This window comes from Shewanella sp. SG44-2 (assembly GCF_014164215.1).
In the GTDB taxonomy this organism is placed as follows: Bacteria; Pseudomonadota; Gammaproteobacteria; order Enterobacterales; family Shewanellaceae; genus Shewanella; species Shewanella frigidimarina.
In genome coordinates, this window is the sequence record NZ_JACJEU010000006.1 from 1 (window position 1) to 57,671 (window position 57,671).

General features: G+C 41.8%; 53 protein-coding genes and 1 other RNA gene (1 of these 54 running past the window's edge). 31 read left to right on the top strand and 23 right to left on the bottom strand.

From position 1 onward, the window contains the following. Positions 1-301: 301 nt before the first annotated feature. The 3 genes from H5181_RS06125 to H5181_RS06135 form a co-directional block, all read right to left on the bottom strand. Positions 302-904, bottom strand: coding sequence for a hypothetical protein (locus H5181_RS06125; protein WP_182750518.1), 603 nt, complete (start codon positions 902-904; stop codon positions 302-304). A gap of 200 nt (positions 905-1,104) precedes the next feature. After that, positions 1,105-3,426 carry a YgiQ family radical SAM protein gene (locus H5181_RS06130; RefSeq protein WP_182750519.1) on the bottom strand — a complete coding sequence of 774 codons (2,322 nt, stop codon included), beginning with the start codon at positions 3,424-3,426 and terminating at the stop codon, positions 1,105-1,107. Between the two features lie 202 nt (positions 3,427-3,628). Continuing rightward, positions 3,629-4,024 (bottom strand): MAPEG family protein, encoded by a 396-nt coding sequence (locus H5181_RS06135; protein ID WP_011635885.1) that lies wholly within the window; start codon positions 4,022-4,024, stop codon positions 3,629-3,631. Between the two features lie 163 nt (positions 4,025-4,187). On the opposite strand from H5181_RS06135, the gene H5181_RS06140 reads away from it, so the two are divergent. The 3 genes from H5181_RS06140 to H5181_RS06150 all read left to right on the top strand — a co-directional run bounded on the left by H5181_RS06140 (position 4,188) and on the right by H5181_RS06150 (position 9,995). After that, a complete protein-coding gene (locus tag H5181_RS06140) occupies positions 4,188-5,408 on the top strand; it encodes a threonine/serine exporter ThrE family protein (protein WP_011635884.1) in 1,221 nt (406 codons plus the stop codon). Positions 5,409-5,663: 255 nt separating this feature from the next. Next, on the top strand, positions 5,664-7,343 hold the full coding sequence (locus H5181_RS06145; protein WP_182750520.1) for a ShlB/FhaC/HecB family hemolysin secretion/activation protein: 1,680 nt from the start codon (positions 5,664-5,666) through the stop codon (positions 7,341-7,343). Between the two features lie 498 nt (positions 7,344-7,841). Beyond that, positions 7,842-9,995: a TonB-dependent receptor gene (locus tag H5181_RS06150; RefSeq protein ID WP_182750521.1), complete on the top strand. Its 2,154-nt coding sequence runs from the start codon at positions 7,842-7,844 to the stop codon at positions 9,993-9,995. Between the two features lie 94 nt (positions 9,996-10,089). Here H5181_RS06150 and H5181_RS06155 read toward each other — a convergent pair whose 3' ends face one another. The 3 genes from H5181_RS06155 to rsmI form a co-directional block, all read right to left on the bottom strand. Then, entirely contained in the window at positions 10,090-12,225 is a 2,136-nt protein-coding gene (locus tag H5181_RS06155; protein ID WP_182750522.1) for a TonB-dependent siderophore receptor, read from the bottom strand. A 435-nt stretch (positions 12,226-12,660) separates the two neighbouring features. Beyond that, positions 12,661-13,014, bottom strand: an RNA gene (gene rnpB / locus H5181_RS06160) — RNase P RNA component class A. Between the two features lie 54 nt (positions 13,015-13,068). Beyond that, complete coding sequence (gene rsmI, locus H5181_RS06165; RefSeq protein WP_011635880.1) at positions 13,069-13,911, bottom strand: 16S rRNA (cytidine(1402)-2'-O)-methyltransferase; 843 nt, start codon at positions 13,909-13,911, stop codon at positions 13,069-13,071. Between the two features lie 89 nt (positions 13,912-14,000). Here rsmI and H5181_RS06170 point away from each other — a divergent pair, with 89 nt between their 5' ends. The 4 genes from H5181_RS06170 (at position 14,001) to H5181_RS06185 (ending at position 17,436) form a co-directional block, all read left to right on the top strand. Further along, on the top strand, positions 14,001-15,824 hold the full coding sequence (locus H5181_RS06170; RefSeq protein ID WP_182750523.1) for a penicillin-binding protein activator: 1,824 nt from the start codon (positions 14,001-14,003) through the stop codon (positions 15,822-15,824). After that, complete coding sequence (locus H5181_RS06175; protein WP_011635878.1) at positions 15,821-16,147, top strand: YraN family protein; 327 nt, start codon at positions 15,821-15,823, stop codon at positions 16,145-16,147. Before H5181_RS06170 ends, H5181_RS06175 begins: the two co-directional genes overlap by 4 nt. Before the next feature lie 129 nt (positions 16,148-16,276). Beyond that, entirely contained in the window at positions 16,277-16,870 is a 594-nt protein-coding gene (locus H5181_RS06180) for a phosphoheptose isomerase (protein ID WP_011635877.1), read from the top strand. Further along, a complete protein-coding gene (locus tag H5181_RS06185; RefSeq protein WP_011635876.1) occupies positions 16,867-17,436 on the top strand; it encodes a BON domain-containing protein in 570 nt (189 codons plus the stop codon). Before H5181_RS06180 ends, H5181_RS06185 begins: the two co-directional genes overlap by 4 nt. Positions 17,437-17,472: 36 nt before the next feature. Here the strand turns inward: H5181_RS06185 and H5181_RS06190 are convergent, their stop codons facing one another. Next, positions 17,473-18,348: a DMT family transporter gene (locus H5181_RS06190; RefSeq protein ID WP_182750524.1), complete on the bottom strand. Its 876-nt coding sequence runs from the start codon at positions 18,346-18,348 to the stop codon at positions 17,473-17,475. A 141-nt stretch (positions 18,349-18,489) separates the two neighbouring features. Here H5181_RS06190 and H5181_RS06195 point away from each other — a divergent pair, with 141 nt between their 5' ends. After that, positions 18,490-19,359, top strand: coding sequence for a LysR substrate-binding domain-containing protein (locus H5181_RS06195; protein WP_182750525.1), 870 nt, complete (start codon positions 18,490-18,492; stop codon positions 19,357-19,359). A 45-nt stretch (positions 19,360-19,404) separates the two neighbouring features. Here H5181_RS06195 and trpS read toward each other — a convergent pair whose 3' ends face one another. From trpS to rpe, 3 genes are read right to left on the bottom strand one after another with little or no spacing between them, the layout of a single operon-like run. Next, positions 19,405-20,403, bottom strand: a complete 999-nt coding sequence (trpS, locus tag H5181_RS06200; RefSeq protein WP_059745784.1) for a tryptophan--tRNA ligase — start codon at positions 20,401-20,403, stop codon at positions 19,405-19,407. Positions 20,404-20,443: 40 nt separating this feature from the next. Further along, the gene (locus H5181_RS06205) at positions 20,444-21,133 is read right to left on the bottom strand and encodes a phosphoglycolate phosphatase (protein ID WP_182750526.1); all 690 of its coding nucleotides are present in this window, start codon (positions 21,131-21,133) and stop codon (positions 20,444-20,446) included. Between the two features lie 30 nt (positions 21,134-21,163). Next, a complete protein-coding gene (rpe, locus tag H5181_RS06210) occupies positions 21,164-21,835 on the bottom strand; it encodes a ribulose-phosphate 3-epimerase (protein ID WP_011635871.1) in 672 nt (223 codons plus the stop codon). A 271-nt stretch (positions 21,836-22,106) separates the two neighbouring features. Here rpe and H5181_RS06215 point away from each other — a divergent pair, with 271 nt between their 5' ends. Beyond that, positions 22,107-22,484 carry a hypothetical protein gene (locus tag H5181_RS06215; protein ID WP_259396983.1) on the top strand — a complete coding sequence of 126 codons (378 nt, stop codon included), beginning with the start codon at positions 22,107-22,109 and terminating at the stop codon, positions 22,482-22,484. Next, entirely contained in the window at positions 22,484-22,663 is a 180-nt protein-coding gene (locus H5181_RS06220; protein ID WP_182750528.1) for a DUF2970 domain-containing protein, read from the top strand. The genes H5181_RS06215 and H5181_RS06220 overlap by 1 nt, the downstream gene beginning before the upstream one ends. A gap of 32 nt (positions 22,664-22,695) precedes the next feature. Here H5181_RS06220 and H5181_RS06225 read toward each other — a convergent pair whose 3' ends face one another. The 9 genes from H5181_RS06225 to H5181_RS06265 form a co-directional block, all read right to left on the bottom strand. Then, positions 22,696-23,532, bottom strand: a complete 837-nt coding sequence (locus H5181_RS06225; protein ID WP_011635868.1) for a Dam family site-specific DNA-(adenine-N6)-methyltransferase — start codon at positions 23,530-23,532, stop codon at positions 22,696-22,698. A gap of 132 nt (positions 23,533-23,664) precedes the next feature. Beyond that, positions 23,665-25,068, bottom strand: a complete 1,404-nt coding sequence (locus tag H5181_RS06230; protein WP_182750529.1) for an ATP-binding protein — start codon at positions 25,066-25,068, stop codon at positions 23,665-23,667. Positions 25,069-25,118: 50 nt separating this feature from the next. Further along, positions 25,119-26,195 (bottom strand): 3-dehydroquinate synthase, encoded by a 1,077-nt coding sequence (gene aroB / locus H5181_RS06235; RefSeq protein ID WP_182750530.1) that lies wholly within the window; start codon positions 26,193-26,195, stop codon positions 25,119-25,121. 8 nt (positions 26,196-26,203) lie between these two features. Then, positions 26,204-26,719 carry a shikimate kinase AroK gene (aroK, locus tag H5181_RS06240; RefSeq protein WP_011635865.1) on the bottom strand — a complete coding sequence of 172 codons (516 nt, stop codon included), beginning with the start codon at positions 26,717-26,719 and terminating at the stop codon, positions 26,204-26,206. A 446-nt stretch (positions 26,720-27,165) separates the two neighbouring features. Beyond that, positions 27,166-29,214, bottom strand: a complete 2,049-nt coding sequence (locus H5181_RS06245) for a type IV pilus secretin PilQ (RefSeq protein ID WP_011635864.1) — start codon at positions 29,212-29,214, stop codon at positions 27,166-27,168. Between the two features lie 21 nt (positions 29,215-29,235). Next, positions 29,236-29,754 carry a pilus assembly protein PilP gene (locus tag H5181_RS06250; protein ID WP_011635863.1) on the bottom strand — a complete coding sequence of 173 codons (519 nt, stop codon included), beginning with the start codon at positions 29,752-29,754 and terminating at the stop codon, positions 29,236-29,238. Beyond that, positions 29,754-30,371 (bottom strand): type 4a pilus biogenesis protein PilO, encoded by a 618-nt coding sequence (locus tag H5181_RS06255; protein ID WP_011635862.1) that lies wholly within the window; start codon positions 30,369-30,371, stop codon positions 29,754-29,756. The genes H5181_RS06250 and H5181_RS06255 overlap by 1 nt, the downstream gene beginning before the upstream one ends. Continuing rightward, on the bottom strand, positions 30,368-30,952 hold the full coding sequence (locus tag H5181_RS06260; RefSeq protein ID WP_011635861.1) for a PilN domain-containing protein: 585 nt from the start codon (positions 30,950-30,952) through the stop codon (positions 30,368-30,370). The genes H5181_RS06255 and H5181_RS06260 overlap by 4 nt, the downstream gene beginning before the upstream one ends. Continuing rightward, positions 30,940-32,019 carry a pilus assembly protein PilM gene (locus tag H5181_RS06265; protein WP_011635860.1) on the bottom strand — a complete coding sequence of 360 codons (1,080 nt, stop codon included), beginning with the start codon at positions 32,017-32,019 and terminating at the stop codon, positions 30,940-30,942. Before H5181_RS06265 ends, H5181_RS06260 begins: the two co-directional genes overlap by 13 nt. A 185-nt stretch (positions 32,020-32,204) precedes the next feature. Here H5181_RS06265 and H5181_RS06270 point away from each other — a divergent pair, with 185 nt between their 5' ends. After that, positions 32,205-34,790 carry a penicillin-binding protein 1A gene (locus H5181_RS06270; RefSeq protein WP_182750531.1) on the top strand — a complete coding sequence of 862 codons (2,586 nt, stop codon included), beginning with the start codon at positions 32,205-32,207 and terminating at the stop codon, positions 34,788-34,790. Positions 34,791-34,869: 79 nt separating this feature from the next. Here H5181_RS06270 and yjjG read toward each other — a convergent pair whose 3' ends face one another. The 4 genes from yjjG to H5181_RS20690 all read right to left on the bottom strand — a co-directional run bounded on the left by yjjG (position 34,870) and on the right by H5181_RS20690 (position 38,344). Then, positions 34,870-35,571 carry a pyrimidine 5'-nucleotidase gene (gene yjjG / locus H5181_RS06275; protein WP_182750532.1) on the bottom strand — a complete coding sequence of 234 codons (702 nt, stop codon included), beginning with the start codon at positions 35,569-35,571 and terminating at the stop codon, positions 34,870-34,872. 134 nt (positions 35,572-35,705) lie between these two features. After that, positions 35,706-36,776 carry a phosphotransferase enzyme family protein gene (locus H5181_RS06280; protein WP_182750533.1) on the bottom strand — a complete coding sequence of 357 codons (1,071 nt, stop codon included), beginning with the start codon at positions 36,774-36,776 and terminating at the stop codon, positions 35,706-35,708. 75 nt (positions 36,777-36,851) lie between these two features. After that, complete coding sequence (locus tag H5181_RS06285) at positions 36,852-38,141, bottom strand: DUF805 domain-containing protein (protein WP_182750534.1); 1,290 nt, start codon at positions 38,139-38,141, stop codon at positions 36,852-36,854. An 80-nt stretch (positions 38,142-38,221) separates the two neighbouring features. Further along, complete coding sequence (locus H5181_RS20690; RefSeq protein ID WP_259396988.1) at positions 38,222-38,344, bottom strand: hypothetical protein; 123 nt, start codon at positions 38,342-38,344, stop codon at positions 38,222-38,224. A 170-nt stretch (positions 38,345-38,514) separates the two neighbouring features. On the opposite strand from H5181_RS20690, the gene gmk reads away from it, so the two are divergent. The 20 genes from gmk to hutH form a co-directional block, all read left to right on the top strand. Beyond that, positions 38,515-39,138 (top strand): guanylate kinase, encoded by a 624-nt coding sequence (gene gmk / locus H5181_RS06290; RefSeq protein WP_182750535.1) that lies wholly within the window; start codon positions 38,515-38,517, stop codon positions 39,136-39,138. Positions 39,139-39,198: 60 nt separating this feature from the next. Further along, positions 39,199-39,477, top strand: coding sequence for a DNA-directed RNA polymerase subunit omega (gene rpoZ / locus H5181_RS06295; protein ID WP_011635854.1), 279 nt, complete (start codon positions 39,199-39,201; stop codon positions 39,475-39,477). Between the two features lie 13 nt (positions 39,478-39,490). Beyond that, positions 39,491-41,599 carry a bifunctional GTP diphosphokinase/guanosine-3',5'-bis pyrophosphate 3'-pyrophosphohydrolase gene (gene spoT / locus H5181_RS06300; RefSeq protein ID WP_011635853.1) on the top strand — a complete coding sequence of 703 codons (2,109 nt, stop codon included), beginning with the start codon at positions 39,491-39,493 and terminating at the stop codon, positions 41,597-41,599. A 30-nt stretch (positions 41,600-41,629) separates the two neighbouring features. Beyond that, positions 41,630-42,013 carry a RidA family protein gene (locus H5181_RS06305; RefSeq protein ID WP_011635852.1) on the top strand — a complete coding sequence of 128 codons (384 nt, stop codon included), beginning with the start codon at positions 41,630-41,632 and terminating at the stop codon, positions 42,011-42,013. 246 nt (positions 42,014-42,259) lie between these two features. After that, entirely contained in the window at positions 42,260-43,915 is a 1,656-nt protein-coding gene (locus H5181_RS06310; RefSeq protein ID WP_182750536.1) for an AMP-binding protein, read from the top strand. A gap of 144 nt (positions 43,916-44,059) precedes the next feature. Then, complete coding sequence (locus tag H5181_RS06315) at positions 44,060-44,989, top strand: calcium/sodium antiporter (RefSeq protein ID WP_102036133.1); 930 nt, start codon at positions 44,060-44,062, stop codon at positions 44,987-44,989. A 220-nt stretch (positions 44,990-45,209) separates the two neighbouring features. After that, positions 45,210-45,890, top strand: coding sequence for a tetratricopeptide repeat protein (locus tag H5181_RS06320; RefSeq protein WP_182750537.1), 681 nt, complete (start codon positions 45,210-45,212; stop codon positions 45,888-45,890). Positions 45,891-45,967: 77 nt separating this feature from the next. Next, positions 45,968-47,062, top strand: coding sequence for a sensor histidine kinase (locus tag H5181_RS06325; RefSeq protein ID WP_182750538.1), 1,095 nt, complete (start codon positions 45,968-45,970; stop codon positions 47,060-47,062). After that, a complete protein-coding gene (locus H5181_RS06330) occupies positions 47,059-47,667 on the top strand; it encodes a DNA-binding response regulator (RefSeq protein ID WP_182750539.1) in 609 nt (202 codons plus the stop codon). Before H5181_RS06325 ends, H5181_RS06330 begins: the two co-directional genes overlap by 4 nt. Positions 47,668-47,765: 98 nt before the next feature. Then, positions 47,766-49,883, top strand: coding sequence for an ATP-dependent DNA helicase RecG (gene recG / locus H5181_RS06335; RefSeq protein WP_404948494.1), 2,118 nt, complete (start codon positions 47,766-47,768; stop codon positions 49,881-49,883). 136 nt (positions 49,884-50,019) lie between these two features. Next, entirely contained in the window at positions 50,020-50,907 is an 888-nt protein-coding gene (locus tag H5181_RS06340) for a DUF3014 domain-containing protein (RefSeq protein ID WP_011635845.1), read from the top strand. Positions 50,908-51,155: 248 nt separating this feature from the next. Continuing rightward, positions 51,156-51,935: a beta-ketoacyl synthase chain length factor gene (locus H5181_RS06345; protein ID WP_182750540.1), complete on the top strand. Its 780-nt coding sequence runs from the start codon at positions 51,156-51,158 to the stop codon at positions 51,933-51,935. After that, positions 51,928-52,782, top strand: a complete 855-nt coding sequence (locus H5181_RS06350; protein WP_123883574.1) for a 1-acyl-sn-glycerol-3-phosphate acyltransferase — start codon at positions 51,928-51,930, stop codon at positions 52,780-52,782. The genes H5181_RS06345 and H5181_RS06350 overlap by 8 nt, the downstream gene beginning before the upstream one ends. 28 nt (positions 52,783-52,810) lie before the next feature. Beyond that, positions 52,811-53,065, top strand: a complete 255-nt coding sequence (locus H5181_RS06355) for a phosphopantetheine-binding protein (protein WP_011635842.1) — start codon at positions 52,811-52,813, stop codon at positions 53,063-53,065. A gap of 8 nt (positions 53,066-53,073) precedes the next feature. Then, positions 53,074-53,322, top strand: coding sequence for an acyl carrier protein (locus H5181_RS06360; protein WP_123883575.1), 249 nt, complete (start codon positions 53,074-53,076; stop codon positions 53,320-53,322). Then, a complete protein-coding gene (locus tag H5181_RS06365) occupies positions 53,322-53,873 on the top strand; it encodes a hypothetical protein (protein WP_102035871.1) in 552 nt (183 codons plus the stop codon). Before H5181_RS06360 ends, H5181_RS06365 begins: the two co-directional genes overlap by 1 nt. Continuing rightward, the gene (locus H5181_RS06370; protein WP_182750541.1) at positions 53,866-55,233 is read left to right on the top strand and encodes an AMP-binding protein; all 1,368 of its coding nucleotides are present in this window, start codon (positions 53,866-53,868) and stop codon (positions 55,231-55,233) included. The genes H5181_RS06365 and H5181_RS06370 overlap by 8 nt, the downstream gene beginning before the upstream one ends. Further along, entirely contained in the window at positions 55,226-55,618 is a 393-nt protein-coding gene (locus H5181_RS06375) for a thioester dehydrase (protein WP_182750542.1), read from the top strand. Before H5181_RS06370 ends, H5181_RS06375 begins: the two co-directional genes overlap by 8 nt. After that, positions 55,615-57,417 (top strand): glycosyltransferase, encoded by a 1,803-nt coding sequence (locus H5181_RS06380; RefSeq protein WP_182750543.1) that lies wholly within the window; start codon positions 55,615-55,617, stop codon positions 57,415-57,417. The genes H5181_RS06375 and H5181_RS06380 overlap by 4 nt, the downstream gene beginning before the upstream one ends. Positions 57,418-57,421: 4 nt before the next feature. Next, positions 57,422-57,671, top strand: partial view of a histidine ammonia-lyase gene (gene hutH, locus H5181_RS06385; RefSeq protein ID WP_123883578.1) — the beginning only. It continues 1,313 nt past the right edge of the window; 250 of the gene's 1,563 nt are visible here — the first part of the coding sequence; its start codon is at positions 57,422-57,424; its stop codon lies off the right edge, out of view.

Here is a 57,671-nt window from a genome sequence, read left to right on the forward strand (position 1 = left end):
GGCGACCTTTTCGCTGTTTGAAAATGTTGCGGGGCGGCTGGGAGTTCCAAGAGGGAACAGCCGTTGGTTTCCTCTTGGTCTGGTGTGGGTGAAGCGCCACGACGTTAGTGGCCGCAGGCCATAAATACAAAAGTACAAAAGTACAAAAGAATAAACCTGGATCCCGGCTCACGAGCATTACCGGGATGACGCTTAAATTAGCCTGGGTAAGTTGACAACTTACTACCTTATTCTGGTGTGGTCGAAGCGCCACGACGTTAGTGGCCGCAGGCCATGCCTAACCGATATACTTATCAAAAACCTATTTATATCCCCAAGGCGCTGGCGGTAATGCCACTGGTTGAGATAAATCAAACTCAACTTTAAAATCGCGATTCTCTCTGGTTAAACGATAAGTAAAAGTATGCGCTTCAATCATCATCTGCCACTCGTTAGTGACCGACTGTGTTAAGCCATGTTGCTTGAAGTTGGCAATAGACTCATCGTCCACAGGAAACGTTTGTAAGTTGGCAGTGCCAGTATCGCGGGTCTCTCCACCATACATAGTCACTTTATCATCGGTGCCATCTTTATGACGATGATCATGCTTTAAGCGCAATCCGGTATCGGTTTGAGTTATCACCCAAGTGCGAGAGTGATCATCGCCAACATGAAATGGAATACGTAACTGATGATTGGTGCAATCTCTTACATGCATAACTAATCGTTTGCCACTAAAACCATCTCCTTCACTGCCACCAGCAGTGATCTTACCGGCAAAAGCTTTGCCACACAGAGCGCTAATAGCTTCAAAAAATTGCTGTTGCTGTACCGAGTTTGCGGCATAAGCAGGATTAACCAACAAAGTGCTACCACACAGCAATACACCACTGAGATATGCGCTAAGCCTAATTAACGTTGGCATAATGATCGTTCCTTGTTTATCAAACCATTGGGTAATTTAATCAATAAGTACAGTAGTATAACAAAACGACTACTGAGCAGACTAAATTAAAAGACGTAAGTATCGAAGCAGATTACCTTGTTATTGAATCTATTGCTGCTAGAAAAACAAAACCCGCAACGTTAATGCGGGTTTATATGACAATAAGTTAACGTGTTAGCTTACTTGGCGTATTTAGACTTAGTCGCCCAAGTGGTCGCTTTAGCTGGACGCTTAGCGCCTTGGCTTTTAGGCGCTTGCCCTTTTGCCACTTGGCCCGAAGCCTTAGCTGGAGACTTGGTTTTTTGCCCTACAGGCTTAGCACTGCCTTTATCTGCTTTAGTGTTACCTTTACGGTCTTCAAACTGATCGGCAGAAAAACGAGTCATGGCTTTTTGGCCGTTTTGTTCTTTCGCTTTAGCCGATGGCTTTTGGCCCCACTTCACTTTAGTTTGCTCATTACGCGTTTCGGGTGGCACCAAATGATTGGGACCATTACCAATTAACGACTCTTTACCCATAGCCACTAACGCTTCACGGATCATCGGCCAACCCATTGGGTCGTGGTAACGCAATAAGAATTTATGCAATTTACGCTGACGGCCTTTTTTCGGTACTGTCACTTGTTCACTATCATGCTTAATGTTTTTCAGTGAATTAAGTTCGGTATGATAAATCGTGGTCGCATTTGCCATCGGAGATGGATAAAAGTTTTGCACCTGGTCGAGCTTAAATTTCTGCCCTTTTAACCATAATGCCAAATTAATCATGTCTTCATCGGTAGTACCAGGATGCGCCGAAATAAAATACGGAATTAAGAACTGTTCTTTACCCGCTTCTTTAGAAAACTTATCAAACAGTTCTTTAAACTTGTCATAGGTTCCCATACCTGGCTTCATCATTTTACTGAGCGGGCCTTCTTCGGTATGTTCAGGGGCAATTTTTAAATAACCGCCCACATGATGCTTAGCTAACTCTCTAATATATTCAGGGTTTTCGATAGCCAAATCGTAACGAACGCCCGAAGCAATTAACACTTTTTTAATGCCCGGTACTTCACGTGCCGCTTTGTATAAGTCGATGGTGTGTTTATGGTCTGTGCCTAAATGGCCACAAATAGACGGGAACACACACGATAAACGTCGACAGGTTTTTTCCGCTTTCACGCTGGTACAGCCTAAACGGTACATGTTTGCCGTTGGGCCACCTAAGTCAGAAATAACCCCAGTAAAGCCTGGTACTTTTTCTTGAATATCTTTAATTTCTTTGATGATCGACTCTTGCGAGCGACTTTGAATAATGCGTCCTTCATGTTCGGTAATCGAGCAGAATGAACAACCACCAAAACAACCGCGCATGATATTGATAGATGTCTTAATCATATCGTAGGCAGGAATTTTTTCTTTGCCGTACATCGGATGCGGGATGCGTTGATAAGGTAAATCGAATACCGCATCCATTTCGTCGGTGTTTAATGGCCACGCAGGTGGGTTTACCCATACACCACGGTTGGCATCGTGTGGTTGAAACAACGCACGGGCACAACCCGGGTTTTGCTCTTGGTGCAAAATACGTGAGGCATGGGCATACAAATACTTGTCTTCGCTGACCTTGTTATAGGCAGGAAGCAGCACATAGGTTTTTTCCCATGGCTTTGGACGAGGCGGTTGAACGCTAATGGCCTTAGGAGCCTCGTTATCAAAAATCTTTTCGTCTGTTGGACCTGACAAATTACTGCAACCAACATCATCAGCACCATATGGGCTAGGTAATGGCTCAATTTTATGTAGTTGGTCAATTTTACGCGAATCCATACCGCGCCAACCTGGCATAGGCTCTTTACGCATTGTTGCGGTACCACGAACATCGTCAATATCGCCAATGGCTTCACCCGCAGCAATACGGCGTGCAACTTCCATTAATGGCCGTTCAGCATTGCCGTAGATTAGAATGTCGGCTTTGGCGTCAAAAATCACACTGCGACGCACTTTATCTGACCAATAATCGTAATGGGCAATACGGCGAAGACTGGCTTCAATTCCACCAATAACAACCGGTACGTCTTTAAAAGCTTCTTTACAACGCTGGGTATACACGGTCACGGCACGATCGGGGCGTTTGCCACCAATATCACCGGCAGTGTAAGCATCATCATGACGTAACTTACGGTCAGCGGTGTAACGGTTAATCATCGAGTCCATGTTACCAGCGGTTACCCCAAAAAATAGATTTGGGCGACCTAGTTGCATAAAGTCTTCTTTGTTTGACCAATCAGGCTGCGAAATAATACCCACACGATAACCTTGGGCTTCTAACATTCGCCCAATCACCGCCATACCAAAACTTGGGTGATCTACATACGCGTCGCCAGTCACGACAATAATATCGCAACTATCCCAACCTAAAATATCCATCTCTTTACGAGACATGGGTAAAAAAGGTGCCGTTCCGTAGCATTCAGCCCAAAACTTTGGATAATTAAATAACGTTGACTCAACTTGCATGTATATGACCTACATAAATGGGGAAAACCAGCCTAGCTGATCCGATGACAACATCAGCCTATGGCTGAATTTAACGGACGCGGAGTATAGCAGTACAGCGACACTAAGTGTGACTAAAAAAACATCAAAAGTGAAATATTTTTATCCCTTTATAACCTTGTAAAACACGCGGGAATATTGCTATTCCCGTATACTTTCAATGCTATAACCCTAGAAAGAAGCCAATATTAGCGACCGCTAAAACCAATAGCACAATCCAAGTGGTTAACACGCCCCAAAAACGACCGAAGTGATGGCCGCCTTGACCTTGATTTAATCCAATAGCATGTAATAAACGCGCAACAATCCATGCCGTGCCCAAACTGTGAATCAAGTAAACCGGCATACCATTCAGTTCAGCCAGTGCTAACAAAATTAGTGCTATGGGCGCATTTTCAATTAAGTTGCCATGAGCTCTTATTGCAATGGATAATCCTTGATGGCCACCATCACCGATACCAATTTTATTTGCTCGACGAAATTTAACCACTTTATAAGATAATGCTAAAACCAACAGCGCCGTTAAGCCCGCATATAAACCCGATACCATCAATGTCATGTGTTATTCCTTAAGTCGTCTATATTATTGTTATTATACTAATCTTTGATTTGTTGATGTTATCACTACATTTTGAATCAGTTTGGCTGTAAACACACGCCTTAATCGGTTAATATTCGCGCCAAAATAAGCTCAATACCTTAACAAGAGTGACTACTGCCCAGTGGATAATCAGGATTTTTTAGAAAAACGTAGATTTATCATTAAATTAGGTAAGTACCTGCACAAATTTGGTACTCCTGCGTATCGCTTAGAATCCCATTTGCAAACGGTATGTAATACCCTTGGTATTGAAGGATATTTTTTAATATCGCCAACATCGATGACATTTGTACTCCAACATGACACTGAGCAAGAATACAATCACGTTGCACGCGTTAAACCTGGCGACTTAGATTTAGGCTCGTTAGCTCGTACCTTTGAGTTGGTTGAAGAGCTCAGTTCTGGACAGCGAACCTTACAAGAAGCGTTAGAACGCTTAGAAGAAATCGCCAATAAACCCAATCCTTATGGCCATAAACTGACGCTGTTAGCTTTTGGTTCAAGCGCGGGTGCCTTCGCCATGTTAATGGGTACCGGTTGGCATGACGTTTTTTGGTCAGCTATTTTTGGTTTACTGGTATACAGCTTAGTTTTTTGGGCCGAACGCTCAAAACGTATCGCAGAAATGCTCGAACCGATGGCAGCGGTAGTGTGCGCTATCTTGGCATCGGGGATTGCGCAATTAGACCCGAGTATCAATTTACCCGTAACCATTTTGTCGGGGATTATTATTTTTGTTCCCGGTCTTGCACTCACTCTCGGCTTAGCAGAACTTGCCGCCCGAGATTTAATCTCTGGTACGGCACGTATTATGGATGCGGTGATGCAGTTATTTAAACTGTATTTTGGTGCCGTGCTTGGTATGACCATTGGTAAAGCTATCTTTGGTGAAACTATCTATGTCGAACCAATACCATTACCTCGTTGGGCTATTTGGTCTGCGGTGCCGTTACTGTCCATGTCGTTGGTTATTATCTTTAAAGCACGCTTAAAAGACTCTCCTTGGGGCATATTTGCTGGCATTGTGGCATTTTTCTCTGCCATGCTAGGTGGGATTTATCTAGGTGAGTCTATTGGTATTTTTGTCGGTGCACTAGCCGTGGGTATCTATTCAAATCTGTATGCGCGTTGGATGAAAGCGCCTGTGTCGATTGCGTTACTGCAAGGTATCGTTATTCTCGTTCCTGGTAGCAAAACCTATATTGGTCTCAATGCATTAATTTCGGGCGAAACCATGCTCAATCAAGCCCATTTGGGCTCACAAATATTCTTAATTTTTATGTCCTTAATCGCTGGGCTTATTTTTGCTAACGTTATCGTGCCCCCTCGCCGTTCGTTATAAATCTTACAAGTTAACATTACCTTCCTATCGGTATTAAAGGGCAGCTATAAATGCTGCCCTTATTTTTTAACAACCCAAATACCCACATAACTTAAATGGATTAATGAAATTTTTATTCAAGCTAAATGCTTGACTATTATGTTATTCAGGTATGATATGAAACAAAGAGGCAACATAAAAAGTTCATATTGAAAACAATAGTTCTATTCTTACAGACCTCTCAAAAAACATAACAATAAAAATAAGGACGAAGCTATGCCAATCATATTTATGGCAGTATTTTTTTTCGTCATCCTGCTTTCTTCGCCTGCTGTTCAAGCAACTATTGCTGACAGTGCGGCACAGTTAAAAGCCAACGATGACTCTGTCACTACGCCCTCTAGTCCATCGACAATCAATAAGCATGATGTCGAAAAAGTCGCAAACATTGTAATTGTTAGTCATCCTATTTTTGATGAGTCAGCTCCGGACGCTATTTTCCTTCACCGTTGGGCAAACTATCTGCATATTAATACCAAAGAGTCGACCATCCTCAATAGCTTAAGCTTTGAAAAAGGCGAAAAAATTACTCAAAAAGATCTTGAAGAAGCGCAGCGCTTATTGCGCTATGAACCTTACATTCGCGATGCAGATATCAACATTGCCAGAAAAGATCCACTAGCCGACGACAACGTTGAAGACGTGGTATTAGTCGAAACCTGGGATAACTGGTCATTACTGCCAACAGTCAGTTTGAGTAAAAATGGCGGCGACACTAAATACTCGTTTGGTATGAAGGAAGATAACTTACTGGGTTTAGGGGTTAAAACTAAAATAAAATACCAATCGAGTGCCGACCGCACCGGATATAAGTTTGCCTTTGATGCTCCAGTAAGATGGATTAAACACGGTAATGTGTCGGTCGATTTTTACGACAACAGTGACGGCCAAGCATCTGCTATCGCCTTTAATAAGCCCTTTTATACTTTAGACACTCAAAACATGTACGCCCTGTCATGGTTAACAGATACCCGCATCGACACCATAAGACAAAATGGCCAAGACATTAACGAATTTGAACATGTTATTGATTATGCTAACGTTGGATTTGGTTGGTTAGTCGATAAAACGCCAGATCAATTGCACCGTATTAGCCTAGGGATAACCCAAGACCAACATCAATTCAATAACATCGACGATTACCCTATTTCACCATTACCGTTTGATCGTGAGTTTGTTTACCCTTGGATCAGCTACGAATACCTGCAAGACCAATACACAGTGCTGAACAATATTCATCTAATTAATAATAACGAAGACTTTAACTTAGGTTGGCACCACACTGTAAGTTTAGGATTGGAAACCAATGACGTTGCCGACAGTGCTGCTGTGGGTTATCACGTAACGGCTTCAAGCAGTCGCGGTTGGCAGGAAGACAATCAATTATTGCTAATGACCCTTAATGCTCGAACGGATATTCAAACTGGCCAACAAGATTTTTATAATGTCGGTTTAGCCGCTGAATTTTTCCACCAAATCAGCCCTAAGTGGACAGCCTATTCCAAGGCGCGTATCGCAACCTCACACAATAACTATCTTGATCAAACGTTTGCTCTTGGCGACGAAACCGGTGTACGGGGATATCCCAACGACTACCAACATGGTGACAATCAATGGTTGCTCACGAGTGAAATCCGATACTATCCAAACATCAATTTATATCAACTGGCCGAGTTAGGTTGGGCTGTTTTTGCCGATATAGGTCAAGCAAGCGGTGGCCCAGATGAGCAAAACGAAGTTGATGGCCCTATTGGTAGTATTGGTATTGGCGCACGGATTTACTCTTCTAAATCCAGCTACGGTAACGTAGCCCATGTTGATATTGCCGTCCCGATCACTACGGGCAACGACATCAACGCTTGGGAGTTCAGATTTCAAGTTAAAGACCATTTTTAATCCGGCAAACCGTTCGATTGCTATCGTATCTAACGAGAACAGCTAGTACTAACGTGTGAAAAATTTAGGCTAAACGCTTAAAACGCACTAGGTGCTGCTGATCTTTGGCGGTTATGATCCGCCCAACAAAACGATTTACTTTATACAACCATGTACAGCAAGGTTATATCGTCATTATGCACGAATCACTTGTTGCAAACTTTTTACGATAAAATAAGCAAGACTGCTTAACAGGTCTCTTCTAACTGAACTTATGGTTTCAGTTTTCTGCATTATCGCTTACTCCTACAGAGCAACGACATATCACGCGTTCAGATTTTTATACAATGACGACAAGCAGCAGTGAAATTCATAATGAAGATCTACAGCCCTTAGTTAAATGAATTATTAATATCTAACTGATTTAATGCAAAAAAGTAAAAAATGTAAATAATGTGTACTAGTTAATGATAATGAATATCATTAACTACCTTTCATTATTTGTTAATCGGTATACCTATGTTATTTAAGCCTAGCCAATTGGCTATTGCGACACATTGTGCATTATTTTTATTAGTACTCCCCGTAACTCATGCCAATGCAGAATCTTCAACACAAGCCACAGAAAACCAAGCTTCAATGGAGCGAATGATTATTACTGGCAGTCGCTCTGCTGAACGGATAGAGGAAGTCCCTTCTTCAGTCACGCTTATTGAGCAACAAACCCTCGCACAAGACATGTTAATGACTTCGCAGTTACAAAACTTACTCGCATTTCGCGTTCCAGGGTTAGCGCCAAGCACTGGCACATCAAGTAACTCGGGACAAAACTTACGCGGTCGTGCCGCACTAGTCATGATTGACGGCGTGCCACAATCTACCCCATTACGAAATGGAAAATTAGGCATAAGCTCTATCGATGCAGGGGTCATTGAGCGTATTGAAGTGATTAAAGGAGCGACTTCAATTTATGGCAATGGCGCTTCAGGCGGCATCATCAACTACATCACTAAACGAGCCAGTGAAGATAAAGCACGAGTTAAGGTTGGGGCTTCCAGTAAATTTAGTGCGGTAAAATTACAAGACAGTGCCGGTTATCGAGTGGATACATCAATAGACGGCACGGTTGATAATTTCAGTTACGTATTTAGTGCCATTACCGAAAAAACAGGTGTTGAACGTGATTCCAAAGGTGATGCTATCGGATTAGTCTATGGTTTATCAGAAACTAAATCGAATAATTATTTTACCAAACTCGGCTATCAACTCGACGACGATAAGTCGATTCAACTGACGTATAACTACTACGAAGCCCAACAAGAATCTGACTACATAGATGTTGTTGGCAATGCTAACACAGGCGAAAAAACTTACTCGATAGACAATACTACTGGGATTGTAAAGCTGGGCGTACCTCAAGGGCCGCGTGGCAATCATAACCTAATGTTAAAATACGTCGACCAAGATATATTCACTAACACCCAATTAACCGTTGATGGTTATCTGCAAAAAATTGAAAACATGTTTTTCTTTTCAACTGCACTAGCTAACCTAAGCGAAGGTTATGAAGGGGGACAATCATTCATCAAGTCAGAAAAGAAAGGCCTACGCGTTAACTTTGCTACCCAAGTTGATTGGGATAATGTTGAATCAACCTTCATTTATGGTATTGATGCGCTGCAAGACATCAGTTCACAACCATTAGAAGACGGCCGAATTTGGGTGCCTGAAATGGACATGCGTAACTTAGCGGTTTATTTACAAACTAAGTTTGTTATTGCCGATGATTGGGTTATTAAAGCCGGTATCCGCCAAGACAGTGTTGATTTAACGGTCGGTGATTATCAAACCTTAAAACTTTGCCGAACGCCAAGTACGTGCTCAGTACCTTTTGATGTCACAGGCGGAGAATTAACATATAACTCAACCACCTATAATATTGGCTTACGTTACAATATGAACGAGTTTTTTAACCCGTTTATGAGCTTTTCCCAAGGTGCAGATATTTCAGATATTGGCCGTCTTTTACGAACCGCCACTGTCGATGATATTGCGTTAATCCGCACAGAATCATCGATTGTTGATAACTATGAAATCGGCTTTTCTGGTCAACTTGGTGATCTGAATTATGAAATTGCCGCCTACCGAAGTAAGTCAGAATTAGGCACAAGTAACAGCTTTGATGCAACAACAGGCATTTACTTGCCTGTACGCGCACCACAAAAAATTTGGGGTTACGAAGCACAAGTTGACTATCGAGTGTTAGATAATCTCAATACAGGTTTAAGCTATAGCTGGGTTGAAGGTAAAGACACTGAAACGGATACTTATATAGATGGTGGCACAATATCCCCTCCTAAATTAACAGCTTATATTAGTTGGCAGCCCGTTGAAGAAGCGAGTATTGGTATTAACTACATGTATGTTGGTGACCGTGACCGATTTGAGTCGGTTGATGGCGCATATATTGGTTCTCAAGGCCCTATAGAAAATTATAACGTTGTGAACCTAACCAGTAGTTATCAACTCAATAATTGGCAGCTCTCATTAGGTGTAGAAAACTTACTTAATGAAGATTATTTTTCTGCTCGCTCACAAGCTTCTACTAACGCGAGTTACTATACTCAAGCACTGGGTACCACTATCAATGTAGGTATAAAAGCCAGCTTTTAACCTTCAGCAAGATAGCAAAAAGGGAGTAAACAATAAATTGTTTACTCCCTTTTTATTCAAGAAGACCTTATGGTCTTACGTTATTAGTCTTAAGTTAAAAGTGATGCGATACCTGTAATACCATTTCTCTTGGCGCACCAGGGAAATGACCATTACGTTCAGAGAAACCGCTCACGGCATATTCTTTATCAAACAGGTTTTTCACATTTAGCTGAAACTGGGTATCTTGCCACGTAGTTGTCCAGCTCATATCAAACACGGTATAGGGTTTAACACGCTGCGCATCAGCACTCATTTGCTCACTGACATAATCTGCACCCAGTGCAATAGCAGAATTCAAACTGTCAATATCATAACGCGTCCACAAACCCGCTTGATGACGCGGCGCATTAACAAACTTGCTGCCATCGGCATAGGTATCGCCAATATCGCCTTGAGTAACACGAGTATCGTTATAGGCGTAATTAGCCATAACAGTCCAATTAGGTGTTATATCTCCAACCAACGTAAACTCAAGTCCTTTACTTTCAACTTCTCCTAAGCTTACTAACGCAGGAATTCCGTCATCATTGCCCGTGTCAGCAGGATTATTCATGGCGACATCTTTTTTATTAATTTGATACACAGCTAACGTGGTCATTATGCTGCCATTAAACCACTGATTTTTTATCCCTAGTTCAACTTGTTCACCCATTTCAGGTTCTAAGCTATTGTCTTCACTCGCCGTTTCTTGATCGCCAAGCGAGGTCGGATTAAAACTTTCTGCATAATTAACATAAAACGATGTATCGGTGGAATATTTATAAACAATACCACCACGCGGTGATACATGATTATCACTAAATTCAAATCCAGTTTCTTTATCAAAATCGTTAAAGTGATCGTAACGTAGCCCCACCAATAACAACCATTTCTCGCTTAAACTAATTTGATCTTGAACATATAAACCCGCGCGTTCGGTTTTAGTACCATCACGTTCTTGGTCTTGTAAGTTATAAGTCGAAGGATCAGTTTCACCGTAATTAAGATCAAAAATGTTTAGATTAGCGACACCGTCAGCCTCATAACGGGCACGCCAATAATCATAATCGCTGTTTACGTGATGGTAATCTGCTCCAAATAATAAGGTTTGCTCAATACCAGTATCTAATCGATATACAAAATCTGAAGTCACACTGACTTCTTGGTTAGCGCGATACTGTTTACGATATTCACGTTTAATGGTTTTATCATCAATATTGGCTTCGCCATCACCATTAACGTCAACCCAACTTTGTGATTCGTGATATCCCTGAACACGCTCGTTATCAAGGTAACGCACTGTGGTATTAACACTTAACTCATCGCTAAAATGATGCTGTAAGTCAGCTTGTAATATTGTTGCTTCAAGGTTTTGATAGTCGGATTTTTCATTTGCGTTATAGCTTGGATCAACTAAAAAATTGCCTTCATCGTCAACGGGTACACCACGCAAACGATTACCACCTAAGTCTTGTTTGATATAATCAATCGTTGTTGTAAGTGTAGTGTCATCGTCAAGTTGAAATAATAATCCACCTGTTAACTCGGTATTTTCAGAGTCGGCATTATTTCGAAAACTGTCTTTTTGCTCATAAAAACCGCCTAAACGATAAGCAATTGAATCCGTTAAACCACCTTTAGAATCAATTGACCCGCCCATACGGTCGTTATCACCTGTGGTTAATGTCACTTCAGTATCTTGGACAAAACTCGGCTTTTTACTGACATAATTAATCATCCCGCCAGGCTCACCACCACCGTATAACGCAGCAGCAGGACCTTTTAACACTTCAACTCGCTCAATATTAAATAACTGTGGTACACCAAAACCAGAAAAAGGGTCGCCTCTTACACCGTCATAAAACACATTGCTGTCATCACGAAAACCACGAAAGGTCACACCTGAATAACTGTAAATGCTCACACCTGCTATAGAGCGGTATAAATCGGTAATTTCACGTGCAGCTTGATCAACTATCAATTGTTCATTCAACACCTGCACCGATTGCGGTAAATCCATAATATCGGTTTCAACTTTGGCACCCACGGACGTAGAAGATTCACGATAAAAGGTTTGAGCCCGACCCATTACGGTTATTTTCTCAATCGACTCAGTCAAATCAACGTCGGCCGCTTTCTCGTTCGCACTGACACTCAGTACAGGTAACAGCAGGCTTAATATCCCAAGATTAATCACGTTCAAATGCATAACAGCTTACTCATCGGCAACAGTAAAATTTGGCCGCAATATAACACCAAACGCTAATAGAAACTATTCTCATTTAATAATTTACATTTGTGCTTGTTTGATAACTGATAGTGTTAATGGTTAGAGACTTTGTGGTTTGAGAGGGTATTTATTATGGGCTATAGCCACTAAGATAGAGGTCACAACAGAGCAAGAGCATTCGTGTTAATAAATCAGCCTTTGTAAACCCTCAGTGTTCCGGCAACGTTTACTGAACGGATGCAGTCAACTCAAATGTTAGATCATGAGGCGAAAATAATGGATAACACTGAAGTTAAAATATAGAGAAACAATAACCAACATCTACTCGGATTGACTATATAAGGTTAAGACACCAATATTTTCGTACTAACGATAAAAAAAGGCCTCGCATTGCTGCGAGGCCTTTTTTATAAAGAGGTGAGTTGGCCGATAAGCCGGGTCCTGTCGTGGACAGTTATTCATCTAGGCCTGCAATCGCTCACAGGCTCAAGCAACCTACCCGGTTCCAACGCGAGCAGCGCCATGCGGAACCCTATTTGGTCTTGCTTCGGGTAGAGTTTACCTTGCTACGGACTATTACTAGCCGCACGGTGCGCTCTTACCGCACCCTTTCACCCTTACCATCTTAGCCTAAGCCAAAATGGCGGTTTCCTCTCTGTTGCACTTGTCGTCGGTTCACACCGCCCAGGCGTTACCTGGTACCCCGCTCTTTGAAGCCCGGACTTTCCTCCCCGTACTTGCGTACGCGGCAACTGTCTGGCCAACTCGGCGCGGATTATAGCCTAAGCTGCGCAACAAACCAATGCCAAAGCGACTGCCTTTTTATAAATCCAGTTCTAAACCGTATTTATATAGGGCATTTTTCTTTAAACCATGGATTTGCCCTGCTATAGCGGCAGCTTTTTTAAGCGGTAATTCTTCACAAAGTAACTTTAGCGTAGCAACTGCAACTGCTGGAATGCCTTCTTCATCAGATAATGTAAAGCCATGGCACATAATGACCATTTCGCCTTTTTGCTGATTATCATCAGCTTCAACCAGCGCTAATACCTCTGCAGCGGTGCCAGATAAGAAGGTTTCGAAGGTTTTAGTGACTTCACGTGCCATTACCACTTGCCTATCGGCGCCTAAAACGTCAACAATAGCGGCAAGGCTATAAAGTATGCGGTGAGGAGATTCGTAAAATATCAAAGTACGAGGATCTTCTTTAAGAAATTCAAGTTTATCGATACGGGCTTTTTCTTTTGAGGGTAAAAAACCTTCAAAACTAAAACGATCAGACGGTAATCCTGATGCACTTAAGGCTGTTATCGCTGCACATGCTCCAGGCAAAGGCACGACTCTGTGGCCAGCTTGACGAACATGGTTAACTAAATGGTAGCCAGGGTCTGAAATTAACGGCGTACCCGCGTCAGAAATGAGCGCGATTGATTTGCCTTCATTTAATTGTTCAACTATCCATTGCGCTCGATCACGTTCATTATGATCATGTAATGCCGTTTTACGGGTTTCAATACCAAAGTGGCTCAGCAACCTTCCGCTGTGGCGTGTGTCTTCACAGGCGATTAAATCAACCTGTTGCAGCACCTCTATTGCTCGAGCGCTGATGTCGCCAAAATTACCAATTGGGGTGGGAACAATATACAGCGCGACCATTTGGTCCATAATTACCTCGATAATGAATCTACCTGATACTTTCGCCAAGCGTAAGAGCAGGTTAAACTAGTGACAGCATCTTACCAGAGTGAAGCCAAGTGTTAAAAAGACTGAATACTACAAAATTCGTGTGCGCGTTGATTTTCTCTGTATTGGTGGTTGGTTGTGCCACCAAAAAACAGCAAGATAATGTTGACGCTAGCGCATCGCTCGTTGCCGCTGAACATCCGGCTAAAATTTATTTAGCCGAGGCAACGAATAGCAGTTTACCAGAAAAGCGTGATCGTTATTTATTACTCGCCGCTCATGCTTATATTAATGATGGTAACTTTAATTCTGCCGTTAATGTATTAACGTCAATGCAAAAGTCGATGGTGAACGTGCCCTCGCTTCAAGCGGAACATATTTATTTGCGCGCTCGCATTGCTGAAAAAACCAATAGCAGCCAGGCCGCATTAGATATTTTACAGTATCCACCACATTGGCAGCTCCCACGCTGGCAAATGGCAAGTTATCACCAATTTAAAGCCAAATTGTACAAAAATACTCAACAGCCAATTGACCAAGTTAAGCAATTAAGCCTATTAAGCAATTACTTGCCAAAGTCTGAAACCACGGCGATCAATAATGTTATTTGGAAGCTACTGCAACCACTACATGAAGAAACCGTGCAGTCGTTTATGCGCGATCAATCAAATCCGATTTTTGCTGGTTGGTTACAATTAACCTTTATTGCTAAACATTATGCGGTTGAGCCGACACAATTGGTGCGTTATTTAGGTGAGTGGCAGCGTAACAACCCTTATCATCCAGGTGCAGTGAAATTACCTGCTGATTTAGAAAAAGCCCTCAATGCCAAACCGTTTAGGCCGCAAAATATAGCGGTATTATTACCGTTAAGTGGCCCACGCGCTGTGGTTGCTGAACCTATTCGTCAAGGTCTTATGTCGAGCTATCTGTCTGACTATGATGCAAATGTGTCAATTAACTTTTATGACACGCAGCAAGGGGTTGCTGCCGCTTATCAACAAGCTGTAGCCAAAGGCGCAGAGTTTATCATTGGGCCATTGTTACCCAATGAAGTTGAAGAGCTACAGAAAATCAACGATAAACAAAAGACCACAGTGCCGCAGCTGTATTTGAACCAAACGGATACGTTTACGCCACAACCAAACCTGTTTTACTTTTCACTGTCACCAGCACAAGAAGCCAGTGATGCAGCACATAAGCTGTATAGCGATGGCGTAAAGCTGCCACTACTATTGGCAAGTAACGATCCCATCGGCAAACGTATGGCCGACAGTTTTAAGCAAACTTGGCTAACCTTAACCAGCAATGATGCCGAAGTGTATTTTTATGATGCTGGCGACCAAATGAAGGTCACAGTTCAAGAAGCATTAGGTGTGAAAGATAGCCAAGCACGTATTAGCAGAATGCGTGATTTATTGGGTAGCCGCTTAGAATCAGATTTTCGTTCTCGCCAAGATATTGATGCGATTTACATGATTTCGGGCTCACAAGATTTGGCCCTGCTAAAACCCTTTTTAGACGTAAACTTTAGTGTGTTCTCTGAACCGGTAACCTTATATACCACTAGCCGTAGCCGTCTTGAAAATGAGTCAGCGCAGTCGGCACAAGAACTGAATAACTTGATCATTAGCGATGTACCATGGCTAATGCAATCTAACAGCGAAACCCAACTGGTGTCTGAGCTATGGAGTGGTTGGAATAACAGCCAAAAACGCCTATACGCAATGGGTTATGATGCGCTTGAATTGGTTAATCGTTTAGCGCAAATGCGCGCTTTCCCAGGTTATCAATTTATCGGCCGCAGTGGTGCATTATCAGTGAAGCCTAATGGGGTGATTGATCGTCAACTGTCTTGGGGCAAATATAACCAAGGACAATTAACACCACTATGAACAGTGGACAATTAGCTGAGCAACATGCGCGAACTTACCTTGAGCAACAAGGTCTAACGTTTGTAGATGCTAATGTTCGATATCCATTTGGTGAAATAGATTTAATTATGCGCCAGCAAGATGTCTGGGTGTTTGTTGAAGTAAAATTTAGGTCGTCAAATCAGTTTGGCGGCGCCTTAAATGCGTTAACAAGTAAGCAAATTACCCGGATAAGATTAGCCGCTGAACATTATTTACAACGACAAAAATTAAATCCACCTTGTCGCTTTGATGTCATTGCGATGAATATTGATGAAATAAACTGGCTACAAGGCTGTTTTTAAGCGGCAATTGATTACCATAACCTTGATTTATGGCATCATATAGTCAAATTACCGAGTCTAACTGATGAGCAATGATAAAAAAGCTAATCAGAGACATACGTAGACATAATTTAGCGTAAGGATTGTTGCATGTTAGAACGTATTAGAGATAGTTTCACCGAATCGATTCAGACTAAAATTGATGCTGCAGAAGCATTACCTGAGTCTATTGAAAAAGCTGCAGAGATGATGGTGCAATGTCTACTTGGCGGTAATAAAATTCTGTCATGTGGTAATGGTGGCAGTGCTGGCGATGCTCAACACTTCTCAGCTGAATTATTAAACCGTTACGAAATTGAACGTCCACCGCTGCCTGCTATAGCATTAAGCTGTGATACTTCAACGATTACCGCTATCGCCAACGATTATAGCTACGATGAAATCTTCTCGAAGCAGATTTTTGCACTGGGTCAACCAGGCGATATTTTATTGGCTATCTCAACCAGCGGTAACTCTGGCAACATTATTAAAGCCATGGAAGCAGCGTTAAGCCGCGACATGACTATTGTAGCCCTAACAGGTAAAGATGGCGGCGCAATGGCGGGCTTGATGAGCGCAGGAGATGTCGAAATCCGCGTACCGTCAAACGTTACTGCACGTATTCAAGAAGTTCACCTACTGGTTATTCACTGCTTATGCGATAACATCGACCGCACCTTGTTCCCACAGGATGAACAAGCATGATAAGAAGGTTACTCATCATCTCAGTCCTGGCGATGTTGCAGGGGTGTGCTGGTGCTGTCATGGTTGGCGCCGTTAGCGGTGCCAAGATGGTAAATGATGAGCGCAGCATGAGCACTCAAATCAGCGACACTAATGCTGACTTTGTTATTGCTAGTGCGCTATCAAAACATGATGACCTTAATAATCAAACCAATATCGCCGCGGTTGTGATGAACAACAATGTATTGATGATAGGCCAAGCACCTAACTCAATGCTGCGCGATAAAGCGATTAAAGTGGTACAAGATTTACAAATTGGCGGCAAAATACATAACCAAATTCGTATTGGCACGCCAACGTCATTTACCACACGCAGCAACGACACTTGGGTAACAACCAAAGTGAAAGGCCGCATGTTAAATGAAAAATCACTCGATATTACTCGAGTGAAAGTGATTACCGAAAACGGCGAAGTCTTTTTGCTTGGGTTAATTGACCGCAAGCAAGCTGATTTAGCGGTTGATATCGCGCGAAATACTGCAGGCGTTCGCAAAGTGATTAAGGTTTTTGAATACACTGAATCTTAATCCTGCTGTACATTTTTATTATCGCGATTTAGAAATTCATCCTGCATTTTGCTCGATGAATTTTTTTTGGGATCTTTTGGCTTGTATCCACGGGATAATCAGCGACGGCAACACAATAAACCCAGCGCCAACCCAACTTAAGCCATCAAGCCATTCATCAAAAAACAACCAACCAAAAAAGACACAAAATAATAGTCCTGTGTATTCTGCCACCACAATTTGACTGGCTTGTGCTTGGCGATAAGCCAACACGCAAAACCACTGATACGCCAATAAAAACACATTACTCGACACCGCAATAGCCACTAAAGACCAACTGATTGCCTCTATGCCTTGCACCAATGCCATGACCAACACCAAAGGAATACTGAGTAAGTTATATAGCATTAACGTTACAACAGGGCTTTCTGTACTGGGGAGTTTGCGCAATGCCAACTGGTTTATCGCAAACATAAATGCAGAGATGAGTACTGCAATTCCAAACCAGTTAATTTCACTTGGTCGTAGCAAAATAATGATGCCCTGAAATCCTAAAATAGCTGCCAGCCAATGTGTAGCGGTGACGCTCTCTTTTAAAAATAGAAATCCCATTAATACAATCATTAATGGCGCCGAATAAAACAACGAGCTTACAGTGGCGATAGGTAGCGCAATTAACCCCATAATTAAGCATACAGCTCCAATAGCGCCAGTATTAGCTCGCACTAAGTGCACCTTTATATGGCGACTGATTGGTTTTTTAGTTGCAAACCACAATGGCAGCAACATTAATACTGATGTTAACTGTCTGATTAACAGAAATGTTGCAGCGCTACTGCCATCTGGGAGCCATTTTATAGACACATCATACATAGCACTAAAAAGGTTACCGACAACTAATAACATCATGCCAATCGTTATTGTGGATTTCATTACACTTACAACCTTAGGACCAATAATTGGCTGCATCATATAGTTATCAATTAATAACGAATAATGATGTTTTTAATCCATACATGAGTTAAATTCATACCTCATAAATTTCAATAAAATAAATTCATATTTGAGGTGTATATGCGTAAACTGCCGCCACTGCGGGCACTACAAATTTTTGAAGCGGCCGCAAGGCATGCTCACTTTTCTCGGGCGGCAACTGAGCTGTGCATTACTCAAAGTGCGGTATCGCACCAAGTAAGACTGCTTGAAGCGCATTTTGGCGAACGATTATTTATCCGCGAAGGTAGGCAGCTCTGTTTAACCAGTAAAGGCAATGTGCTTTACCATGAACTGGAGCGAATATTTAATGAGTTGAATGATTTAAGCATGCAAATCACTGGCGATTGCAATGATCAGCTCCGCTTAGCGGTATACAGTTCATTTGCCATTAAGTGGCTGATTCCTCGCTTAAGCGATTTCCATCGCTTACATCCACAGATTAAAATTCGCCTAGAAATGATCACCGATGACCCGCTGATGAGTGATAGCGTTGCTGATATGTTTATTACTGGTCAAAGTGGACAACCGGGTTATGTGCATCGCATGTTACACCAAGAGAGACTGATCCCAGTGATCTGCCCGGGGCTATTAAATACCGACCACTCGGCGCTGAGTGTATTACGGCAACATGCATTACTCACTGTAGATGAAGGGCCAATAGGCTTTGATTGGGAGCGCTGGTTAAAGGTTAACAGCATCAGCATAGAGGCTACGCAACAACAGCATGTATTTAGCCATGTGTTGTTAGCTATTGAAGCGGCAATTGCAGGTCAGGGGATCGCGCTAGCGTCAGATTTTATGGTAGAACGAGATATTAGTAAGGGAGCATTAGTCGCACTTGACTTACCCGCTATGTTGACTGGATTTGAATTCAATTTTAGTTGTAAACAGCGACGTTTAAAGGAGCCCGCTATAGCTGCATTTGTACAATGGTTAACCAAAAAATAAGCCAGCAAGTTGCTGGCTTATGGGTAACATTAGCTGAAATAATACTTACACAATAAGACCAATTTTTTCATACACTTTTTTAATGGTGACTTCTGCACGAGCTTGAGCTTTTTCAGCACCTTCCGCCATCACTTGGCTTAAGAAAGCATGATCGGCGCGGTACTCTTTAAAACGAGCTTGTAATGGCTCCAGCATTCCAACGACGGCTTCACCGGTAGCCACTTTTAAATGGCCGTACATTTTGCCTTCAAATTCTGCTTCTAAAGACGCAATCGACTGACCAGTACAACCTGACATTAAGCTGAGTAGATTAGACACACCTGGCTTTTGTTCCATATCAAAACGCACTACTGGTGGCTCTTCGCTGTCGGTCATGGCTTTTTTAACTTTCTTTAAAATCGCTTTAGGATCTTCAAGTAAACCAATAACGTTATTACGATTATCGTCAGACTTCGACATTTTTTTAAGTGGGTCCTGCAGCGACATGACCTTAGCACCGTGTTCAGGAATAAACGGTTCTGGGATAGTAAACGTGTCGCCGTAAGCATTGTTAAAACGGGTTGCGATATCGCGAGTGAGTTCTAAATGTTGCTTTTGGTCTTGCCCAACAGGGATCTCATTGGCTTGATAAAGCAAAATATCCGCTGCCATTAGAACAGGATAACCATATAAACCCACGTTAATGTTATTGGCATGCTTTAACGATTTATCTTTAAACTGGGTCATGCGGTTTAACTCACCCATTTGGGTGTAACAGTTTAATACCCATCCGAGTTGAGTATGCTGCGGTACTTGCGACTGAATAAACACGGTGCTTTTTTTAGGGTCAACACCGCAAGCAAGGTATAAGGCTAGCGTATCTAAACAAGCTTCACGCAGTGCTTTAGGATCTTGACGCACGGTAATCGCATGTAAATCAACAACACAATATAGGCAATCATGGCTATCTTGCATGGCAACCCATTGACGAAGTGCGCCCATATAATTACCTATGGTTAATTCGCCTGATGGCTGCGCACCGCTAAGAACTATGGGTTTGGTCATGTGTTTATTGCTCCAGATTATCTATATAAAATTCAAATTATTATGAAAGTAAGTATTGCTCTATATCTGCAAAGTTTTCGCATATCGCATGCGGAAGGCTAAGACCGATATCTTCGCCGTAGTTGTATCCGTAGGTCAAGCCAATAGACATAACATTCGCAGCTTTAGCCGCTAAAATATCATTCTTTGAATCACCTATCATCAGTAATTGCGATTCATCCAACTGCCATTGTTTAAGCAAATGTTGTAATGGCATTGGGTCTGGCTTCATTTTTGCCAATGAATCGCCACCGAGAACTTCAGAAAATAGGTCATCAAGACCAAAAGCTGTTAGTAACGGCACAGTAAAACGATATGGTTTATTGGTAACGATAGCCAGTTTAAAACCTGCTTGTTTTAACCGCTGTAACGTGTCGACAACTCCCGGATACAAACGGCTATGTTTTTGTAAGTGTTCACCATAATGATGCATAAATTGCGGCATAATTTGCTCAAGCATTACCTGAAGCTCAGGAGCATCTTCTGGCATAGCAGACACATAACTTAACGCTCGTTGCATTAGTACTTGGGCACCATTACCTACCCAGCTGCGAACCAATGCTTCTGTCACTGGTTGGTATTGGTTCTGTGCTAATGTGGCATTTGTGGCCGCGGCCAAATCAGGCACACTGTCGATCAGCGTACCATCTAAATCAAAGGCGATTGCGCGAATATTTGACCATTGCATCATGTAGAGTCCCACTGGATATGGAAAAAGAAATTATGATATCGAAGCGAGTTCTGCACGCATTTGATCAATAACAACTTTATAATCAGGTTGATTGAAAATTGCCGAACCTGCCACAAACATATCTGCACCCGCAGCCGCTATTTCAGCAATATTATCGACCTTAACACCACCATCCACTTGTAAGCGAATATCGAAACCACTGGCATCAATAATCGCGCGCACTTGGCGAAGTTTTTCTAGCGTATGCGGAATAAAAGACTGACCACCAAAACCAGGATTAACTGACATCAATAAAATAACATCGAGCTTGTCCATTACATGATCTAAATAGTGCAGTGGTGTGCCAGGATTAAAGACTAATCCGGCCTTACAGCCAGATTCTTTAATCAACTGCAGTGTACGATCAATATGTTCTGATGCTTCTGGATGAAAAGTGATAATTGAAGCACCGGCTTTGGCAAAATCAGGAATAATGCGATCAACCGGTTTAACCATTAAATGCACATCAATATCAGCGGTGATCCCATAATTACGCAACGCGGTGCATACCATAGGGCCTATTGTTAAATTTGGTACGTAGTGATTATCCATCACGTCAAAATGAACAACATCTGAACCCGCATCTAATACGGCTTTAACATCGTCACCTAAACGGGCAAAATCAGCAGACAAAATCGATGGTGCAATTAAAAATGGGCGCATAATCTTCTCTATTGGCAGATCAAAGTGACGACATTTTACCCTTTGCAGCCGCAAGCCTCTAGTCTCACAAGGGAAATAACCACTATCCTCAGTATAATTTAGTTAAAAACTAGACAATAAGTCGGATTTGCTATTTTTTATACAAAAACCAGTGTTCAATAACTAAGCTATTTTGCTATAATGTAAAAAGTTGTTATCTTAGTTGTCCAACTGAAGATTTAAAACCTGTTGTAGCATCATTCGAGTTTACACCATGGATAGGGCACACTTTATGGTAAAGCACTTACTACTCAAGCTTTCTGGTCGTGATGGCAAATTATTGTCAGCACCGGTTTTTGCTGTATTTGCAACGTCTGCATTGGCGTTATTGTTAAGCCAAGTATTGATGGCAACCGAAAGTAACTCGGCAAATAGTAAGGCTTGTGTCTGTAATAGCACCACCAACTACAATGCCAGTTTACCCAGTAGTCACCCTACAAATCGTTGTGCAGAACAATCAAATGATGTCAGTTGGGGTAATTGGATTACAGGTAATAGTCGCTCTAGTCAGTTTCACTTTATTGATTTACTTGAGTTAATCCACGGTCACAAAGACAAACCTTTAAATGATATGCCTACCTCAGGCAACCCAACTCAGATATCGCATTAATGTCTATTTGGCGAGTGTTTAGTAGCACTGTAGCAGCCTTTTTTGGCGTACAGACGGAGCGAAATCGTCAAAAAGATTTTCAAACTCAATCCCCACTACCATTTATCATTATGGGTATTATCTTAGCCATAGCCTTAGTCATTTCATTAATGCTAATCGTAAACCAAGTCTTGAGTTAACCGCTAGCTTTCATTATCCACGCTTTGCAGCATTACTCTTCTTCACGATAATGATGATCATATAGCGCCATAATTTCATCCACTTTATTGCGTGAACCGCCTTTAGGGCTAATATTACGCTGCACTGAAATCGTTGAACAAGATGCACCACGATATAACTCTCGCGTTAACGGAATATCATGATTACTGATCAATACCGGAATATTTCTCTCATGGGCAATGAGCCGTGAATGACGAGCAAGTAATGCTTGATCATCTAAGCTAAAACCCGGACCTGCATAAGTGGTAAAACTGGCTGTGGTTGATAACGGCGCATAAGGCGGATCACAATAAATAACATCACCGCTGTTTGCCATATCAAAGGCTTGCTCGTAACTGATACATTTAAAGGTCGCTTTTTGCGCTTTTAATGAAAAGTAACGAATTTCAGCTTCCGGGAAATACGGTTTTTTGTACGAACCAAACGGTACATTAAAACCGCCTTTGCGATTATAACGACATAAGCCATTAAAGCCGTGGCGATTCATGTACAGGAAGTAAACCGAACGAATGAAAGGATCGCTACAGAGATTAAATTCAGCACGAACACGATAATAAGCATCTTTGTCATTCATCTCATCGACAAACATGGCCTTGGCCGCTTTAATGTATTTATCTGGCTGTTGCTGAACAATTTGGTATAAATTGATTAAGTCTTGATTGATGTCACACAATAAATAATCATCAAACTGTGTATTGAGGAATACCGAACCCGCCCCAACAAAAGGCTCAATCAGTCTATTTCCAGCTGGAAGGTGTTTTGCTAGCTCATCAACGAGCTTATATTTACCGCCTGCCCACTTTAGAAAGGCTCTATGCTTTTTTATCATGAATAGGAATTATGCCAGCAAAATTAAAGCTGATGATTGTACTCTGTTTAACGATAATTATCATCGGATAAAGCAGTTTTATTAGTTGATTTTTCATCCTATTGACTTGGATGCTGCGGAATATGAAGATTGTTAATCTTGTCGCTTATAATCACTTAAGTCTGCCCACTTTCTTACCCATGGAGCCGCTAAACTATATTTTTTCTGAAGACTTTTCGCTTTTGAGCTAGCTGCCGATGCGGTATCAAAATCACCCAGTAATATAACGTGGCGTTGTTTGTATTTCATTATGTAAACTTGCGGCTCTTGTGCCAGTTTAACTAAAATGGGTGTAAGTGAGTCTTTGTCATTCACGCTAGCAAGTTGCAGCGTAAAACCTTTCACTTTTAGATTCGGGGTATTATCACGCTCAACAATATCGTTCGGCTTATTTACCGTGTTAACTTGCGCTTTGGGTAACTTACCTTGGAAAGACAAACCCTTTAACGAAGAATTAACCACTACGTCAATATGATTATCTGCAGGAACCTCTTCTATGAGGTTAGTCTCACCTTGCTCTACTAGTGAAATATCATCAGTCATTTGCTGCTCGATGATAAAATGTGCTTGTTCATTGGCACTCGACTTAGCTAAGACCAATTGCCTATGGGCAAAATAAGCGCTTAATGAACTGTCGGCATAATCAATGACATATTGAGCTGCTTTTACACGTACAGCGGATTGCTCAGCGGTTAATACTGGCGACAATGATGCTGAAATCGGAGGCGGTAATTGTGTACTAATCCCCCACCACAATGCCACGACAGCTAATATGGTGACAGAAGCAATCATCATTTTAATAGACGCAGACCAAGATGAACGCTCTATTTGTGGCTCTTCTAATGCCAACGCTAATAATTGAACTACTTCAGCTGGGGTACCCTGTTGTTTCTCTAATTGCTTATGAATAATTTCACGCGGGATAAACGGTGTTTGCTGGCTACGGAGTAATAAGCTTTGATAAAGACCATCACGCTCAGGTACAGATAAAGGCTCAATCGTCACAGGCAGTAATCTAGCACGAGTCTCATCAGTTAACTCAGTCACTAAAGTATGCCAAAAGCTAGGAGTGACGGTCACTGTTACTGCAACAGGTTTACCTGCACAGTGAATTTGGCTCAGCAGAATGCACTCAGCCCAAATATCTTTAGGCAATAAATCAGCATCATCAATAATGATATGTAACGGTTTTTTTAAACTAGATTGGATTCTCAGTACGGTGTCCATCAAAGGACGTTCATCATCAAAAATTGGCGCGGATATTAATTGAACCAGAATCTTTCGACGAATTTCGGCGCTATCAGCGTGTTGAGGACAAATGACCAATGCTGAATTATAATCATCTAGCTCACTGGCTAATGCAGCCGTCAATGTCGACTTACCTGAACCGTTCTCACCACAAATAACCAGCAACTGTTCGCTATAACTAGCAATATGCTGTAAACGCTGAATGAGCGCTTCTTGGGTAGGGAGTAGTAATAGTCCTGGAGTCGTCAATGATTCACCACACTATAATTTATAGCTAGCATAGATATATGCGGAATAATTTATACGCAGCTAATAACCTGTTTCAATAAGTCTTCACTCACATCACTAAAGACATCAGCTTTGCCTATTTCTGTAGGTAATACCAAGCGGATTTTACCACCTAATACTTTTTTATCTCGACGCATATGCTTGATAAACTGTTCAAAACCCATCGACTCTGGAGCCGTTATAGGTAAATCAAACGCTTGCATCAATCGGCAAATACGCTCGACACTTTGCTCATCTAATAGATCTAGCTTATATGCTGTTTGAGCCGCTAGAACGGTACCAGCAGAGACAGCTTCGCCATGTAACCAAACACCGTAGCCCATTTCAGCTTCAATAGCATGCCCAAAGGTATGCCCAAGGTTTAATAACGCTCTTACACCTTGTTCAGTTTCATCTTGCGCGACAACATCAGCTTTAATCTGACAACATTTCGCAATGGCATAGTTTAACGCATCCGTTTGAAGCGATTTTAACGCATCAACATTTTCTTCAAGCCACTGAAAAAAGTCAGCATCCCAAATAATACCGTACTTAATCACTTCAGCCATACCTGCAGCAAACTCATTTGCGGGTAATGTCTGTAAGCAAAACGTATCAATAATCACTGATTTAGGCTGATAAAATGCACCAATCATATTTTTCCCAAGCGGATGATTGACTGCCGTTTTACCACCAACAGAAGAATCAACTTGGGACAGTAATGTAGTTGGCACTTGAATAAACTCAATACCACGCTGATAACACGCAGCCGCGAAACCAGTCATATCACCAACAACACCACCACCTAGTGCAACTAATACTGAATCTCGGGCAAAATTATGCTCAAGTAACTCAGTAAAAATATAATCTAGATGTTGTAAGTCTTTAAATTTTTCGCCATCCGGCAAAATAACCGTTTCAATGCGCGCGCAAGCGCTCATCGCTTGTTGTATCTGTTGAAGATACAACGGAGCAATGGTGTCATTTGAAACAATTAAGGCTTTTTTGTTTGTTAGGTAGCGAGCAAATAGCTCGCTATCATTCATCAAATCCTGGCCAATATAAATGGGGTAACTTCTATCACCTAATTGAACCTGAATTTGTTGCATGTTGTTACCTAAAAGCCAAGTTGCTCGATAATTTGGTTTGCGACGATCTTCGCGCTTTGCTCATCTGTCTTAACGATAACATCCGCAATTTCCTCATATAAAGGATTGCGAATTTCCGCTAAGCTTTCAAGCACTTCACGTGGATCATCTACTTGTAACAACGGACGACGCTTATCACGCTGAGTGCGCGCGACTTGCTTGTCTATAGTTGTTTCTAAGTAAACTACTATACCTCGAGCAGAAAGATAGTTGCGGATATCTTTACTCTGAACAGAACCACCACCTGTCGCGAGAACGATACCTTGCCTTTCTGAAAGATCACCGATGACTTGAGCTTCACGTCTACGGAAGCCTTCCTCACCTTCAACATCAAACACCCAGGCAATATCTGCACCGGTACGTTGTTCAATCTCGTGATCTGAATCGTGGAAATCTAAATGCAGCATTTGCGCCAGATGGCGACCAATTGTGCTTTTACCTGCGCCCATAGGGCCTACCAGAAAAATATTGCGTTTTTCAGCCATTTCGTATACGTCTGAATCTTATATGGAAGAATGCCTTATCGACTTAAACTCAAGCCGACCTATAATTTAACCTTGCTCTAATGAGACTTGACGGAGGATTATCTCAGTTAAGGGCTACCGCTTGCAAGTCATCACAGCTATTTATCATGATTTTATTATGTCACTGATGTTTAAAACCTCAAATAAAAGGTAACTTTTTCGATTAAGTCTTTGTTAATGCAAAGACTATAGGTCGATTAGCACTGCGCTATCTAATTAAAGTTAATACCTTAAAACTTTAAGGAAGTTACTATTATTACCACTAAAACGATAATTTGTTCAATTGGAGTAACATTTAGTGATGCGCCATTTAACGCGTTTGGTCATTACTTCCCATAAATAACCGTCATAAAAAAAGCCAGCAAGAAAATCGCTGGCTTTTTACTATTACTTTAGCGTGTAAAAAATTAACGTTTGTCTGCCACAATCTTAGGGGTTACAAAAATTAACAGCTCTTGACGCTCATTTGTGTCGGTTGAATTTCTAAATAAGAAACCAACTAACGGAATATCACCCAGTACCGGAACTTTGCTTACTCGGCTAATGAGATTTTGTTGGTAAATACCACCTAACACAATTGTTTCGCCATTATCGACTAGTACCTGAGTACCAATGCGCTGAGTATCAATAGCAACCGCTTCACCCGTTGCTGTAGCAACAGTTGTTCCCTGAGAATCTTGGGTTATTTCAAGATCTAGGATCACCCTATCATCCGGAGTGATTTGCGGAGTTACACGTAGCGATAACACGGCCTTCTTAAAGGTTACTGTTGTAGCACCGCTAGATGCAGACTCTACGTAAGGGATTTCAACACCCTGTTCAATGTATGCCGACTTCTGGTTAGATGTGGTAATACGTGGGCTGGCAATGATCTCACCTTTGTTTTCTTGCTCTAATGCACTTAACTCTAAATCGAGTACTGTACCGTCTGCCAATTTAGCCACATGGAAAGCGATACTGGTCGCTGAACTTGCTGCTGCCGGTAAATTAACATTGAGGCGATCATCGATGCTTGGAATAGTACCGTTAGCAATACTCGTTGCTCCTCCAATGGTGCCAGATGTGCCTTTAGAACCTTGTTGATCAGTTATGCCCCAACGAATACCGAGATCTTCAGATACATCGTCTTTCACTGTCACCATACGCGCTTCAATTAGTACTTGTTTAATAGGAATGTCTAATACTTCTATTAAGCGGTGTACATTTTCTAAAATCTCAGCGGTATCTTTTACCAGTAACGTATTTGTACGCTCATCAACAGCGACACTGCCGCGAGATGATAATAACGTTGAATCCGTAGTTTTAAGTAACTCGGCAATATCTATAGCTTTAGCATAGTTTATTTGTAAATATTCAGAATAGAGCGGTGCTAATTCTTTTACTTCTTGGCGATTTTTCAGGTCATTGCTTTCGCGAATGGCAAGTTCTTCACTCGGTGCCACCATTAAAATATTACCTTCAATACGCTTGTCGAGACCTTTAGTTTGCAAGATAAGATCTAAAGCTTGATCCCAAGGCACATCATCTAAACGTAAGGTAATCTCACCTTCAACAGTATCGCTCGTCACCAGGTTAAAGTTGTTATAATCAGCAATAATTTGCAACACAGTACGAACTGAAATGTTTTGGAAGTTTAGTGACAATGAACGGCCATTATATTTTTTAGCCTCTTTAGCTACAGAGACACGCTCAACTTTATCTACGCTAACTTTAAACACATTGCCATCTTGGCGATAGTTATAGTCATAGTTGCCGTCAACATCAACCAAAATACGGGCAGTTAAATCATCTTTAAAAGTTTCAAAACTATTCACTGGTGTAGCAAAGTCTTGTACGTCCATAACGTAAAGTAAGTCATTACCAATATCGGTGTTATAGAGTTTTATCTCAAGCTTTGAACCAACTTGTTCCACATTCGCTGCTACAGAACGATTGCTAAGATTAAATAATATTTCTCCACCACCGGTTTTATTGCGGCGAAAATCAATACTGCTAATACCATTAACAAATGGATTGTTTGCCTCAACCGGACCAGACACATCATCATTAATAGTTAATCGATAACTATTACCAACAATTTTACCTTGATATGGTTTTACTTTTGTCATTGCAACAATGATTTGTAAATCGCCACCTTGTTGTTGTGTGGTTAACTCTTTTACACCAACAGCATTTACCGGAATTTTACTTTTACTTAAATTAGAAATAGTGTCTGAGAAATTCAACATAATTTCAGCTGGGTCTGCTGATAAATCAACAGACGGTGACATGATTGATGATTCAAAAATCAACTCTAATTCTAATTGGTGATCAACCATTGAATGATATTTGACGTCCATAAGACGATTAGCAGCTATCGCACTAGGTATTAAACCCATTAATAATACTGCGCCTAAAAACGCTCTAAAAAATAATAACTTTGTTATTGCTTTTTTTATCGCGGCAGAAGATTCCATTATTCTCTCATCCTTCGCACGTTATTTTCCTGATAATTCTAAATTGCTGGATCTTTCTGCCCAACAACCTGAACCATCAGGGATTAATTCTATAATTTCGATAAATTGCGGCGTTACTTTAGCAATTCGGCCATGATAAAGCCCTAAATACTCACCTACACCCATGCGATAAACATTGGCATCACTAGATTCGACTAAAGCCCATATAGTACTATCTTCACTCAATGTTCCGCGCATTCTTAAATTGTCTAATGCATAAGTTTCTAAGCGACCTTTGCGACGTTTCAAGTCTGGTTGTAAACAATCTCTAGATGTATCAACCACCTCTTCTGTCAATTCCCTTGATGGTGGAACAAACGGACTGCGCATTAATTCAGCTTGATAAGCAAAATGTTCGAACTTCGGTGTTTGTTTCAATGGTGGTATACGGGCAACGTGTTGCGCTTTTGTAGTAGTAACAAATAGCTCTAAATCGCTGCGTTCGCCAATACAACCACTCAATAAAAACACCATTGATAACAATAAAGGCAAAAATTTCATTATTTCTGCCCCTTATTGGCCTGTTGTGTTAATTCAGCCCCTTCTTTAAAACGATACGTTTTAGCAAGAATATCCATCGATAATCCACCGGCATCATTCTGCTTGATACTAAAATCATGCAGACTGACAATTCGGGGTAACTTGGCAACGCCACTGACCATATTACCCATTTGATGGTAATCACCTACTACTGACATTTTTATTGGAAATTCAATATAAAAATCACGTTCGATTTCATCATCCCAATCTAGGCTATTAATTCTGAGGCCTGCGTCAGTTGCAACAAACGTTAAATCATCTAATAAACCAGGCATTTCATTTTCGGAGGGTAGCATTTTAAGCAATTCGGCAAACTGCACTTCCATCACGTCTAATTGTTCACGGTATAGCTTAAGATTAGCTGCTAAACGATATTTAGTTTCAAAATCTTCACGTAATTGAATTTCTTTGTGCTGTTCAGCTTCCATTTGATCGATAGAATCTGAAATAAATAAATAATAACTCGCACCGATAACACACAAAGACAAAAATACAGCAAATACAATTTTTACCAGTTTGGGCCAACCACCGATATTTTCAAAATCAATATCGTTAAATTGATCTAGGTCGAGATTCATTTTCTCGCTCCTTGGTTCGGATCAACATTAGTGACTTGTGAATCATCACGGATAGTGACACGTAATTTAAACCGCTGTAACTGCCTTAATTCTTCATTTTGGGTCACAATCGATTGCATACTCGGATCGTTAAGATAAGAAGATGTTTTAACCTTTCTCATCATATTCGCGACGTTATTATTTGATTCACTACGCCCTTCGATTAATAACACGCTACCTTTTTTCTCTATACTTGAAAGATAAATACCAGGTGGCACGATTCGGACTAATTCATCTAAAACATGAGTAGGTAAATTACGCGACTGCTGTAAATTGAGAATAATCTCAGTTCGACGTTCGATATCTTTTTTACGTTCGGTAATTTTTCTAATTTCTGCTATCTGGGTATCAAGTAATGTAATTTCTGAGACCAAATATGCATTACGCTCACGCTGATCATCAGTGACAACCTCTAGAAAACCCAAAAATAAATATACAACGAGTGATGTGACTAAAAAAACTAACGCTAAAATGCCGATAAAATCGCGTTTTTGCTTTTCTCTAGCTTCTTCACGCCAAGGTAATAAGTTTATGTTCGCCATTGAGCATAACTCCTTAGCGCAAGACCACATGCCACCATATATTTGCTTATATTCGGTTGAAGTTGACCTTTCATAACATCATCTGCATGCAAACACCCCTGAAAAGGATCAGCAACAATGGTATGAGTACCTAACTCGTTTGTTAGTAATTCAACCATTCCTTCTAACTTAGCTGTACCACCACACAAAACAATATAGTCAACTTTTTCACGCCCACTGGCAGTACAATATATTTGTAAGGTTCGTTTAATTTGTTGTAACAGTTGCATTTGAAACGGAGATAAAACTTCGAACATATAATTACGCGGTAATTGTCCAGAAATCTTAGCTCGCTCAGCCTCATCATGGGGCATACCATAAAATGACACAATTGATTGAGTAAATAACTCACCGCCAAAGGCTTGCTCACGTATAAAGGTAGTATCACCATTTTCAACCACAGAAAATGTGGTCATATTGGCACCAATATCAACCATGGCGATTGATTTAGCTTTAGCGCCGTCAGGTAACTGAGCATAAATTAATTCTGCAGAGCGCCCTAGTGCATAAGCTTCCACATCAACAACTTTAACATCCAGCTCAATAGCATCCAAAGAGTCAACACGCGAATCAATGTTCTCTGTGCGGCATGCGCTCAGTAATACGTTAACTTTGGTTGGGTCGGTAATATTCGGATTAAGCCTTTCAAAATCAATGCTGACTTCATCAAGTGAATAAGGAATAAGGTTGTCAGCTTCAATTTCAATTTGAGCCTCCATTTCCTCTTCATTTAACGCCGCATCCATATAAATGACTTTAGTCATAACGGCAGAACCAGAAACCGCGACAGCTGCGAACTTTAGCGATTTAGGTAAACCCCGCCGAATCTGTCTTAGTGACTCAATTACCGCTTCAGTATCACGAATATCATGATCGACTACAGCTCCCTTTCTAACAGGAACTGACGCATGATTTTGAATTTTATATCCATCCGCAGTCTTGCTCAACAAAATGGCTTTTATTTCATGAGACCCAATATCAATCCCAACCATCTGAGGTGCTTGACGCTTCCATAATTTAGAAAGCATAGTCCGTCATCACAATTCTATTTTTATTTTCTAAGAGATTAGCACATAATCAACTCGTTATAAGTATTTGTATAAAATGTTTCAGCATTTTACAAATACTATTTAGTTATTTCATGTTTTACTTCACCAAAAACTCTCCCGCTTATATACTACCGCTACTATTTGTGATTTTCTGGAATTATCGAGTGAAGTGGTTTAAACGTTTATTAATTGCATTTTTTAGCCTATCACTACTTGGCATTGCTGCTATAGCTGCCGCTTACTTTTATGTGCTACCTGATTTACCCGATGTTAATTCGCTAAAGACGGTCCAATTACAAACTCCGCTGCGTATTTATAGCCGCGATGGCAAACTGATTTCTCAATTTGGTGAGAAACGTCGTATACCTGTCGAGTATGAAGAGGTGCCAGCTCAGTTAATTAATGCGGTACTCGACACTGAAGATGCGCGCTTTTTTGAACATAACGGTATTGATCCGATTGGTATTATCCGCGCGGCACTTATTTTAGTCACAACAGGTAAGAAAAGCCAAGGTGCGAGTACAATTACGCAACAGGTTGCTCGAGGCTTTTTCTTATCTAACGAAAAAACATATATTCGTAAAGTGAAAGAAATCTTTCTTGCGCTAAAAATTGAAAAAGCATTATCGAAAAAGGAAATTTTAGCCCTTTATTTAAATCGTTCATTCCTCGGAAATCGCGCTTATGGTGTCGGTGCGGCGGCTCAAGTTTATTATGGTAAAGAACTTAGCCAATTGACACTGCCAGAAATGGCGATGATAGCTGGCCTACCGCAAGCTCCGTCTGCAGCTAATCCAATCAGAAACCAATCACGTGCGATAGCTCGTCGTAACTGGGTATTGAGCCGTATGCTAGAGAAACGCAATATTACTCAAGCAGAATATCAAGAGGCTATTAGTAGTCCGTCGACCGCGAAATACCATGGCGCTGAAATTGATTTATACGCTCCGTATGTTTCGGAAATGGCGCGTGATTACATGATCCAGAAATACGGTGAAGAAGCAGCCTATACTAACGGTTACAATGTCTACACCACGATATCATCCGATCTCCAATTGATGGCGCAGGAGTCTTTAAGAGATAACGTTTTTGCTTACGACCAACGACATGGCTTCCGTGGACCTGTCGCTGAATTATGGACTGATACTCCGCTAGAACATGATGAAATCATCGCAATTTTAAAACGAACGTCTTCAATGCAGGGCATTATGCCGGCAGCTGTTATCAGCGTAAAAGACCAGCAAGCACAAGTCATTGATGACAAGGGCGAACTGATTACACTGGAGTGGAAAGGCCTAAAATGGGCTCGTAAGTTTATAAGCGATAAACGCCAAAGCTTACCTCCAAAGCAAGCCAGCGATATATTGACCGCTGGCCAACAAGTGTGGATCCGTCATAATGGTAAGCATTGGCAGTTGTCTCAAATACCGCAAGTGTCTAGTGCGACAGTGTCACTTGAACCTCATGACGGTGCCATTAAAACCCTCGTCGGTGGATTTAGCTTTAGTCAAAGTCAATTCAATCGTGTGACTCAAGCTAAACGCCAATTAGGTTCCAATATTAAGCCTTTTATTTATGCCGCCGCATTAGAAAAAGACTACACATTGGCTACGCTTATCAATAACGCTCCGATTAATAAACCAGACACCCGCCAGGGCACAGCGTGGCGGCCTAAAAATTCACCAGACATCTATGGTGGTCCAACACGCTTACGAATTGGTTTAGCGCAATCTATTAACGTTATGTCTGTTAGAGCCATGCGTCACACCGGTTTAGATGACACCATCAAAAAACTAATCCAATTTGGTTTTGACCCGAATGATTTACCTCGAAATGAATCGTTAGCATTAGGTTCTCCTTCGGTGACACCTTTACAAGTTGCTACTGCATTTAATAGCTTCGCAAATGGCGGTTATTTAGTTGAACCATACTTTATCGATCGCGTGACAGATTCATACGACAACACGATTGAGCAAACAATTCCTACTATCGCCTGTAGCAAACCAGCACCCTCTGCTAAAGATGATGTGGTTCTTAAGGATCCATTTTCTACAATGGCTGAAGAACTCTCTCAGCAAACTCCTGAAGCATCAGTAGATACATTAGATGGAGAGGTTGAAGCAACGTCCATTACCGCTGAACAGAACATTTGCAGCAATCCACAAGCCCGCTTTGCTAAACGAGTCGTTTCTGAACAAACTGCGTTTTTGATCACTGAGGCGCTAAAAAGCGTAATTTGGGGCGGCGGCGATTGGAGCAAAGGTACTGGTTGGAATGGTACCGCTTGGCGAGCATCAAAATTAATTAGACGTCATGATATTGCGGGTAAAACAGGTACAACTAACGAATCTCGAGATACTTGGTTCAGTGGTTTTAGCCCTAAACTTACAGCAACGTTCTGGGTTGGCTTTGATGACCATGGACGTCAACTAGGACGCTCAAGCTGGAGAGCTAACGGCGAACCAGATCAAATATCAGGTGCTGAGGCGGGTGCTAAAACGGCAGGTCCTGGTTGGAATGACTATATGAATAAAGCTCTGTCTGGCATCCCTGAAGCTTCAGTTATCCCGCCAAAAGGAATTGTATCTGCGCGTATTGATTTAGCCACTGGAAAATTGACTCGCAAGACAGACCACACTACCGAGTTTGAGTATTTTGTTGAAGGTACAGAACCCAAAGAATATGTTACTGAAACACAGCAAAATGGCGATATTTTTATCGACAATGTTGCTGAAGATTTATTTCAATAATAGGGTTTAAAATAAATTGATTAAAAAAGCCATTCGACTGAATGGCTTTTTTATTACTGATTTTATGGCTTATTTAATCTTAGACCACTGTGTTTGGCATCAGTAATTGATGCAGCTCAGTTAAATTACCAACCTGATAGCTTGGAGCAATATCATCACTTATGGGTTCGTCATAATGATTTAACCAACAAGTGTCGATACCTGCATTGATACCGCCTAATATATCAGAATGTAAGTTATCGCCAACCATAAGTACTTGATGCTTCTCAGGCTCTCCCATTAAGCTAAAAGCGTGATGAAAAATAGCAACATCTGGCTTTGCTATACCTAGTTGTTCAGAAATAACCACCGGATTGAAAGCATCTTGAAAGCCAGTACGGCTCAAACGGATATTTTGCAACTCAGTAAAACCATTGGTAATAATCCCAAGGTTAACTTTACCGCTTAGAGAATCAATCAGTTCCCGGGCACCAGGCAATGGCAAACAAATATCGGCCATAGCCGCAAGAAACTGACTGTTTAAATGCTGTGGAGTAACAGACAATTTGTTCGCCCAGTGATGGAAGCGGGTATGTTGTAAATGCGTAGCACTAATTAAACCGTTTTGATACTCGACCCACAATGGTTTATTCACTTGCTGATAAACAGTAAAGTCATCAATATTAAAATCAACTTCAAAGCGCGAAAACATTAATTTCAATCCAGCAAAAGCATCGAAATGAAATAGCGTTTCATCGGCATCAAATAAAATCCATTTATATTTATTGAGCAAATTCGACATCTATGAAGTCCTTATTTTGTTTAAATAAATAACTAACATCAGTTAACAATACCGTCCAATGATTAAACAGCTCTTTGTTCTGTTATTTATCACAATCGTTATGATCCCAAGCTGACGTTAGTTAACGGTGGTGACTACGCGTTAAATAATGGCATTAACTGCGCTTCTTGCTGCAGTAGACTTTGATAAATAGTTAACTGATTTATAGCGCGATCAAGATTGTGAGTTTGATACTTAACCCCGAAATAAGTATCACCATTTAAATAATCAGTTAAAAAGCGTACACCAAGCATTAATGGCATCACTTTAGTCCCTAGCCATAAACTGCGTTTTTCTAGCGGAGTAATAATGTCACCTAGAGATTCTATGTACGATGTTGCTGCTGCAATAACAATCTCAGGTCGGGCATATACATTGGTTAAATTGGTTGAATCTTCTGTCTCTGGAGAGCAAAAAGCGCGTACCATATCACCAAAATCATACATCAAATATCCTTTCATGCAGGTATCTAAGTCAATAATTGCCATGCTGGACATGTCTCGGTTATCAAATAGCATATTATTGATTTTTGTATCGTTATGACATATTCGAATCGGTAATTCGGCTTCGTATTGTACCAAGGTTGCCAATAAATCTGTTTGTGACAAACACAAACCGACCCAATCTTTACAATGACTGAATCGATTATGAGTGTCACCAGCCTTTGCCTCACGCAATTGAGCCATTCGTTGAGGTAAATTCAAAAAGTTAGGGATAACATCGGCAATGCAACTAGGGTTCAAATCACTTAACGCTTCAGCAAAATGCCCAAACGCCTCAGCCGCCAACTTAGCTTGATTTAGTGTATCAACCACTTCAATTGTAGTGCTATGAGGTAAGTAATCTATTGCTCGCCAAAAGCCTTGTTCGCCTAAATCCAAGTAAAGTGCACCAGCTACAGTGGCTACTGGGCTAACAACTTGTAATGGATAATACTGCTGTTGGCGTTTAATCACTAAGTGCTGGCTAATATTGGCAGCATTTTGAATGACCACTTTAGGTTCGGTAAATATTTGGGTATTAATACGCTGCAACACCAACGATTTTGATTTATCACTCACCAAGAAGGTTTGATTAATATGGCCATTACCCAATGGATAAAGCGTACTATGCTCACTACTAAAACCAAACTGAGGTAATACATTTTTACGGATAAAATTGACCAATCAAAAACTCCAAATCATGTTCATCAAAGCCAGAGATAACCAACATTTTCTTCTGTTTGGTTATCTGGCTAATGGTTACTGGCTTAGTATCATTTCAAATTGAGGGTTTTGCATTAATGTTGCTTGGCTGCCCTTTAAACTAAATTCATAACCACACAACTTAAAGTTACCTCTAAGTGCTACATGATTAACAATGGCATCTTTATCCAGTGGAGTAAATCTAGCTTCGCTGGCACCATCGTCTAGTAAATCAACCGTTATTGGTCGGTAACGGCTGCCGTCATTAAATTCAAGGTTGGCACAGGTTTTATCGCCTATTGCTGTCGCTAAACGCCATAAATTTTGTTTATCGCCATTTTCACCTAGCCAGCGCACTATGAGGATTTCCCCCTCTAAAGCGAGCCAAAATCCATCAGGTAGTTTGACCATTTGTCGAATGCTGGCGTGTTGTTGATTGGTCATATTATCAACATGCTCAGTTTGTTCTGTGCCGTCGCCAGAAAATGCACTAATTAAAGCAAAAACCAAATACACCACTATACCAACGGCAATAATAGCCGCAGTGATTTTACCGATTAAAATCAGCTTTGTTTGGTGTAACTTAGCCACATTCAGCCAAGATTTTGCAAGTTCAGTAATAGACCCTGATTGCAACGCATCTTGATCTACATAAAGAGGCTGATGACTAGGTTCAGACGACGTCGAAAATGAATTGACCGGATCATATTCTGTTGCCGTATCAAACTCTTGCTCCATATGTATGCCAGCTTGCTCGAAACTTGTTTGCGGCTCCACATCATCATTAAATTGCTGCTTGTATCTCTCTGCAGAATTCGAATGAGTTGAACCTGTAAGGACGACTTCATCAGCCGACTCTATCGATGGGAAAGTGTTCTCAGGCTGATCATGAGCAGGCATAACCTGCCCTTTCATTACCGGTTCTTGTCGATGATAAACCGAGCCCGAAATGGATATTGGTACCATGCTTGGTCCATAATATCCTTGCACATAGGTAATAGAATTTTTAGCTGGTAAGAATGCTAGATAGCCACCACAAGCCAGGCCAAACAAAAACACTCCTGCTAGTGCGCCAAAAGGCGCCATAAAGTAGCTCAATATGCCAAAAATCAATATAGGAACAACACAAATCGCAGCCAATTTAATCGACTTATTGGCATCATTTAAGCGACGAACAGCCGACAAACCCACGACAGGCATTACTGCTAGCGTCACAATCCAATTAATTACACTTGCCGGAAATACAACAGCAGCGACTATTAGCAACAAAAATGCAGCTAAAATAATTCCCATTAACCTTAAGCCTGTGTCACGACCATCTCGGCACAGTAGGGTTTTTACAGACATCAATCATTCCTATTCATTTACAAAAAAATCAAAAAACAGCTAGCTACATAACAGAATGAGTCGGTGATTATCGTGCATTATTACAACACAAATGGATTGTTTTCATCATCAAAATCGACACCCGCTATTAATAGCGCAAAGCCTACAGAATTTATCTTATAAAGCCATACCCAACCTAGCTTTTGCGTTACTTTTTTATTCATTATTGCGTAAGGTACTTTTTATTAATCCAAGAGTTGATTTCATTAATCTAATAGCTATTTGAGCATTTTAGACCTAACACCAATATCTATCATTGCGCTAGCATAACCCCTCAGTTAACGAGTATAATATTAAGCTTTCTTAATGAAGAATAGGATGAGAAACCCTTTTTATGAGCACTCGTGGAAATCTTTTTATTGTGTCAGCCCCTAGTGGCGCAGGTAAATCATCACTTATATCAGCACTATTAAAAGATAAACCCAGCGATAAACAGGTTTCAGTGTCACATACGACCCGCAAACCTCGTCCAGGCGAAGTCGATGGCCAACATTATCATTTTATTACTGTTGAACAATTTAAAGCACTAATTGCCCAAAATGCCTTTATTGAATGGGCCGAAGTTTTTGGCAATTTTTATGGCACTTCCAAGCTCGTCATCGAACAAACCTTAGATAAAGGCATCGATGTATTTCTTGATATTGATTGGCAGGGCGCAGAACAAGTAAAAAAATTAATGACAACGGCTATTGGAGTGTTTATTTTACCGCCGTCTAAAGCTGAGCTTGAACGTCGTTTAACTGGCCGAGGTCAGGATAGTCAGCAAGTGATTGATTCGCGCATGGCACAAGCAGTTTCGGAAATGTCACATTATGCTCAATACGAATTTATAATTGTAAATGATGATTTTGATAACGCGCTAGCCGATTTAAGCGCCATTATTCGCAGTCAAAGGCTAACCTGTGCTAGTCAGCAGCATGCGCAAAATGATATGATTGTTGATCTCTTGGCAGATTAATTGTCATAGTGTACAATTTTGCGTCATTTTTTCCCATAGATAACACTGGAGTTTCAACACATGGCTCGCGTAACTGTAGAAGACGCCGTAAATAAAATCGGCAACCGTTTTGATATGATCCTGGTTGCAGCGCGTCGTGCACGCCAAATCGCCGTCCAAGGTAAAGAACCTATGGTTGATGAGATGAATGATAAACCAACGGTTGTCGCTTTACGTGAAATCGAATTAGGTTTAGTCACCTCAAACACTTTAGATGCTGATGAGCGCCAAACTGTTCGTGAACGTGAAGCTGCTGAAATTGCCGCTGTCGCAGCCATTGCAGAAGGCCGCGTTTTATAAGGAGTAGCGCCACTTGTATCTGTTTGAAGGTCTAAAAGAGTCAGCATCCAGCTATTTAGAGCCGGATCAAGTAGAATTACTCAAGCAGGCCTATTTGGTTGCGCGTGATGCCCACGAAGGGCAAATGCGCACAAGTGGCGAGCCTTACATTACCCATCCGGTTGCGGTTAGCCGCATCTTGGCAGACATGCGTCTCGATCACGAGTCGCTTATGGCTGCCTTGCTTCATGACACCATCGAAGATACTCCTGTCACCAAAGAAGAACTCACAGAGTTATTTGGGGTGGCGGTTGCAGAACTGGTGGAAGGTGTTTCAAAACTTGATAAAATCAAGTTTCGTGATAGAAAAGAAGCCCAAGCGGAAAATTTCCGTAAAATGATGATGGCAATGACTCAAGATATTCGAGTTATCCTCATCAAGTTGGCTGACCGAACTCACAACATGCGCACACTGGGCTCACTTCGCCCTGATAAACGTCGTCGTATTGCTCGCGAAACCCTAGAAATCTACGCCCCAATTGCTAACCGATTAGGTATTCACAATATCAAAATCGAACTTGAAGACTTAGGTTTTCAAGCCTATTACCCTATGCGACATAGAGTGATACGTGATGTTGTCAAAGCAGCTCGTGGTAATCGTAAAGAATTAATTAACAGTATTGAAGTAGCCATTGAAACACGCCTTGAAGAAGCTGGGATCCCCACTAAAGTCAAAGGTCGTGAAAAAAACCTCTATTCGATTTATCGAAAAATGCGCAGTAAAGAACTGCAATTTCAAGAGGTCATGGATATCTATGCGTTCCGAGTTATCGTTGACTCTATTGATACCTGCTATCGCGTGCTCGGCGCTATGCACGGATTATACAAGCCGCGACCAGGACGTTTTAAAGATTATATCGCTATTCCCAAAGCCAACGGTTATCAATCATTACACACATCATTATTTGGCCCTCATGCGGTTCCTGTTGAAGTGCAAATTCGCACTGAAGAAATGGATCAAATGGCCGACAAAGGTGTTGCTGCGCATTGGATGTATAAAAACAATACCGATACGGCTCAACAAAGCACTTCTCAAGTTCGTGCTCATAAATGGATGCAAAGTTTGCTTGAGTTACAGCAAAGTGCAAGCAGCTCATTTGAATTTGTTGAAAACGTTAAAACTGAATTATTCCCTGAAGAAATCTACGTATTTACGCCAGAAGGTCGCATCTTAGAATTACCGGTCAATGCCACTGCCGTCGATTTTGCCTACGAAGTACATACTGATGTGGGCAATACCTGTGTTGGCGCACGCGTTAATCGTCAAGCATACCCGTTGAGCCAACCATTAATTTCTGGGCAAACAGTTGAAATTATTACCGCAAAAGGTGCTCGTCCTAATGCAGCATGGTTAAACTTTGTCGTAACGGGTAAAGCTCGTGGTAAAATTCGTCAGGTATTAAAGAGTCTTAAAGGCGATAACGCTATCGCATTAGGTAAGCGTTTATTAAACCATGCCTTAGGTGATACAAAGCTTGAAACCATTCCTGCCGAATTACTTGAGAAAGTGATCAAAGAAACCAAACACACATCTTTAGACTCGCTGCTAGCAGATATTGGCTTAGGCAATGCCATGAGCATTGTGATTGCCCAGCGCTTGGTAGGTGAGCAGTTTGATTCGCAAGATAGCAATAAAGAAAAACCACAAATGCCAATTCGTGGTGCTGAAGGTATGTTGGTCACTTACGCCAATTGTTGTCGCCCAATCCCTGGCGATGCTGTCATCGCCCATGTAAGCCCAGGCAAAGGCCTGGTAGTGCACATGGAAAGTTGTGCCAATATTCGCGGCTATCAAGGCGAGCCTGATAAGTATATTTCAGTACACTGGGACAACGTAGAAGGCGCAGAATACCAAGCAAATCTACGGGTTGAAATTGTAAACCATCAGGGTGCGTTAGCTAAAATCACGTCTATCATCGCATCTGCTGGATCTAATATTCACAATCTCAGTACCGAAGAACGTGATGGCCGTGTGTATTTGATTAATTTACGTATTTCAGTTAAAGATCGTGTTCATCTTGCAAACGTTATGCGCAGAATACGTGTTTTACCTGAAGTATTACGCACATCGCGTAACCGCTAGTCACTGATAACAATAAAGAGAGCACACACTATGGCTGAAAAAATTATCATCGCAACCGACAAAGCTCCACAAGCTATTGGCACTTACTCACAAGCAGTTAAAGTCGGTAGTACCGTTTATCTTTCAGGTCAAATTCCGTTAGATCCAAAAACCATGACCATGGTAAGCGATGATTTTGCAGAACAAGTCGTACAAGTGTTCGAAAATTTAACCGCGGTATGTGAAGCTGCTGGCGGAAGAATGAGTGACATCGTTAAACTCAATATCTTCCTGACCGATTTATCGCATTTTGCCACTGTAAACGAAATAATGAGCCGTTATTTCCAACAACCTTACCCTGCTCGTGCCGCCATTGGTGTCAAAGAGTTACCAAAAGGATCATTGGTTGAAATGGACGGAATCATGGAAATATAAGTACAGCTGTACGATATTTTCTTAAGGCGCCTAGGGTGCCTTTTTTATTGCCTGTGGTTTCCCAATAGTAGAGTATTTGCTCAATATCTATTGTTTATTCAGTAAATTCTGCTAACGTGTTGATTGTGTTACTTAGCACACATACTGTGCAATTGTTTGCGCCAGCGCACAAAAATGGCCATACTAAGTTTACGTAATACGATAGGTATTAGACCCACAATAACAATAAAGAACATGGAAGCGTCGATGGAAAATTTAATTAAAACTCCTGTTGAGATGTTGTCTCATTGGGTAGATACGCAAGGTGACAAAGTTTACCTGCGCCAGCCAATTGGCGGTAAATATGTTGATTTCACATGGCGTGAAGTGCAGCAGAAGATGCAACAAATCGCAGGTTCACTGCGTCATTTAGGTTTAGAGCGTGGCGACAAAATTGCTGTATTGTCGAAAAACTGTGCCGAGTGGTTTATTGTTGATTTAGCATTAATGTACGGTGGTTACATTAGTGTACCTGTTTATCCAACCGCGAATGCAGAAACTATTCGCTATGTACTTGAACATAGCGGCGCTAAAGCCATTTTTACCGGTAAACTCGATCATTGGGCTGAACAAGAAGCCGCTGTTGGCGGTGAAATTCTCCGTTTAGCCATGCCTTATGACACTATGCCAGCCCAGTACCATTGGGAACAGCTATTGAAGTTGGGACAACCGCTTGTTGATGAGCAGTTCCCAACTACAGATCAAGTCATGACCCTGATTTACACCTCCGGTTCAACCGGCAAGCCTAAAGGTGCGATTCAAACCTTTACCAGCTATGGTTGGGCGTGTGAAGCGGTTATTCGTGACTTACAAACTAATACTACAGATCGATTATTATCATACTTACCTCTGGCACACATTACCGAACGTGTGGCCATTGAAGGTTCGTCATTTTACTCTGGGGCAACGGTTTCTTTTGTGGAAAGCCTCGATTCATTTGTTGATGATATTCAACGCTGTCGCCCAACGGTGTTTTTCTCGGTACCGCGTTTATGGACAGTATTCCAATTAAATATCATCAACAAAATTGGTGAGAAAAAACTCAAAACCTTACTCAAGTTACCTATAATTAGCACTATTGTTAAGCGTAAAATTAAGAGCGGTTTAGGACTCGATCAATCTCGTTTAAACGGTTCTGGCTCTGCACCAATCCCACCATCTTTGATTGAATGGTATAACAATATTGGCATTGATATTTGTGAAGCATGGGGCATGACAGAAAACTGTGCTTACTCGATAATCAACTACCCATTCAATGCCAAGAAGATAGGCACAGTTGGCCGTCCAGTTGAAGGCTGTTTAGTTCGTCAAACTGAAGCAGGTGAATTGTTAGTTAAAAGCCCAGGCTTGATGAGTGGCTATTACTTACAAGACGAAGCCACAGCAGCTGCATTTACTGAAGATGGGTTTTTCCACACTGGCGATTTGTGTGAAATTGACGCAGACGGTTACATCGACATTACCGGACGCGTTAAAGACAACTTCAAAACCTCAAAAGGTAAGTATGTTGCTCCAGTGCCGATTGAACGTAAATTGGCTCAAGACACTCATGTAGATTTAATTTGTGTAATCGGTTCAGGTTTACCACATCCCATCGCGTTAGTGCAGCTTTCAGAAGGTTCAAAACTTCAACCACGCGAAGAAGTAAGAACATCATTAAAAGAGACTCTCGATGGTGTTAATCCACATTTAGAGTCACACGAACATGTTGATGCCATCATCGTCGTCAATGATGAGTGGACCATTGAGAATGATGTGTTAACTCCGACGTTAAAAATTAAACGTCATGTACTGGAAAAAGCTTTTACCGCCAAAGTAGACGGTGTTCGCGGCGCTAAAGTACGCTGGGAAGACGAGTTGTAATTAATAATTTATATTTGCTGTTTTACTCGAAAAAAATACACGCTAACAGCGTGTATTTTTTTGACATATTCTGTCAATATACGCGCCATCAACTATGCAACGTTAACAATAACTTTGCGCACCATTTATTAGGCAGAAACTCGAATGTTCATTGCGTTATCCATTATCGGCGGTTTTATTATTTTAACCATTGGCGCCGAAGCACTTGTGCGCGGAGCCAGTGCCGTAGCGCTGCGTTTGGGCATTGCCCCACTTATTATTGGCTTAACCATTGTGGCATTTGGTACCAGCGCCCCTGAATTAGCCGTTAGTGTTAAATCAGCATTAGCAGGTAATCCAGGTATAGCCTTAGGTAATGTCGTCGGCTCCAACATTGTCAACATTGGTTTAATTCTAGCTATCACCGCTCTTATTCGCCCTATTACAGTGCAATCTCAAATGGTGAAACGCGACATCCCTATCATGATTGCTGCTTCGGTATTAATGTGGTTTTTGCTGCTTGATGGTGAAGTGAGCTTTATCGACGGTGCCATTTTATTCAGCGCGCTTGTTGGCTATTTAGTTTTTAGTTATGTCAGTGCCAAAAATAATCCAGAAGACCTGGATGTTGATGCCAGCCCGCAGCACCCTGGCTTATCCATCGCATTAATTATTGCAGGTATCGCGATGTTAGTTGGTGGTGGCATATTATTTGTTGATGGTGCAGTCGATTTAGCCAAACAGTTTGGCATTAGCGAAGTCATTATCGGCTTAACCATTGTGGCTATTGGCACCAGTATGCCAGAGCTTGTCACCTCGGTGATGGCAGCTCTTAAAGGGCAAAGCGACATTGCCATCGGTAACGTTGTAGGTTCAAATATTTTCAACGTACTCGGTATTTTAGGCGCAACAGCATTAATCCACCCTGTTTCCGCAGCCGGATTTAACGAAATCGATTTTATCGCCATGTTGATCTTCGCGTTCATGGTATTACCGTTTGCTTGGAGTGGCTTACGTATTGGTCGTCGTGAAGGTAGTGTTCTGTTAGCTGGTTACCTTGGCTACACCAGTTACTTGGTGATGCAAGTGGTTTAAGTTATCGACAATATTACTCATACTAAAGGCCGAATATTCATTCGGTCTTTTCATAACACTTTGTAAGCCTATACTCATATTTAATACGAGATCCTGACAATACATGACATTTGTCATCTTCAATTGATGACCTTTGTGTCTAAGAATAACCCCCGCCTATCGCCATACTACACCTATCCCAACAACATCTTGATTGGGGGAAACGTAAATGGAGATAACCATGAAAACCTTACTACTGATCACCAGCTTAACCTTAGTCAGCCAAGCTAGCTTTGCTAACATTAGCGATATTGATGCTGCTGCCAACACCATGAACATCAATGAACTCAGCCAATACAGTGAACAGGCTATTGATTATGAAAAAGCCTATGCTGATTATCGTCTAGCCATTACTGCCAACATAATGGGTCAACGTCAACTCGCTACAGATTCATTAAACGATGCTCAGCAAACACTAGAATCTCTTTTAGACCAAGACCCATCTGCAGACCCACAAGCGCTACTTGCTGCGGTATACGGAATGCAAATCTCGTTTGATAATAGCAAAGGTGCTGTATTCGGAATGAAAACGGCACAATTACTGCAACAAGCAACCGATCTCGAACCTAACAATCCACGAGTCAGCTTAGTGCGAGCAATTAATGCATTTTATACCCCTAGTGTATTTGGTGGCGGCCTCGACAAGTCGCAAGCATTAGCAACCCAAGCAATTAGTCAATTTGAGCAGCCTTGTAACGAAATCTGTTGGGGACATGCAGAAGCCTATACTTGGCGCGGTCTAGCGAAACAGGAACAAGGCGACTTAAAAGGGGCTTTACAAGATTGGCAAACCGCCATTGAGGTTGACCCTCAGTATGGTTGGGCAACATATCTGTTAAACCAACAAACAGTAAAGCAGTAATCGACCAGTTTATTATTACTCGCATAGGTTTGAGTTAGCGCGCAGTTACTCTATGATTAACTGCGCTAGGAGGCACTATGACATCTTGTTTATCATCTAATAATGAAAAAAGTTACGAGCAAAGAACCGCTTGGGTTTACCTCATAAACTTAGGTTTTTATTTTATTCCCTTGTATTTTATGGCCGGTCAATGGTTAAAGATTTCGATCGCGATCGGATTATTAGTGCCCTTTATTATTGGCTATTTCTGGGCTTATAACAGTCGCAAAGAGCAAGCTCTCAAACCTATTGGGTTAATGTTTGTCACAGCAATAGCCTCATCATTTGTTAGCAGTGGTGCAATATCACTGTTCAGCTTTTGCTGTTTCTTTATTGGTTTTTTCTACTCACTTCGTACTGCCATATTGAGTTTTATCGGACTGAGTATTTTGCTTTTAGTCATCGATATCAGCATGGATTACACAGGCTATTTTTTTACTTTTTATGGTATGGGAATTTGCTTAGGGGTGGGAGTGTTTGGGATAATTGAACAAAACCGCCAACGCATCAAACGCCAGCAGCAACAATCAAAAGATGAAGTCGCCAATTTAGCTACCGCATTAGAGCGCGAGCGTATTGGTCGCGATTTACATGATGTAATGGGACATCACTTAGCCGCAATCGCCTTAAAAGCGGAACTGGCAGACAAGCTCATTGCCTCAGGTAAAGTCGACCAAGCGCAGCAGCAAATTCATCAAGTGAGCGTGATAACTCGAGACTGCTTAAGCCAAATCCGCCACACGGTATCGGGCTATAAACATCAAGGGTTAACCCAAACGTTAAATACCTTAGCCAATACGTTAAGAGATAACGCTATTGCTGTCAGCATAGAGGGCGCATTCCCTAAACTCAGTGAACTCATGGAATCGCAAATCAGCTTGCTGCTAACTGAGTTGATTAATAACACCATAAAACACAGCCAAGCGACACAGTGCACCTTGTGTATTGAAACAAGTCAAGACTGGCTCAAACTCAACTTTATCGAGAATGTGCCGGTTAAAAACATCACCAAAGGCAATGGATTAACAGGCATTCAAGAGCGAGTAACCTTGTTACATGGCACAATCGACTATCAATTAATTCCCCATTATAAAGTGAGTATCCAATTGCCACTAAGTGAGTCCGTTAGATGAAAATTCTATTAGCCGAAGATCAAGCTATGGTAAGAGGCGCCCTCGCCGCGTTGCTCACATTAGCGTGTGATAGCCTAAATGAAATAGAGATTGTCGAAGTCGAAGACGGCGATAAAGCGATGCAACAACTTAAAACAAATTCATTTGACCTGTTACTCACCGACATTGAAATGCCGGGTAAGTCAGGTTTAGAGCTGAGCCAATGGTTACAACAACAGCGCAGCCAGACCAAAGTGATTATTTTGACCACCTTTGGCCGAGCCGGTTATATCAAACGAGCATTAGAATACGGTGTCGGTGGTTTTTTATTAAAAGACGCACCGTCTGAAGACTTAATTAATGCGATTAAACAAGTGATGGCGGGTAAACGAGTTATCGATCCAGAATTAGCCTTCACCGCTATTGGTGAAATAGATCCTCTCAACGACAAAGAAAGACGTGCATTGCGCCTAGCAAGCGAAGGCTTATCAACTAGCGATATTGCCAGTCAGTTGTTTATTGCAGAAGGCACTGTACGAAACTATTTGTCAGAAGCCATTAGTAAACTCAATGCCAGTAACCGAATTGATGCAGCCAGAATAGCCAAGCAAAAGGGTTGGTTGTAATTAGTGGCTTAATATTGCCTTGTATTCAAAGTCTGCTAAGATACCTTAAACATCTGTATATAATTACAGTGATTTGAGATTGATAGCTTGAAATCACTATGGTTTTTACATCTTTGACAATCAATTTAGGTGAGCACAATTTGCTACGACTGGATCTTGTTCCGATCACCGACCTTAAAGGCGTTGCTAAAAAGGTTGCGGAAAAACTGGCTAAGTTAGGTATTAAAACAGTACAAGACGTACTGTTTCATTTACCGCTGCGTTATGAAGACCGGACGCAAATCCATCCTATTGCCGCATTACCTCCTGGCAGTTATGGCACCATCGAAGCAGAAATTCAGTCGACTCAAATCATGCAAGGTCGGCGGCGCATGTTAGTGTGTAATGTGCACGATCACAGCGGAATGATGAGCCTGCGATTTTTTAATTTTTCTATGGCACAACGTAACGCCATGGAAAATGGAGCCAGCATTCGGGCTTACGGTGAAATACGCCGCGGCAATCATCATAAAGAAATTGTTCACCCGGAATATCAAATTATTCATCCTGGTGAATCCGTCACATTAAGCGACACGCTGACGCCTATTTACCCGACAACAGAAGGGGTAAAACAAGCCAGTTGGATAAAATTGACCGAGCAAGCCTTGGCAATGTTAGACCAAGGTGGATTACCCGAGTTACTTCCCAGTGCATTACAACCAAACAATATTAGCCTGCGTGATGCGCTGCATATTTTGCACCGTCCCCATAGCTCGGTGTCTCCTTTTGAATTAGAGCAAGGTCAACACCCTGCACAGCAAAGATTAATCCAAGAAGAACTGCTGGCTCATAATTTGAGCATGTTGCAACTGCGCCAGCGCAGTAATCAAGATGCCGCAGTGCCAATGCCTGCTACAGGACAATTGTTAAGCCCTTTTTTAGCGCAACTGCCCTTTAAGCCAACGGGAGCACAACAAAGAGTTGTAGCCGAAATCAACCAAGATCTTCAGCATCCAACCCCAATGATGCGTTTAGTTCAAGGCGACGTAGGTTCAGGTAAAACCTTGGTGGCGGCACTGGCGGCATTACAAGCTATTGAAAACGGTTACCAAGTAGCCATGATGGCCCCTACTGAATTATTGGCTGAACAGCACGCAGCTAATTTTGCTACTTGGTTTGAACCACTTGGGCTAAAAGTCGGCTGGCTGGCTGGTAAACTAAAAGGCAAAGCGCGAGTTCAATCACTCGAAGATATCGCTTCTGGCGCAGCACAAATGGTCATTGGTACTCATGCGATATTTCAACAGGCGGTAGTGTTTAACAAGCTGGCTTTAATCATTATTGACGAACAACATCGTTTTGGTGTTCATCAACGCTTAGGGTTACGAGAAAAAGGCGTCAGCCAAGGTTTTCATCCACACCAGTTAATCATGACAGCCACTCCTATCCCACGAACTTTAGCCATGACAGCTTATGCCGATTTAGACACCTCTGTCATTGACGAGCTTCCTCCAGGACGTACACCGGTCACAACGGTTGCGATTGCCGATACCCGTCGTGAGCAAGTTATTGAGCGAGTTAAACAATCAGCTTTACATGATAATCGCCAAGCTTATTGGGTATGTACCTTAATTGAAGAATCTGAGGTGCTTGAATGCCAAGCTGCTGAAGACACAGCAGCAGAACTCACCATAGCACTACCCGAGCTCAAAATTGGCTTAATCCATGGGCGAATGAAAAGTGCTGAAAAACAGACGATTATGGCGCAATTTAAAGCGGGAGAGTTGAACTTATTAGTCGCGACTACCGTCATAGAAGTCGGTGTAGACGTACCCAATGCCAGTTTAATGATAATCGAAAACCCTGAACGATTAGGCCTTGCACAGTTGCACCAATTAAGAGGCCGAGTCGGCCGAGGTGCTGTTGCGAGCCATTGTGTATTACTTTATAAAGCGCCATTGTCACAAACTGCCACAAAACGTTTAGGTGTGCTGCGCAACAGCAATGATGGCTTTGTAATTGCTCAGAAAGACTTAGAAATTAGAGGACCAGGCGAAGTGCTTGGCACCAAGCAAACCGGTTTGGCAGATCTTAAAATCGCTGATCTTATCCGTGATCAACATTTAATTGCACCAACCCAAAAATTGGCATCACACGTTTACCAGCAAGTGCCTCAAAACGTAGATGCTATCATTCAACGCTGGATAGGTGATAGACAGCAATATGTCCAAGCTTAAATAGATCTTAATATATTGTTCATTATCATCAGTTATCACTAGACAAGTCTGCTGAATATTGCAGAATGGATGTAGCAGAATTTTTCGACTCCACCAAGATATTAGTATCGATTAGCAATAACCCCAAGGAATTGAAATGCAAGTTAATGAAGAAGACCGAATTACCCCACAAGCCGCTGAAAAACCAGGGTCTAACATGTTATTAATCGCTATCGCGGTAATAGCCCTCTTAGGCGCAAGCAGTTATTTCTATTTTACCAGTGATGACGCTGAAGAATTTGAACCAGTTGTTATCACTCCAGTTGAGCTGCCAGAGTCAGTTCCAGAGACGCCAATAGAGCAAACGCCTATTGAAGAACCGCAAAACGTTACCACAACAGATGATGTAGTCCCCACTGGCGAATCCGAGACAGCTACGGAAGCTGTAGTTGCAGAACCACTTCCTGCATTAGCTGAGTCTGATGATTTTGTTGAAGCAAAAACATTAGCTATAGCCAACGGTATGAAAATAGCGCCGATGATCTTGAAAAAAGACATTGCCCGCCAATTTGTGGTGTTTGTCGATAACCTAGCCCAAGGCGATATTGTGCGTAAAGCTAGCCCGTTAAAAGGCCCTGACACGCAATTTACCGTGAGTGAAATAACCAACAAAACATATCTTAATCCAGATGGTTATCATCGATATGATTTGTATGCCAATTTTATAGCAGGCTTGAGCGATAAAGATTTAGTCGCGACTTACACTGAGTTAAAACCACTATTTGCCGAAGCCTTTACTGAACTTGGTTACAGTGATATTGATTTTGATAAGCGTATGCAACAGGCTTTTAGCATGGTTGCTAGCGCGCCCATTATTGAAGACCCTATTGAGTTATCGTCAATCAGTGTTAACTATAAATATGTCGATCCTAACCTTGAAGCATTACCTAATGCCCAAAAGTTGTTGATCCGTATGGGGCCAGACAACACTCGAAAAATTAAAGAAGCTGTCAAAAAATTGCAGCAAAGCTTTGCGAACAAATAAGCTTTACATCAAACGGTAAAGCTATTTTATTAAGCTAACAGCAATCAGCGCGACGTTTACCGTCGCGCTTTTTTATTTAATAGTCACTTTGTTGAATTAACCCTCAGCTATTAGGCTTTTTCGTCCACACGGCTTCTTATCGACATTCACTTCGGTGTACAATTGGCAAGGTTAACGAATCGTCATTATGTAGATGATAATTGTTAACAATTAGATAAGGATAGCTAGGCAATTATAGAGGGAATGTAGTGCATTTAGAATTTGAGCTTCTATCATGGGGCGCATGGTCGCCGGACTTTCAGACACCTGAAAGTTGGCTACAATGGCAACAGCCTAATGGCAATTTGGCGCCTAAGCCAGACTCACCGCCATTGGCTCACATTCCTGCCATGCAACGCCGTCGCTTTAGTCGCTTAACTAAAATGATGCTCACGGCCGCCTACCAATGCCAACCTGAGAATAATTGCCGCAGTATTTTTTCATCTCGCCATGGAGAGCTCACGCGCACCTTGGGCTTACTCAAAGATATCACCCAACAACAAGCGTTATCGCCAATGGCTTTTAGTCAATCAGTGCACAATACTGCCAGTGGCATTTTCGGTATTGTTAATAACAATACCGCTTCGTCTACATCGATTGCCGCTGGTGAACAAACTCTCACTCAGGCACTTATTGAAGCCTACGCGCAATTAGCGCAATCGCCACAACCTGTATTGGTTGTATTTGGTGATGACCCGGTTCCACCGGTATACAGTGAGTTTACTCACGAAGTCGAACTACCTTTGGCGTTAGGTTTGTACCTCGCACCATTTAATAGCAGTGCCCCACAAGCCAAAAATCAGCTTGCAGACACCACTTTACAACACGATTCGGCTCAGCGAATGACCCTTAGCGTCTCCGATCATCCGCTCGAGCATCACAGTCAAAACAACATCTGCATGAGCGAGTTAATACACCATATTGCCAGTGCAAAACATATCCAAGGTAAATTGTGCCATTGGTATTGGTCGCTTGAACATCATGCCTAATCAACACCATACAAGACAGCATACTGACACTATTGTGCAAAAAAAAGCCACAGTGCCAAAACTCAGCGGTTTACGTTATATACCTCGCTGGGTTGGTGGTGTGTGTTGTTATATTGCTTTTGGTTTAGGCGGCTTGTTGAGTTCATTGACTATTTTACCGCTATTACGATTTTGGCCTGGCGAGAAAACAGTGCGCGTAGCTCGGGCCCAAAAAGCCGTCAGTTGGATGTTTAAAGCATTTGTTGCCATGCTCAGTTTTGCTGGAGTAATAGCTGTGAGCACCAAAAATATTGAGGCACTACAGCAAACTAAAGGAAAAGTGGTCATCGCTAATCATCCGACATTAGTGGACGTGGTGGTATTGATTAGTCTTATGCCGAATGCGGGCTGTATTGTAAAACAAAGCTTATGGCGTAATCCGTTTATTCGCGGCGTACTCGCCAGTGCAGGTTATATCCCTAATCGCGGCGCAGACTGGCTTTTACATGACTGCCAGCAAGTGCTGCGTACCGATACTAATTTGATTATTTTCCCCGAGGGTACCCGTACTTTAACCGGTAATATTGTTAACCCCTTTGCGCGTGGCGCGGCCAATATTGCCTTGCGCACCCAAACCGATATTTTACCCGTGGTGTTACGTACTGATGTTGCAGGCTTAACTAAGCAACAATCTTGGTACCAAATTCCACGGCAAACCATCAATATGTCAGTAGAAATTGGCACAAGCATGTCATACCTGCTGTATGATGCTAAACGAGGTAATGAAGCCAAAATGGCTCGACAGCTAACGCGCGACTTACAGCAGTTTTACCTTGATACACTTAAACAGCCTATCAAGTCACATTGATAGCCATACTTATAAGAAAGACAAAAAAATGAACTTACACAATCAAATAAAACAACTGATCATTGATTGCTTAGATCTCGAAGATGTCACTGTCGATGATATCGAAACCGATGCGGCCTTATTTGGCGACGGTCTGGGCTTAGACTCGATCGACGCACTTGAATTAGGCTTGGCAATTAAGAAAGAGTTTGATGTCAAAATTGAAGCCAATTCTGATGCGACTAAAGCACACTTTTTCAGTGTTGCTAGCTTAGCTAGCTTTATTGAATCTCAACGTGTTTAGGAGTCAGCATGCAAAATCGTGAACAAATCCTTGAGATGCTAAGTGGCATTTTAATTGATGAATTTGAAATAGAAGCAGCTGATATCACGCTTGAAGCTTCTTTGTATGAAGATCTGGATTTAGACAGCATTGATGCGGTAGATTTGGTGATTAAATTGCAACAACTGACGGGTAAAAAAATCCAGCCAGAGGCATTTAAAACCGTCCGTACAGTCAATGATGTCGTTAATGCCATTGAAGGCTTAATAAAAAGTTAATGCGGTTAATCCTGCAGATTATGACGACCTTGGTGATTATTGCTTATCCTGTTGCGGTGTACTTTGGTTTGCAGTATTTACCACCTGGCACAATCGCTTTGCTGCTGTGTTTGTTATTATTGCTACGGTTTATGGTCACTAAGCAGCAAGTAAAATCCATGACATTGCCAATACTGGTGGGCATAGGATTGACCGCGGCCAGTTTCATTACTCAACGTAACGACTGGTTACTGTTTTATCCGGTGGTGATAAACCTGAGCATGTTGGGGTTATTCAGTTACTCACTGATTAATGGTCCAAGCATGATTGAGCGCTTAGCACGCTTAAAAGAGCCTGATTTACCAGACTCCGCTATACCTTACTTACAAACCGTCACTAAACTTTGGTGTGGGTTATTTATTGTAAATGGTGCTGTGGCAACCTATACCGCCATAGCAACAAGTATTGAAATATGGACGCTTTACAACGGACTGATCGCCTACCTGTTTATGGGGTTGCTGCTCAGTGGTGAATGGATTTATCGTCGCTTTTGGTTGAAAAAACATGAATAAGCTTTTACTCAATTGGTTATCTACAGGGCCTGCCTCGCAGCAGCTAATCAGCTTTGACCATCATGACATCATGACGGGATCGTTGTTTTGCGCGCAAGTGGCCCACTTACATGCTCAGCTGATTCAAAGTGATGCTCAGCGTTGGCTGCTTGCAGCCAAGCACAGTGATTTATTTGCCGCTGGTTTATGTGCAGCCTTGTTAGCCGGTAAACAAGTGATATTGCCTGCCAACATCCAACGTGGCACCTTGAGCGAGCTCAACCATGAATTTGATGCCATTATTGCCGACACGCCATTATGTGAAGTGCGTGAGTATATCGCGCTCAAAAAAGAACTTAGTTTGCCCGCTGCAACTTGGCCTAAAACCAAGCTATTAGGTGAATTAGTACTATTCACCTCCGGCAGTAGCGGTCAGCCCAAAGCAATCAAAAAAACACTGCAACAATTAGATGCCGAAGTCAGTATTCTTGAGCAAACATTTGCCGAACATTTGCCTCATTGTTCCGTGGTATCGACAGTTTCACATCAGCATATTTATGGTTTATTGTTTAAAATCTTGTGGCCTTTAGCCGCGAGCCGAGCATTCTTAAGTGAACAAATCGACTTTCCTGAAACCTTAAGTTACTACTTGGCCATCATGCCAAATTTGTGTTTAATCAGTAGTCCAGCTCAATTGACCCGCTTGCCTGATGCTCTAGAAAATCAAAAACAACAACGTATCCCAAGCTTAATTTTCAGCTCTGGTGGTCCGTTAAATTTTGATGCCGCCCAAGCAGTTAAACAATGCTTTAATCAATTGCCCATTGAAATATTTGGCAGCACTGAAACCGGCGGTATTGGATATCGACGCCAACAGCAACCCATGCAACCATGGCAATCATTTACCCAAGTGAATGTCGATATGGACCCGCAAGATGGTGCGCTGATGCTGCAGTCTGTTTATTTAGACAATCCAACTCAATGGTTAAAATGTGATGACAAAATTGAATTGTTAACAGATGGCCAGTTCCGTTTATTGCATCGCCTTGATCGTATTGTAAAAATTGAAGAAAAACGCTTGTCTTTAGCGCAAGTGGAGCATTTACTGCAAACTCATCCTTTTGTCAGCGAAGCGGCCGTCACAGTTTTAGAGCAACCGCGCACCATGCTAGGTGCTGCAGTCTGTTTAAGTGAATTAGGCCAGCAAACACTCAAAGCGGAAGGAAAATTAGCGGTTAATAATGCCTTAAAAAACCATTTATTGAGCCAGTTTGAACGTATCACCCTACCACGACGCTGGCGTTATCCTGCACACTTGCCACTCAATAGCCAAGGCAAGCGTACTCAATCAGAAATTGTAGCCTTATTTAGTCATGATTAAGTCAGAATTACCGCATATTGTTAGCCATGAAGGCGATAATAATCTCTATCAATGGCGTTTATTTGTCAGTGCAGATTTAGCCTTTTTCGATGGCCATTTTCCTCAGCAAGCCGTATTACCAGGTGTCACCCAATTGGATTGGGCGGTTAAACTTGGCTGTGAGGCATTTGGTTATTCAGCCCAAGTGGCCACATTAGAAGTGCTTAAATTTCAGCAACTCATTTTGCCCGATACCTATGTTGATTTGATCATTGAACATCAACCTCAAAAAGCAAAACTGCTCTTTAGCTATCGAGATCAAGATAAACGGTTTGCCTCTGGCCGTATTGCGCTTAAGCCTGCAGTAGTCACTACTGCGCCGATTGCCAATGAGATTGCCTCATGAAACTAGCCTTGGTTATCCCCAATTACAATCATCATATTGCCATTGAACAAACCTTAACTGACTTGGCAAAATTCAACCTGCCATGTTATTTGGTTGATGATGGTAGCCAAGATGAAACCCGTTATATTTTGCAAGCCATGGCAGAAAAATTTAGCTGGGTAACGCTCATTAACCATCCGTTTAATCGCGGTAAAGGCGCGGCAGTGACCAGCGGCCTACGCCAAGCATACCGCGATGGTTTTAGCCATGTATTACAGGTTGATGCTGATGGACAACATAATTTAGACGATATTCCGTTAATGATATCGACTGCAGAACAACAGCCACAGGCATTGATCTCTGGCCAACCCATTTATGATGACTCTGTGCCTAAAGGACGTTTATACGGACGTTACATCACCCATTTTTGGGTCTGGGTTGAAACCTTAAGTTTCGACATTCAAGATTCTATGTGTGGTTTTCGGGTGTATCCATTAGAGGCTACCGAGCAGTTATTAAGCCAGCAAGCACTGGGTGAACGGATGGACTTTGATATTGAAATCATGGTCAAACTGCACTGGCAAGCTACTCCAGTGGTTCATGTCCCGACCAAAGTCATCTACCCAGAAGACGGTATTAGCCACTTTCAAGGCTTGCAAGACAATGTACGCATTAGCTGGATGCACACTACATTATTTTTTGGTATGTTGACTCGTTTGCCACAAATTCTGAATAAAAACACCCCGCATCAACATTGGTCATCAATGGGAGAGCGTGGCAGTTATTGGGGCATAAAATTACTGGCTGAATGTTATCGCTTAGGTGGCCACTGGTTATGCAGAGCGATTATGTATCCGGTGATTGGTTACTTTTTTCTAACCGGTGCTTCAGCTCGTCAAGCGTCGATGAATTTTCTAGCCCGAGTGCAGCAACAAGTTCCAGATCATCCAGATTTACATCAACCCACCCAGTGGCGCGACAGCTTAAATCACTTTATTGCTTTTGGTAATGCAGCTCTGGATAGGATCGATGCCTGGTGCGACCGCATCAAACTCAATCAAGTCGATTTTAACGATCGTCATATTCTGGCAAACCAAGTGGCTTCTGGTCGAGGAGCCGTACTGATTGTGTCGCATTTAGGTAATTTAGAGCTATGTCGTGCGATTTCAATCCACCAGCAGAAAGTGAAAGTCAACGTTATGGTGTTGACTCAACACGCCGAAAACTTTAACAAAGTATTACAACAGCTGAACCCACAAAGTAGTCTGAACCTTATTCATGTTAATGAACTTGATCCCAGTACTTCTATGCTGTTACAGCAAAAAATTGATATGGGCGAAATAGTGGTTATTGCAGCCGACCGCACCTCATCAAACAGCCAAGGTCGGGTGGTTTACCTACCCTTTCTCGGTCATGAAGCGCCGTTTCCCCAAGGACCATTTATTCTTGCAAGCTTGTTAAATTGTCCGGTATACACCATGTTCTGCATTCGCCAACAAGGCCGCTATAAAGTACATGTTGAACACTTAAGCGATAGCTTAAAAGGCCCGCGGGCGGGGCGCATTGCACGCTTAACTGATGCAATGAAATTGTACAGTCAGCGCTTAGAGTACTTTGCCAAACAGGCACCATTGCAGTGGTTTAATTTTTACGATTTTTGGCATAAAGACGAATTGATTGATCGTCCGCTTTCGCGCCCCGCTACTGCTGTCAATACGGGTAGTGCACTTAATACCGGAAGTGCACTTAATACAAGTGCTGCGTCAAATACAAATACTGCACCCGCTAACAGCACCACTTCACCTAGTCAGGATAACTAATTCAATGAGCAACACTTCTTCACCGTCATCATCTGCCGAAAACACGGTGCATTTAGGCCAAAGCTACCTGAGCCTTGAACAAGTGGTCGCTGTCGCCAAAGGCGCAACGGTCAAACTAGCAGATGCTGCAGACTATGTTGAATATATTCAAAAAGGCGCCCGTTTCATCGACAGTTTGCTGCATGAAGAAGGCGTAGTATATGGCGTCACCACAGGTTACGGCGACTCCTGCACAGTCAATGTCAGCTTAGACT

Coding starts and splice junctions, on each gene's coding strand:
- H5181_RS06380 (WP_182750543.1), top strand. CDS start 55,615: ATGAAACTAGCCTTGGTTATCCCCAATTACAATCATCATATTGCCATT.
- trpS (WP_059745784.1), bottom strand. CDS start 20,403: ATGACCAAACCCATAGTTCTTAGCGGTGCGCAGCCATCAGGCGAATTA.
- H5181_RS06340 (WP_011635845.1), top strand. CDS start 50,020: ATGCAAGTTAATGAAGAAGACCGAATTACCCCACAAGCCGCTGAAAAA.
- H5181_RS06355 (WP_011635842.1), top strand. CDS start 52,811: ATGAACTTACACAATCAAATAAAACAACTGATCATTGATTGCTTAGAT.
- yjjG (WP_182750532.1), bottom strand. CDS start 35,571: ATGTCGAATTTGCTCAATAAATATAAATGGATTTTATTTGATGCCGAT.
- H5181_RS06225 (WP_011635868.1), bottom strand. CDS start 23,532: ATGATAAAAAAGCATAGAGCCTTTCTAAAGTGGGCAGGCGGTAAATAT.
- H5181_RS06250 (WP_011635863.1), bottom strand. CDS start 29,754: ATGAAATTTTTGCCTTTATTGTTATCAATGGTGTTTTTATTGAGTGGT.
- H5181_RS06220 (WP_182750528.1), top strand. CDS start 22,484: ATGTCTATTTGGCGAGTGTTTAGTAGCACTGTAGCAGCCTTTTTTGGC.
- rpe (WP_011635871.1), bottom strand. CDS start 21,835: ATGCGCCCATTTTTAATTGCACCATCGATTTTGTCTGCTGATTTTGCC.
- H5181_RS20690 (WP_259396988.1), bottom strand. CDS start 38,344: ATGAATAAAAAAGTAACGCAAAAGCTAGGTTGGGTATGGCTTTATAAG.
- gmk (WP_182750535.1), top strand. CDS start 38,515: ATGAGCACTCGTGGAAATCTTTTTATTGTGTCAGCCCCTAGTGGCGCA.
- recG (WP_404948494.1), top strand. CDS start 47,766: ATGGTTTTTACATCTTTGACAATCAATTTAGGTGAGCACAATTTGCTA.
- H5181_RS06255 (WP_011635862.1), bottom strand. CDS start 30,371: ATGAATCTCGACCTAGATCAATTTAACGATATTGATTTTGAAAATATC.
- H5181_RS06205 (WP_182750526.1), bottom strand. CDS start 21,133: ATGATGCAATGGTCAAATATTCGCGCAATCGCCTTTGATTTAGATGGT.
- H5181_RS06190 (WP_182750524.1), bottom strand. CDS start 18,348: ATGAAATCCACAATAACGATTGGCATGATGTTATTAGTTGTCGGTAAC.
- H5181_RS06265 (WP_011635860.1), bottom strand. CDS start 32,019: ATGCTTTCTAAATTATGGAAGCGTCAAGCACCTCAGATGGTTGGGATT.
- H5181_RS06325 (WP_182750538.1), top strand. CDS start 45,968: ATGACATCTTGTTTATCATCTAATAATGAAAAAAGTTACGAGCAAAGA.
- H5181_RS06365 (WP_102035871.1), top strand. CDS start 53,322: ATGCGGTTAATCCTGCAGATTATGACGACCTTGGTGATTATTGCTTAT.
- H5181_RS06145 (WP_182750520.1), top strand. CDS start 5,664: ATGCCAATCATATTTATGGCAGTATTTTTTTTCGTCATCCTGCTTTCT.
- H5181_RS06130 (WP_182750519.1), bottom strand. CDS start 3,426: ATGCAAGTTGAGTCAACGTTATTTAATTATCCAAAGTTTTGGGCTGAA.
- H5181_RS06180 (WP_011635877.1), top strand. CDS start 16,277: ATGTTAGAACGTATTAGAGATAGTTTCACCGAATCGATTCAGACTAAA.
- H5181_RS06155 (WP_182750522.1), bottom strand. CDS start 12,225: ATGCATTTGAACGTGATTAATCTTGGGATATTAAGCCTGCTGTTACCT.
- H5181_RS06135 (WP_011635885.1), bottom strand. CDS start 4,024: ATGACATTGATGGTATCGGGTTTATATGCGGGCTTAACGGCGCTGTTG.
- H5181_RS06215 (WP_259396983.1), top strand. CDS start 22,107: ATGGTAAAGCACTTACTACTCAAGCTTTCTGGTCGTGATGGCAAATTA.
- aroB (WP_182750530.1), bottom strand. CDS start 26,195: ATGCAACAAATTCAGGTTCAATTAGGTGATAGAAGTTACCCCATTTAT.
- H5181_RS06320 (WP_182750537.1), top strand. CDS start 45,210: ATGAAAACCTTACTACTGATCACCAGCTTAACCTTAGTCAGCCAAGCT.
- H5181_RS06350 (WP_123883574.1), top strand. CDS start 51,928: ATGCCTAATCAACACCATACAAGACAGCATACTGACACTATTGTGCAA.
- H5181_RS06310 (WP_182750536.1), top strand. CDS start 42,260: ATGGAAAATTTAATTAAAACTCCTGTTGAGATGTTGTCTCATTGGGTA.
- rpoZ (WP_011635854.1), top strand. CDS start 39,199: ATGGCTCGCGTAACTGTAGAAGACGCCGTAAATAAAATCGGCAACCGT.
- H5181_RS06195 (WP_182750525.1), top strand. CDS start 18,490: ATGCGTAAACTGCCGCCACTGCGGGCACTACAAATTTTTGAAGCGGCC.
- H5181_RS06260 (WP_011635861.1), bottom strand. CDS start 30,952: ATGGCGAACATAAACTTATTACCTTGGCGTGAAGAAGCTAGAGAAAAG.
- H5181_RS06125 (WP_182750518.1), bottom strand. CDS start 904: ATGCCAACGTTAATTAGGCTTAGCGCATATCTCAGTGGTGTATTGCTG.
- H5181_RS06175 (WP_011635878.1), top strand. CDS start 15,821: ATGAACAGTGGACAATTAGCTGAGCAACATGCGCGAACTTACCTTGAG.
- H5181_RS06150 (WP_182750521.1), top strand. CDS start 7,842: ATGTTATTTAAGCCTAGCCAATTGGCTATTGCGACACATTGTGCATTA.
- H5181_RS06285 (WP_182750534.1), bottom strand. CDS start 38,141: ATGTCTGTAAAAACCCTACTGTGCCGAGATGGTCGTGACACAGGCTTA.
- H5181_RS06305 (WP_011635852.1), top strand. CDS start 41,630: ATGGCTGAAAAAATTATCATCGCAACCGACAAAGCTCCACAAGCTATT.
- H5181_RS06315 (WP_102036133.1), top strand. CDS start 44,060: ATGTTCATTGCGTTATCCATTATCGGCGGTTTTATTATTTTAACCATT.
- H5181_RS06375 (WP_182750542.1), top strand. CDS start 55,226: ATGATTAAGTCAGAATTACCGCATATTGTTAGCCATGAAGGCGATAAT.
- H5181_RS06370 (WP_182750541.1), top strand. CDS start 53,866: ATGAATAAGCTTTTACTCAATTGGTTATCTACAGGGCCTGCCTCGCAG.
- H5181_RS06360 (WP_123883575.1), top strand. CDS start 53,074: ATGCAAAATCGTGAACAAATCCTTGAGATGCTAAGTGGCATTTTAATT.
- aroK (WP_011635865.1), bottom strand. CDS start 26,719: ATGGCTGAAAAACGCAATATTTTTCTGGTAGGCCCTATGGGCGCAGGT.
- H5181_RS06330 (WP_182750539.1), top strand. CDS start 47,059: ATGAAAATTCTATTAGCCGAAGATCAAGCTATGGTAAGAGGCGCCCTC.
- H5181_RS06185 (WP_011635876.1), top strand. CDS start 16,867: ATGATAAGAAGGTTACTCATCATCTCAGTCCTGGCGATGTTGCAGGGG.
- H5181_RS06245 (WP_011635864.1), bottom strand. CDS start 29,214: ATGGAATCTTCTGCCGCGATAAAAAAAGCAATAACAAAGTTATTATTT.
- rsmI (WP_011635880.1), bottom strand. CDS start 13,911: ATGGACCAAATGGTCGCGCTGTATATTGTTCCCACCCCAATTGGTAAT.